Raw genomic sequence first — 57,176 nt, 5'->3', positions numbered from 1 at the left:
TGTTGATCTCGCCGCCGGGGTACCAGTCGGTGAACTGCGGGCCCTCGCTGTCGTCGCGCACCTCGTCGTACGCCTCGTAGAACTCCACGTCGAGGTAGTCGGGCATCTCATCCCAGAACCAGTCGACGCCCGATGCCGGTTCGCCCGCGACCTCGCCGGTGGTGCGTTCGATCAGTTCCTCGTAGTCGTCGATGCCGTACTCCTGCATGAACTGCCAGACGTTGGTCGACTCCACGAATTCCTGATCCGGTTCGTGGACGACCTCGTCGAACCCCTCGGTCGCGTCCATACCCCGGATTTCGGCGGCGGGGGGAAGTAACTTTCTCGACGACCTTTTGCTGCGCTCGGCGCTAAGCGCGCCTCGCTGGCAAAAGCTCGACCATCACCGGAACGCTTCGCGTTCCGGTTGGTAGACGAGAGCTTGCTCTCGTCGACATCACCAGAAGCCTTTGGCTTCTGGTTAGCAGCCAGAAATCTGTGATTTCTGGCGACAAAAGCCTCGTCGTCGTTCGAGAGAGCAAAGCTCTCTCGTGCTCCCGCTCACTTTGTTCGCGGGAACTCCGTTCGCTCGCGGTCAGTAATCTGGTTACTCCAGCCACGCTTCCCGCAACAGCCCGTACTTTACCGTATCGACGTACTCGCCGTCGATGAACCGATCACGGCGGATCCGCCCCTCCTGCTCGAACCCCGGCGAGTCCACTCACTTCGTTCGTTTCCTCGCTTGGTCCCGTTCGCTCCGCTCACGGGACCCCAGCGACTCCAGCAGGCCCCGCGAGGCGTCGTTGAAGTCGTACGCCCCCGCACCCACCGCGGGATGGTCGTAGGTGGCGAACACGTAGTCGACGACCAGTTCGAGCATCTCGCGGCCGTACCCCTCGCCGTGGTGTTCGGGGACGAGCCAGTAGGCCAGTTCCGGTCGGCGATAGCTCACGTCCTCGACGCCGACCCAGCCGATGGGCGTCGTCGCGCCGTCGTCGGGCGTCCCCGGCCCGGCGTCGGCGTCGTCGACGCAGACGAGGAACTGGTCGCCCTCCTCACTCTCGGTGATGTCGTCCATCTCGCCCCGACTCCGCAGCGGCGTCCCGAGCGGTACGCGGATCCCGGGGTTGGCCGACGCTCGCTGGCAGAACGGGGCGTCCTCTTCCTCGACAGTTCGCAGGACGACCCGCTCGCCCGCGCTGACTCTGGCTCCTGGCACGACTCATCCGGCCGCCGGGGCCGGGGTAGGCTTTGTGTGCGCGTGGGAGGGAGAGACAGGGAGGCAGTCCAGAAATTTTGAAAACTGTGGATTGTCCGAACGGCGCACCCGCTCTCCCGTGTGAAAAACGTGGAGAACGCGCGGACGGCTTACTCCTCGTCGTCGATTTCGACGCGGTCGGCGTCGACGACGTCGACGGCGGCGACGGTGTCGCTGCCCTCGAGATCCATCACCTTCACGCCCATCGTGTTCCGGCCGACGATGGAGAGGTCCTCGACCTCACAGCGCATGATCTGGCCGGCCTCGCTCATCGTCACGAAGTGGTCACCCGGCCCGACCGCGTGGAGCGCGGTCACGCCGCCGTTGCGCTCGTTGGTCTTGATGTCGATCAGTCCCTTCCCGTTGCGGGACTGGGTTCGGTAGGCGTCGAGATCAGACCGCTTCCCGTAGCCGTTCTGGGTCACCGTCAGCAGCCACGAGGCCGTCTCCTCGTCGATGCCGGCGACGGCCGCAACCTCATCGTCGCCTTCGAGGTCGATCCCCCAGACACCCCGGGCGGTTCGACCCATCGCGCGGGCCTCGGTCTCGTGGAAGCGGATCGACATCCCCTCGCGGCTGGCGATCACGACGTCCTGCGTGCCGTCGGTGACCTCCACGTCCGCGAGGCGGTCGCCGTCCTCGAGACTGATCGCGCGGATCCCCGTCGAGAGGATGTTCTGGAACTCCGAGACGCCGCTGCGCTTGATGTACCCCCCGCGGGTGACCATCGTGAGGAACTGCTCCTCTTGCTCGTCACCCTCGGTGTCGATGTCGGCGGTGTTGACGACGGCCTCGATCTGCTCGCCGTCGCCGAGGTCGATGAGGTTCACGGCGGACTTCCCGCGGGCGGTGCGGGACATCTCCGGCACCTCGTACGTTTTGAGCTTGTAGACCTGCCCGTGGTTGGTGAAACAGAGCAGGTAGTCGTGGCTGTTGGCCACGAACACGGAGGCGACGGCGTCGCCCTCCTTCAGCCCGGTGCCGATGATCCCCTTCCCGCCCCGGTTCTGTGCGCGGAACTCCTCGAGTTCCATCCGCTTGATGTAGTCGTCCTCGGTCATGACGACGACCTGCTCGGACTCCGGGATCAGGTCCTCGTGGGTGACCGTCCCGGTGTCCGCGATGAACCCGGTGCGGCGCTCGTTGCCGTACTCCTCGGCGATGTCCTCGAGCCCCTCGACGATGACCGAATCGAGCTCCTCGGCGCTCCCGAGGATTGTCTCGAGGCGGTCGATGGTGGCCTGCACCTCCTCGTACTCCTCCTCGATGGAGGCTCGCTCCATGGAGGTGAGGGACCCAAGCTGCATGCGGACGACGTGGGCGGCCTGCTCCTCGCTGAAGCCCCACTCTTCCTGCAGCATCGCGCGGGCGGCGTCCCGGTCGTCGCTGTTGCGGATCGCCTCGACCACGTCCTCGGCGTTCTCCAGGGCTTTGAGTCGGCCTTCGAGGATGTGGGCGCGGTCCTCGGCCTCCGTGAGGTCGTACTGGCTGCGCCGGCGCACGACTTCCCGCCGGTGCTCGATGTACTCCTGGAGCGTCTCCTTCAGCGTGAGCACCTTCGGCTGGCCGTCGACCAGTGCGAGGTTGATCACGCCGAAGGTGGTCTCGAGGTGGGACTCGAGCAGTTGGTTCTTGACGACCTCCGCCATCGCGTCGCGCTTGAGTTCGACCACGATGCGGATGCCGTCGCGGTCGGACTCGTCGCGCAGGTCCCGGATCCCCTCGATCTCGCCCTCGTTCACGTCCTCGGCGATGCGCTCGATCAGCCGGGCCTTGTTGGCCTGATAGGGGAGTTCGGTGACGACGATGCGGCCCTCCTCCTCGTCGATGTCGAAGCGCGCACGCAGGCGGAGCCGCCCGCGACCGGTCTTGTACGCCTGGTGGACGCCGTTCCGGCCGACGATGTTCGCGCCCGTCGGGAAGTCCGGCCCCTCGACGTGCTCCATCAGGTCCTCGATGGTCGCCTCGGGGTTCTCGATCAGTTCGATGGTGGCGTCGACGACCTCCCGGAGGTTGTGCGGCGGGACGTTCGTCGACATGCCGACCGCGATGCCCGAACTGCCGTTGACCAGCAGGTTCGGGAACGCGGAGGGTAGTACTTCCGGCTCGGTCAGCCGGTCGTCGTAGTTGCTCGCGAAGTCGACGGTGTCCTTCTCGAGGTCGGCGAGTAGCTCCTCGGCGATGGGCGACATGCGTGCCTCCGTGTAGCGCATCGCCGCCGGCGGGTCGCCGTCGATGGAGCCGAAGTTCCCCTGCCCGTCGACCAGCGGCTCCCGCATCGAGAAGTCCTGGGCCATCCGGGCCAGCGCGTCGTAGATCGCGCTGTCACCGTGGGGGTGGTAGTCCCCCATGGTGGTCCCGACGATGGAGGAGGACTTCCGGTGACCGGAGCCGGAGGTGATGCCGTCCTCGTGCATCGCATAGAGGATGCGCCGGTGGACGGGCTTCAGGCCGTCACGAACGTCCGGCAGCGCGCGGCCGGCGATGACCGACATCGCGTAGTCGATGTAGCTCTGCTCCATCTCGTCTTCGACGCGGACGTGCTCGATGCGCTCGGCCGGCGCGTCCCCGTCCTCGGGCGTGTCCGTACTCATATGTCCACCCACTCGGCGTCGTCAGCGTGCTCCTTGATGAACTGCTTGCGCGGCTCGACGGCGTCGCCCATCAGCACCGAGAACATCTTGTCCGCGGCGGCGGCGTCGTCGAGCGTGATCTGTTTCAGCACCCGGTTCTCCGGGTTCATGGTCGTCTCCCAGAGCTGTTCGGGGTTCATCTCGCCCAGGCCCTTGAACCGCTGGACCTGGGTGGGGTTGCCGTTACAGACCTCCTCGACCACCTGATCCCGCTCGGCTTCGGTCATCACGTCGTGCGTCTCGCCCCGGTAGCGCACGCGGTAGAGCGGCGGCTTCGTGGCGTAGACGTAGCCCGCCTCGATCAGCGGCTTCATGTGCCGGTAGAGGAACGTCAACAGCAGCGTCCGGATGTGGGCGCCGTCGACGTCGGCGTCGGTCGCCATGATGATCTTCTGATAGCGGGTCTCCTCGATGTCGAACTCGTCGCCGATCCCCGTCCCGATGGCGGTGATCAGCGCCCGGATCTCGTCGTTCTCGAGCACCCGGTCGAGTCGGTGTTTCTCGACGTTGAGGATCTTCCCCTTCAGGGGGAGGACGGCCTGGAACGCGGAGTCACGGGCCTGCTTTGCGCTCCCCCCGGCTGAGTCGCCCTCCACGACGAACAGTTCGGCTTCCTCGGGGTCCCGACTCTGGCAATCAGCCAGCTTCCCGGGCAGCGCCGTCGACTCCAGGGCGGACTTGCGCCGGGTGAGCTCCTCGGCCTTCTTGGCGGCCTGCCGGGCTTTTGCGGCCTCGGCGGCCTTGGCGACGATCTTCCGGGCCGTATCCGGGTGTTCCTCGAGATACGTCCCCAGCCCTTCGTGGACCGTGCTCTCGGCGATGCCCCGGACCTCGGAGTTCGCGAGTTTGGTTTTGGTCTGGCCTTCGAACTGCGGGTCGGGGTGTTTCACCGACACGACGGCGGTCAGCCCCTCGCGGACGTCCTCGCCCTTGAGGTTGCCGTCGATGTCGCCGATGAGCCCCTCCTCGTTGGCGTAGTCGTTGACGATGCGAGTGAGCGCCGTCTTGAACCCGGTGAGGTGGGTCCCGCCCTCGCGGGTGTTGATGTTGTTGGCGAAACTGTGGACCGAGCCCTGGAGTTCGTCGGTGGCCTGCATCGCCACCTCGACCTGGATCCCCTCCTCCTCGTCCTCGAAGTAGACGACGTCCTCGTGGATCGGGGTCTTGGTCTCGTTGAGGTAGCGGACGAACGCTCGGATACCGCCCTCGTAGAGGAACGTCTCCGAACGGGGTTCGCCGTCCTCGGCCTCCTCGGGTCGCTGGTCGGTGAGTTCGATGTGGACGCCGCTGTTGAGGAAGGCGAGTTCGCGGAGGCGGCTCTCCAGCGTCGTGAACTCGAACGCCGTGGTCTCGAAGATCTCCTCGTCGGGCCAGAACCGGATCGTGGTCCCGTCACCTTCGTCCTCCTCGAGGTCACGGACGCGATCGATGTCGCCCTGGGGCTCGCCGCGCTGGAACTCGTGGTGCCAGACGGCGCCGTCGCGTTTGACCTCGGCGGTCAGGCGCGAGGCGAGCGCGTTGACCACGCTCACCCCGACGCCGTGGAGGCCGCCGGAGACCTGATAGGACTTGTTGTCGAACTTCCCGCCGGCGTGGAGAACGGTCATGATGACCTCCAGTGCGGGTCGGTCGTACTCCTCGTGGATGTCGACCGGGATCCCGCGCCCGTCGTCGGTGACGGACACCGAGCCGTCGTCGTGGATGGTCACGTCGATCCGGTCGCAGTGACCAGCCAACGCCTCGTCGATGGCGTTGTCGACGACCTCGTAGACGAGATGGTGGAGCCCACGGTCGTCGGTGGACCCGATGTACATGGCGGGGCGCTTCCGTACGGCCTGGAGACCCTCCAGGACCTGGATTTGGCCCGCGCCGTAGTCGGAATTCTGCTCTGACATAGCGCGTACGTTCGGGTAGGCGGTCCCGTGGGATAAAGGGCCCGCACGCGCGGACGTGCGCGCGAAGGAAAAGTCGCCGGAGACACACGGAACTTCGACATCCGCCAAAGCGATTCGCCGGTACCGAAAACTGAGTTTCACCCGCCCGTCGCGGCCGCTCAAGCCCCCGCGCGCGAGCCTCGCGTGTCGTCGGCGTCGACGGTCTCGACGCCCGGGTTCGACCGGCCGGAGACCCGTCGCCCACCCGGAGTTTCAGTTTCACCGAGCTACGAAAGGGACTTTACGTGGCCGCCGGGTAGCGGACGTACAGAATGACCTCGCAGCAGACGACACTCGGCGAGGACGCCACCACGGCCGAGGAGTTAGCCGAGGGGCAACGCGAGATCTCTATCGCCGAGTTCTTCGAGAAGAACAAACACATGCTCGGGTTCGACTCGGGCGCCCGGGGGCTGGTGACGGCGGTCAAGGAGGCCGTCGACAACGCCCTCGACGCGACCGAGGAGGCCGGGTTCCGGCCGGACATCTACGTCGAGATCCGCGAGGTCGGCGACTACTACCGCCTCGTGGTCGAGGATAACGGGCCCGGGATCACCAAAGAACAGCTCCCGAAAGTGTTCGGGAAACTGCTGTACGGCTCCCGGTTCCACGCCCGTGAACAGACCCGCGGCCAGCAGGGGATCGGTATCTCCGCGGCCGTGCTTTACTCACAACTCACCTCGGGCAAGCCCGCGAAGGTCACCTCCCGCACGCAGGGCAGTGCCGACGCGGAGTACTTCGAACTCATCATCGATACGGACACCAACGAGCCGGAGATCCAGGCCGAGCGAACCACCTCCTGGGACCGCAGTCACGGCACCCGTATCGAACTGGAGATGGAGGCCAACATGCGGGCCCGGGCACAGCTTCACGACTACATCAAACACACCGCGGTCGTCAACCCCCACGCCCGGATCGAACTCCGCGAGCCGGGGCTCGACGAGCCATTGAAGTTCGAGCGCGCGACCGATCAGCTACCCGCCGAGACGAAGGAAATCCGGCCCCACCCTCACGGCGTCGAACTCGGGACGCTGATCAAGATGCTCGGCGCGACCGACTCCTACTCCGTCTCCGGGTTCATGCAGGGGGAGTTCACCCGGGTCGGGAAGAAAACCGCCGACAGCGTCATCGCGAACTTTCGCGACCGGCACTTCGGGCGCGAACTCGGCTGGCCGGCCCGCAACGGCGCCCCGAGCGCCGACGTCGAGGCCGACATCGAGGAGGCGCTCCGGGACGCGATTTCGAACAAGGGCGCCGACGCCACCGACACGTTCGCCGAGCGAGTGGCCAACAGCCTGACCGAGCGCGAGCGCACCTCCTACACCCAACTGGTCGATATCGTCGGCACCGTCGCCGACGAGGTTGGCACCGAGACGGGCAAGACGTTCGGCACCACCGTCCGAGAGAACGCCGTCGCGGCCGCGTGGGCCGAACTCACCCAGTTCGGCACCGACGAGGAGGGCGACGAGTTCGACCGCCTCACCCCGACGCTCCACGAACTTGTCGACGACGCCACCTCGACTCGGAAGGACGACGCCGCCGTCCACGGGTTGGCCGAACGACTCGCTCAGCGGTTCGCCGGCGACGACGAGCCAAACCGGATGCGGTTCACCCTCTCGGAACTGAAGACGCTCGTCGACGAGGCGGGCGACGCCACCGAGGAGTACGACGACGAGACGTTCGGCGACACCGCTCGCGAGAACATCGTCGAGTCGCTCTGGGAACGGATGGTGACCGTCCCCGACGAGCCACCGAACGTCGACGAGATCGCGGGCGACCGCGACACCGCCTCGGAACTGCTGGAGGCGATGCGCGAGACCGACATCCTCGCGCCGCCGACGGACTGTCTCGCCCCCATTACCGAGGACCTGGTCGAGGCCGGCCTGCGGAAGGAGTTCGACGCGGACTTCTACGCGGCCGCGACCCGCGACGCCGAGGTCCACGGCGGCGACCCGTTCGTCGTCGAGGCCGGCATCGCCTACGGCGGCGAGATCGAGGCCGGCGGCACCATCCAACTGATGCGCTTTGCCAACCGCGTGCCGCTGGTCTACCAGCGCGGCGCGTGTGCGACGACCAACGTCGTCAAGCGCATCGGCTGGCGCAACTACGGGCTGGATCAGCCCGGTGGCTCGGGGATGCCCAGCGGGCCGGCGGTGCTCTCGATCCACGTCGCGTCGACGAACGTCCCCTTCACCAGCGAGTCCAAGGACGCGCTGGCGAGCGTGCCCGAGATCGAGGACGAGATCGAACTCGCGATCCGCGAGGCCGCCCGCGAACTCAAGTCCTACCTCAACAAGCGCCGCTCGATGGCCAAACGGCGGGAGAAACAGGACGTGCTCGGGCGGATCCTGCCCCAGATGGCCGACAAGGTCGCGGAAGTGACCGGCCGCGAGCACCCCAACATCGAGGGGGCGATGGCCCGGATCATGAACAACGTCGGCGTCGACCGCGAGCGCGACGGCGAGACGGTTCGGCTGTCAGTCGAGAACCATTCCGACCGCGGCGAGAGCTTAGAGATCACCGAGATCGTCTCGGCGGAGCCCGGGGATCTGCCCGACGGCGTCGACGCCATCGAGATGGACGACGAGTGGTTCCTCAACTGGAACCCCGACGTGGACTCGGGTGAGACCATCGAACTGGAGTACAGCCTGCCGACCGACGCCGACGCCGACGCCACCGTCGACGGCGTCGACGACGAGAAACTCACGGTGAACGCATGAGCACAGAGGACACCACCGACGCGGAGGCACGTGAAACGCTGATCGACCTGGCCGCGGAGTTCTACGACCAGTTCGCGGCCGGCGAGATCCCCCGTATGGACCTGCCCACCCGGACCAAGAGCAACATCGAGTACGACCCGGAGAAGAAAGTCTGGGTGTACGGCGACCGCACGTCGACGCGCTCGGCCAACTCCGTCAGCGGCGCCCGAAAGCTGCTGAAAGCCAGCTTCACCATCGACTTCCTCGCGAACCAGCTCGACGAGGACCGCTCGTCGACGCTGCGTGAACTCTACTACCTGAGCGAATCCTGGAACAACGAGGAGGCGCAGTTCAACAGTCAGGACGAGTCGAACAATCTGGTCGAGGACTTAGAGATCGTCACGGGCGCCACCCGTGAGGACTTCCACATGCGCCCCGAGGAGTCGGGCGCGAAGGTCATGGGGCCGCTCCTCATCCGGGAGCAGACCAACCGCGGCGACCGGGACATCCACTGCCAGAAAGACGTTGGGCAGGGCGGCTACCAGATCCCCAACGACACGGACACCATCGAGTTCCTCGACAACGACGCCGACTTCGTCATGTGCGTCGAGACCGGTGGGATGCGTGACCGCCTCGTCGAGAACGGGTTCGACGACGAGTACAACTGTCTGGTCGTCCACCTCGGCGGACAGCCAGCGCGCGCGACCCGCCGACTCACCAAGCGACTGCACGACGAACTGGATCTCCCGGTCGTCGTGTTCTGTGACGGTGACCCCTGGTCCTACCGGATCTACGGCTCCGTCGCGTACGGGTCGATCAAGTCCGCGCACCTCTCGGAGCATCTGGCGACGCCGGAGGCCGACTACGTCGGCATCCGCCCGCAGGACATCGTCGACTACGACCTGCCGACGGATCCGCTGGCGGACTCCGACATCAACGCACTGGAGTCCGAACTCGAAGACCCGCGCTTCCAGACGGAGTTCTGGGAGGAGCAGATCGAGTTGCAGTTGGATATCGGGAAGAAGGCCGAACAGCAGGCGCTCGCGTCGCGAGGGCTGGACTTCGTGACCGATACGTACCTGCCCGAACGGTTGAACGAGATGGGCATTCTGTAGTTCGGTTTTCTGGTTTTTAGTCGTCTTCTGGAGGAAAGTCGGGGGTTCGGGTCACCTCGGTTAGCAGGTCACCAACACTGAAAGCCCCTGCCCGCTCGACTCGCGCGGCTCGCTGTGCTCCTCGGTCGCTACGCTCCCTACGGTGCTTACTTCGCCGTGCTTCGACGAGCGGGCAGCCCCTTTCAGTCCCGCCCGACAGCACAGTCCACATCCTCCCCAGCCGACGCCGCCTCCCGCGACGGCTCGCCACAGAGGGCTCGCCGGCGTCAGCGGCGTCCCTCGCGCGGACTGGGGCAGCCGACAGAAGCGGCTGCCCGCACGCGCCGTCGCGGTTGCAGTGGCGCGCGACGCGAGCGAGCGTGCGAGGGACGAGTGAGGGCGAAGCCCGAACGAGTCGGCTGGGGAGGACGAGGTGCTGTCGGGTGGGACTGAAAGGGGCTGGGCTCTCCGGAACGGCGCGGGAAGCAAGCACTGGAGGGAGCGAAGCGACCGAAGCGCGCAGCGACCGCACCGAGCGGAGAGCGCGGGGGCTTTCGCGGTGATGGTACCCGAACAGTTGCGGTCGATGGTGAACCCAGCAGACGAACTACTACCTGTACTCCAAACACCGACCTCTCAGAGAATCCCCGCAACGCCAGGCCTTAACCTCGCCACACCCCCACCGAAATCCATGCATTTCCCCGACCCACACGACGAGGACGGCTTCGACCAAATCTCCCCCGAACAGGCCGGTATCGACGCCGACGCCGTCGACGACGCCGTCGAGTTCCACCTCACCCACGGCACGCCCGACGAGACTGTCGAGTACCACATGCCCGACCTCGAACCGTTCGACGAGACCGAGGGCGAACTCGGCGGCTTCCTCGGTCCCGTCCCGGACCGCCGGGGCGGCCCGGCCGGGATGATCCTCGAGAGCGGCCGCGTCGTCGCCGAGTGGGGCGACACCGAGCGCGTCGACCACTGCTTCTCGTGTGCCAAATCGTTCCTCAGCATCGTCGGCGGCGTCGCGTGGGATCAGGGTCGATTCGACCTCGACGCCCGCGTAGCAAACGATATAGCGGACAACGAGGAGCGGAGCTCCTCGAGCAGCCGGACGCAGTCCGGCGATAGCGGTTTCAACAGCGACCACAACGCCAAGATCACGTGGGAACACCTGTTCCAGCAGACCTCCGAGTGGGGGGGTGAGCTGTTCGACCGCCCGGACAGCATCGACCGCAACCGCGCGGTCGGCAAGACCGGCGGGCCCGGGAAGGACGAACCGCGCGAACTGGAGGTGCCGGGGACGTTCTGGGAGTACAACGACGTCCGCATCAACCGCCTCGCGCTCTCGCTGCTGCGTCTGCACGCCAAGCCCCTGCCGCGCGTGCTCGCCCACGAGGTGATGGACCCCATCGGCGCCTCCCGAACCTGGGAGTGGCACGGCTACCACAACTCCAAAGTCGACATCGAGGGGCGGACGATGGAGTCCGTCTCCGGCGGCGGCCACTGGGGCGGCGGCTTCTGGTCGTCGACGACCGACCTCGCGCGGGCGGGCCACCTCCTGCTGAACGAGGGCGAGTGGGACGGCAAACGCCTGCTGAGCGAGGAATGGGTCGAGAAGGCCACCGACCCCTGCGATGTCTACGAGAACTACGGCTACCTGCTGTGGCTGAACACGGACCAGACGCTCTGGCCGTCGGCGCCCGAGTCCGCCTACGCGTTCCTCGGCCACGGCCAGAACGTCGTCTGGGTCGACCCCGAACACGAACTGGTGGTCGTGCTCCGGTGGCTGGATCTAGCCGACGACCGCGACGAGCGCGAAGACCAGGTCAATCAGGACCGGTTCTTCGAGAAACTGCTGGCCGGCGTGTAGTCCCGGCAAGCGAACGACAGCCTTACGCTCTGGAGCACGAACCCCGGGAACATGTCCGACGCCGAAGACGAGATGCAGTACCACGTCGAACTCGAACCCGGTGACGTTGCCGACAGCGTGCTCCTCCCGGGCGATCCCGAGCGCGTCGACAAGATTACGCCGCTCTGGGACGACTACGACGAGGTCTCGCACCACCGCGAGTACCGCACCGCGACCGGGAACTTCGACGGCGCGCCAATCTCGGTCACGTCAACGGGAATCGGCTCCCCCTCCGCCGCAATCGCCGTCGAGGAACTGGCTCGCGTCGGCGCGGACACGTTCATCCGCGTTGGCTCCTGCGGGGCGATCCAGCCCGATATGGAGGTCGGCGACCTCGTGATCACCCGCGGCGCCGTCCGACAGGAGGGCACGAGCAAGGAGTACGTCCGCGAGGACTACCCTGCAGTCGCCGACGAAGAGGTCGTCTCCGCCCTGATCGCGGCCGCTGAGCGCCTCGGCCACGACTATCACGTCGGCCTCACGATGTCCGCCGACTCCTTCTACGCCGGGCAGGGCCGCGAAGGGTTCGACGGCTTCGAGGCCGCCGGCAGCGAAGACCTCGTCGAGGATCTGAAGGAGGCGAACGTGCTCAACATCGAGATGGAGACCGCAGCCATCTGCACGCTAGCGAACATCTACGGCCTGCGCGCCGGCGCTATCTGTTCGGTGTTCGCGAACCGATCCACCGGCGAGTTCATGACCGAGGGCGAGTCCGTCGCCGCCGAAACCGCGAGCCTCGCGGTGAAACTGCTGGCGAAGATGGACGAAGTGAAAGAGGAAGCCGGCGCGGACCGCTGGCACGCCGGCCTGAGTCTGGAGTAGCGGAGTAGCTACGCCGCGACGGCCCAGAACCGCACGCTCTGGGGGACGCGCCAGAGCAGTTCCGGCAGGTCCGTCTCCTCGGGTTCGCTCTCCGTGACGGCGTGTTGTTGGCGTTCCAGATGGCCTGAAAGTCGTCGCTCCACTCGTTCCAGAGCCGACGGTTCGCCTGTCGGTGATCGGTCACTTTTCGGGCTGGGTTTGGGCAGGGTATCAGCTTTTCCCCGGCGTGACAGAAAGACTCAAACCGACTCAGGAGAGATCCGACCACGCGCCCCAGAACCGCTGAATCGCGGTCAGGTGGCCGACCGCAGCGAACAGCACGAGTAGCAGTTCGACGGCGCCGAGGCCGGCGACGATGTCACCCGGCAGGACAAAGGCGACGACGCCGACGATGCCCACCAGTGCGAGGCGGTCCGCGCGACCGAGCAGGCCGCCGTACTCCCGGCCCAGTCCGACCGCCTGAATCTGCGTGCCGAGGTAGGAGGTGAGCAGGACGCCCGTCACCGCCAGCAGCCCCAGCGCGTATGCGTCGGCGCCGGCGGCGAGGCCGGCGATGATCAGCACGTCGGCGTAGCGGTCCAGCACGTGATCCAACAGGTCGCCGCCCTTCGAGTCGGTGCCGAGGCTTCGGGCGAGCGCCCCATCCACGAGGTCGAGCCAACCGTTCGCGAACACGAAGAAACTGGCCACGAGATAGAGCCAGAGCGGCCCCTGCCCGCCCGCCAGCGCGAACGTGCCGCCCGCGGCGCCGGCGAAGACGAAGGCGATGACGCTCACGCCGTCGGGAGTGAGTCCCAGCGCCTCGGCGGCGTCGACGAACGGGACGAGCAGGCGGTCCGCGACCTCGCGGTACTGATCGAGCGTCACAACGCCCCCGTGAAGTCGACCGTGCCGGCCGACGGCTCGCGCTCACCCCGCAGGACGGCGAGTACGTCGTCGACGACGGCCTCCACCGACCGGTCGGTGGTGTCGATTTCGTAGACGTTCTCCTCGCCGTAGGCCCGGACTGCCTCGCTGAGCACGATATCCAGCGCCTCGCTCTCGGCGTTCTCGGCGATCTTCGCTTCGGGTTCGTCTCGCTCCTCCAGACGCGCCTCGAGTTCGTCGGGGTGACAGCGCAGCACGATTGCGGCGTCCGCCCCGAAGTGATGCGCGAGATGCGAGTCGAGCAGGCCCGACCAGTCCCCGAGATGCTTGCGGATCGCGTCGAGATCGGCGACGAGCGAGCCGCGCTGCTCGTCCTCGCCCTCGTGGAGCCCCTCCTCCCGGATCAGGTCGTTGAGGTGGTGTACGTCGATATCGAGTCGGTCGCCCACTCTCTCGGCGACGGTGGTCTTGCCCGTCCCGGGCGTGCCCGTGAGCACGACACGCTCGAACGCGAGGTCGGCGGCGTTGTCGGTGTTCTCGCTCATGGTTCGGGTGCCTCCAGATCCGCGAGCACGTCGTTCAGCGTCTCGACGGCCCGGCGCGTCTCTGTCTCGGTGCCACAGGAGATCCGGACACAGCCCGGGAGCCCGAAGGAGCTACAGTCCCGGATGATCACGCCCGCCTGCTGGGCAGCCTCGGCGACGGCGCTCCCGTCGCCCACGTCACAGAGCACGAAGTTCGCCGCGCTGTCGAACGTGGGCGCGTCGAGGTGCTCGTGGATGTGCTCGCGGGCCCATTCGGCGCTCTCGACGGACTTCTCGACGTGGTCGTCGTCCGCTAGCGCGGCTATCGCGGCCCGCAGCGCCGCCTCGCTGGCGGCGAAGGGCGTCGAGACCTTCGCGTAGGCGTCGCCCCACGCCTCGGGGACGAGCGCGTAGCCGATCCGGAGCCCCGCCAGCCCGTAGGCTTTCGAGAACGTCCGGAGGATTGCGAGGTTGTCGTACTCGGAGAGCAGTCCGGCCGCGGAGGGAACGTCTGCGAACTCGCCGTAGGCCTCGTCGACGACCACGAGCGAGTCGTCGTCGACGCCGGAGAGCAGCGCCTCGATCTCCTCGCGGGCCATCGTCGCACCGGTGGGGTTGTGCGGCGAGGTGACGAAGACGATGCGCTCGCCGTCGTAGGCCTCGAGTACCGTCTCGGCGGTCATCTCGAAGTCGTCGGCTTTCGAGAGGTCGTAGGAACGCACGTCGCCGTGGTGGTAGCGCGCGCTCATCCCGTAGTAGGAGAAGCCAGGATCGGGGACGAGCACGGGGTCCGCGGGGTCGAGCATCGCCCGCGAGAGGTAGTCGATGGCGCCGTCGGCGCCGGGGCTGACCCAGACCTGTTCGGTCGTGAGGTCCCACTTCTCGGCCAGGTCGACCGTGAGGTCCGTGTGGGCCGCCTTGGGGTAGATCGAGATGTCCTCGGCGGCGCCCCGAACCGCGTCGATGGCCGCGGGGCTGGCGCCGTGGGGGTTCTCGTTCGAGGAGAGTTTCACGAGTTCGTCGGGGTCGAGACCGAGGTCGCGTGCGACCTCCTCGACCCCCCGTCCGGGGACGTACTCGACGTGGGAAGAGAGGTCCCGTGGTTGCATAGCGCCTGATTCTCGGTGATGGGGGATAAGGCTCCCGCCCTTGGATCGGGATAGGTGGGAGTGAATGGTGTCAGGGTGGGCTCCGTCGGCGACAGCAACGGCAACAGCATCTCTGTCGTTGGCAACTTGTGACCGCAGGGTGCCGGACACAAGGTCCGGTCACCAGAAATCAGAGATTTCTGGTTGGCAGACGAGAGCCTGCGGCTCTCGTCGACGTCGCAGGAAGGCGCCGCCTTCCTGCTGGCAAACGGGAGCTTCGCTCCCGTTAACGGCGCAGCTCCGAGTCCCCACCTCGCGGGTCGCTGACGCTCCCCGCTCGGTCTTCCGTGGCCTCCCTCCGGTCGGCCACGCACCCTCCCCCCGCGTTGACGAGAGCCTCCGGCTCTCGTTCGCCAACCAGAACGCTTCGCGTTCTGGTGACGCTCGCGAACGTTGCGAGCGCGAGGCGTCCACCGCGACCACAGCCGGTTGTGGCGCGCGACGCGAGCGCCGACGGACGCGAGCAAGCGCGAGGGATGAGCGAGGGTTAAGCCCGAGCGAATCAGTTGGGGAGGCTGTGGCTGCGGTTCGGGGCTGTGCGGTCACAAGTGTCCAAGGGAACTCCGCGGTCGTGTGCGTCGCAGAAGTAACGAACCAAGCAGTCACGAAAACGAATCCCGCAAAGGAAGCTACTCCCGAAAAGACCTCAAACGAAGGCCGAACCGCGAAGACACCTAATCAGCGCGCTCCTCGATCAGCCGCGTCTCGACGGCCGCCTGCACGACCTCGGAGACGTCGCTCAGGCTGTTGGAGTTGTTCGCCACCACACCGTTCAGCAGCGCCTCGTGGTCGCGCAGGCCGGCGACGACCAGCGAGTCCGCCTCGGGCACGTCGTAGGCTTCGGCGACCGCCGCGACCACCACGTCGCCCTGATCCTGCTCCTCGTCGGCGACGGCCCCGAGCAGGCCGCCGAAGATGTCGTCGGCCTCGACCTCGACCGTGCGCTCGAGCGTGCCGGGGGACTCCACGTCGCCGCCGAGCAGCCCCGCGAGATAGCCCTTCACCGAGCCGACGATGTAGTCGTCGAGGCTGTCCTCGCCGATCTTGTCGGCGCGGCGCGCGGCGAAGGCGCGGACGAACCGGTCCATCTCGATCTCCAGCGACGAGCGCTCGTCGACGTCCTCCGCGCGGGTCTCCGCGGGGCCGTCATCGGCCGATTCGTCCTCGCTGTCGTCCTCGGACGCGTCAGCCTCCTCGGCCTCGTCATCCGCTTCGTCGGCGTCGGCCTCACTCTCGTCGTCGGCGTCTGGCGCGTCGTCGGCGAGCGCATCGGCGTCGGTTTTGACGGACCCGGTCTCCTCGCCGTCGCTGCCGAGGCCGGAGTCGACATCGCCCTCGTCGGCCTCGGTGTCGGCTGCGGCGTCCCGGGAGCGCCGCCCTCGGTTGGTTCCGCGCCCAGTGGCGCTGTTGGGGCCCGTGCCCAGCGTGTTGATTCGCCCCTCGATATCTCGTCGCCGGTCGTTGCCGCCGTTGTCGCTCATGAGTACCACCTTGGTTGGCACCGAGAAAAAGTCAGCGGAGGAACGCGGTCTCAGTGGCCCGAGAGCGTCTGACGTGCGTCAGACGCCGTCGTCAGTTTCGACTGTCGCCGCCTCGGATCGCGCCCGCTCGACCACTGCGGGACGCGCCGAGAACGTCACGTGGACCCGGTTCCCGGTGTAGTCGGCATCGACCCGGCCGTGTTCGTGCGCCCACGCAAGGAACGACTGGGTCTCGCCGGTGTTCGGGAGGTCGAACACGGCGGTTGCGTCGGGCAGCACGTCGCCGACAACGTCGCGGAGGCGATCAGTTCCCGTCCCCGCCAGCGCGCTCACGGGGAGGACCTCCGTCACACGGTCGCCAGCCACCTCTTCGACGACCTCCCGACGCGCCGCGAGGGCGCCGTCATCCACGAGATCTGCCTTGTTGAGCACGATCAGTAGTTCGCCCCGCGGGTGGCCGAGTTCGTCGAGCGAGACGCGAAGTTTCTCCCGAAAACCCTCGCGGTCATCGCTCGCGTCGACCACCAGCAGCGCCGCATCGCTGTCGGCGACCGCACTCAGTGTGGTGCTGAACGCCGCCACCAGATCGTGCGGGATGCCGTCGACCAGGCCGACGGTGTCGGTCAGCAGCACGCGCCGACCGTCGACGGTCGCACGCCGAGTGGTGGTGTCGAGCGTCTTGAACAAGCGATCCTCCACCTCGGCGACGCCGTCCAGATCCGCGTGGTCGGGTTCCATCCCCTCGACCGAGAGGTCGTCCGCGAGACGGTGGAGGAGGGTAGACTTGCCGGCGTTGGTGTAGCCCGCGATGGCCACGAGATCGAACCCCTGCTCGCGGCGCTCCGCGCGGCGCTCGTTCGCGCGGTCCGCGAGGCGGTCGAGTTTGGTCTCGACGGTCCGGATCCGGCTCTCGATGTCGACCACCCGGGAGCCGGTTTCGGCGGCCCGTTGCATGTGGGTTCGCTCCTCGGTTTCGCGCACTCTCGGCAGTTCGTAGCGGAGTTTCGCCAACTCCACCTGCAGGCGGGCGGCCTTCCCGCCGGCACCCGTCTCGAAGATGTCGAGGACGAGCCGGTGGCGGTCGATGATCCGGACGCCGTCGGGGAGCAGTCCGGTGAGCGCGCTGTACTGACCGGGCGTGAGTTCCACGTCGAACAGCGCGGCGTCGGCGCCCGTCTCGGCCACCCGACGGGCCAGTTCCTCGGCCTTCCCGCGGCCGACGTTGTACTGTCCGTCCTCGCGCCGCCGCTGCGTGATGGCGTCGACGACGGCGTAGCCCGCCGCGCTGGCGAGGCGCTCGATTTCCGTGGTATCTGGCTGCTGGTCGGCGTCGCGGGCGACGACGATGGCGGTCCGGTCGGCGTCAGCAGCCGGGTCGTCGTCGGTGGTCGCTGTCGATACGTCGGTCTGAGTCGCTGGTGAGTCTTGCAACGGTGGTGAGGGTGGGTCCCCCACCGTGGGCGGACGGCGACGGCGAACCGCCCGCGGCGGGCGGGAGACCCGAGACTGTCGGAGATCGGTGCCTCAGGGGGTCTCCCGCCGTCGCTCGTGTCGTGGTCCGGCGACCACGGTTTTAACGAGGCTATCGCCTCGCTGCCGTCGAGTGAGCGTCGCGGGCTCAGAACTGAACGAGGAGCATCGGCTATCGGAGACTGTTGCCGGCTGTCGCAAAAAGCTTCGGTCGGTGTGCGAACGAGTCGCGTGCTCGCGGCGAGGGCGTTACTCGTCGTCGAGCTCTTCGACGATCTCCTCGGCGTCGACGTCGGCGTCCTCGAGGTCGCCCTCGATGTCCTCGAGCTCCTCCTCGATCTGCTCGGCGCCGCCCATGCCGCCCATCATGCCGCCCATACCGCCCATCATGCCGCCGCTGCTGCCGTCGAAGACCTCCTCGACGACCACGCGGTCGAGATCCAGCCGGTCCATCAGCTCCTGCGCGACCTGCTGCTTCTGGAACATCCACTGCTGGTTCATCTGCATCTGCTGGCTGGCCTCGATGTAGAGGGTGCGCTGTTCGACCTCCTCGGTCTCGGTGGTCTCCTCGCCCTCCTCGTCCTCGACGGTAACCTCCTCCTCGACCGTCTCGGTTTCGATGCGGAGCTCCGGCTCCATCTGGAGGTACATCCCCAGCAGACCGGCGGCCTTCTCCTCGTCGTCCTCGACGACATCGACGACCTCGTACTCGTACTCGAGGTCCTCACCCGCAAGCGGGTGGTTGAAGTCGACGCGTGCGCGGCCGCCGATCACGGTCTCGACGTAGCCCTGCTCGCCGTCGATCTGGACCTGCGCGCCGGGGCGTCGGTTCTCCTCGTCGAGCTTCGCGGAGCTGATGGTGCGGACCTCCTCCTGGTCGTACTCGCCGAACCCGTCCTCGGCGGAGATGTCGACGGTGCCCTCGTTGCCGACCTCGTTCCCGGTGAGCGCCTCGTCGACGCCGGGGAACACGTGACCCTCGCCCACGACGATGATGCGCGGGGAGAAGTCGTACTCGTCGTCGTCGATGCCGGCCTCCTCGGCGACGTCCTGCCGGGTCGTGTCGACGACGCGGTCGTCGCTGACGGTGCGGACGTTGTAGTCGATGCGGACGAAGTCGCCCTCCTGAATGCCGGACTGGGTCTCGGCATCGGTCTCTGCTTCGGCCTCGACGTCGGCGTCGGCCTCGTTCTCACTCATACCTCTATCGTCTCGTGTTCCACTCTTAAGCACAACGTTTCGGGCCCGGATGGGGCTCGATGCCGGGGATCGTCGGCCGCTCAGACGCTGCCTGACCCGGCTCAGTTCCGACCGTCGCACGCCGCGAGCCCCACCGCATCGACGTGTGTCCCGCCGACACTGCCGAGAGGGCAGCCTTTTCGCCGCCGCCGTCGATCCCCGATCCATGTACGAGGTCGAACTCAAAGTCGAGGCCGACCACGAGCGCGTCCGCGCGGCGCTCGAGGACGCCGGCGCCGGTCCCGTGGACCACGTCCGGCAGGTCGACACCTACTACGACGCCCCCCACCGGGAGTTCGCCGAAACCGACGAGGCGCTGCGCCTGCGCGAGGAGACCGACCTCGATGCCGGCGAAACGACGACGAAACTGACCTACAAGGGACCGCTCGTCGAGGCGGCGTCGAAGACCCGCGAGGAGCACGAGACGGCCGTCGCCGACGGCGACGCCGCCGCGGGGATCTTCGACGGCCTCGGGTTCGCGCCAGCCGCGACCGTCGAGAAGGAGCGCGAGCGATTCGCGCTCGAAGGGTACACGATCACGCTCGATTCAGTGGAAGGCGTCGGCGATTTCGTCGAAGTCGACCGCGAGGCGCCCGAATCCGAAATCGAGGAAGTCCGTGAGGGCGCCCAGTCGCTCCTCCGAGATCTCGGTTTCGACCCCGACGAGCAGATCCGCACCTCCTACCTCGGCCTGCTGCTCGGTGATGTGCAGTAGTAATTTCCCGGCGTCGGATCGTTTCCGAAGGTTATAGATTCGGTGCCCGGGAAGAACGGGCAATGACGCGGAACATTCAGGTCTCGGAACTCGACCGGCAGGCGGTCGAGGACCAGCAGGTCGAAATCGTCGAGCGAAAGGGGATCGGTCACCCCGACTCCATCTGTGACGGCATCGCCGAAAGCGTCTCGCGCGCACTCTCACAGCTCTATCTCGACCGGGTCGGGAAGGTGCTGCACTACAACACTGACGAAACCCAGCTTGCAGCAGGGCGCGCGGCGCCGGCCTACGGCGGCGGCGAAGTCGTCGAGCCTATCTATATCCTCATCGTCGGCCGCGCCACCAAGAGCTACGAGCAGGACGGCCGGCAGTACGAACTCCCCGTCGACTCCACCGCGCTGGCGGCGGCCCGCGAGTACCTGAACGAGAACATCCCGGAACTGGAGTACGGCACCGACGTGGTCGTCGACGTGCGCCTCGGCGAGGGCTCGGGCGACCTGCAGGACGTGTTCGGCGAGGACGAGGTGCAGGTGCCGATGGCCAACGACACCTCCTTTGGCGTCGGCCACGCGCCCCTGACCGAGACCGAGACTATCGTTCGCGAGATCGAGCACGGCCTCAACGGCGAGTACGCCGACGAGAACCCCGTGGTCGGCCCGGACGTGAAGGTGATGGGCAAGCGCGAGGGCGATCAGATCGACGTGACCGTCGCCGTCGCGATGGTCGACGCCTACGTCGAGAATCTGGAGGCGTACAAGGACGCCGTCGCTGCCGTGCGCGAGTACGCGCTCGGGGTCGCCCGCGAGCGCACCGACCGGGAGGTCAGCGTCGAGGTCAACACCGCCGACGACTACGAGGAGGGCTCGGTCTACCTCACCGTCACCGGCACCTCCGCCGAGCAGGGCGACGACGGCTCCGTGGGCCGTGGGAACCGCGCCAACGGCCTCATCACCCCGAACCGCCCGATGAGCATGGAGGCCACCTCCGGGAAGAACCCCGTCAACCACATCGGGAAGATCTACAACCTCCTCTCGACGGCGACCGCCGAGGCCGTCGTCGAGGAGGTCGAGGGCATCCGCGACCTCCAACTCCGCCTGCTCTCCCAGATCGGCCGCCCCATCGACCAGCCCCACGTCGCCGACGCGCAGGTCGTCACCGCCGACGACATCGAGGTCGAGGACCTGGAGGCCGACGTGACCGAGATCGTCGACGAGAAGCTGGCGAACGTCACCGAGATCACGCGCGCGGCCATCGAAGGCGAGCTGTCGACGTTCTGAGGGGCCACGGGACATTTACGGCGCCCGACCGAGCGCCGCCCCATGGAGACGCTCGAACTCACGCTCCGACTTCTCGCGGGGTTGGGGCTCATCCTCACCAACGGCTTCTTCGTCGCTATCGAGTTCGCGCTCACCCGCGCCCGACAGTTCTCAGAGGAGGAGTTCCTCGGGGACGGCGGGAGCAAAGCACTCCAGCGTGCGTGGGAGATGACCCACGATCTGGAGCTGTATCTCACCACCTGTCAGGTCGGGATCACCGCCTCCAGCATCGCGGTCGGTATCGTCGCCGAGCCGGCGCTTGCAGCCATCTTCGAGCCGCTGTTCCGGAACACCGCGCTCGCGAGCGCCGGCGCCGGCGCCATCCTCGCCTTCCTGCTCATCAACCTCGTCCACCTGACCCACGGCGAGCAGACGCCGACGTATCTGGGCGTCGAGCGTTCGCGGGTCGTCTGCAAGTACGGCGCGACGCCGCTGTACTGGTGCAATCGCCTGATCCTGCCGATCATCAAGCTGGGCGACTGGGTCGCGAAGGCGACGCTCGGCCTGTTCGGCGTCGAGATGACCGGCGCGTGGCTGGAGACCGAAGAGGAGGTCATCGAGACCCGGGCGGACCTCCACAAACGGCTGGGTTCGGTGCTCTCTGAGGGCCAGATTCCCGAAGAGCGCCACGAGGAGATCCTGAACACGCTCACCATCGGCGACCGGGCAGTGCGGGAGGTGATGGTGCCCGAAGAGGAGATCGTCACGCTCTCGACGGCGGTCGACGCCGCGGAGAACTTCCGCCGGATGGAGGAACACCCCCACACGCGCTACCCCCTGATCGGCGAGGGCCTACAGGATTTCCGCGGCATCGTCTACTTCCCGATGCTGGCACGCTACCGCGACGGCGTCGCCGAGGGCGAGGTGGACTTCACCAACCTCTCGGCGCCGCCGATGACGCTCTCCCACGACACCAGCGTCAGCGACGCCATCGACCAGTTCCAGATCGAGGGCCAGGAACTGGCGCTGGTCGTCGAGGACGGCGGCGTGATCGGGATGGTGACGGTGACGGATCTACTGGAGTCGATCACCGGCGAGATGGAGGACCCCATCGACGCCGACGTGCTCGCGCGGTAGGCGAATCCGCGGGCAACGGGGCTCACGCTGGCTGGGTTGGGGCTACTGGCCCGCGCCAGTCGCCTCCCCGTAGAGCGACCGCACGTAGCCGCCCGCGACCAGCAGGAGTCCGACGCCGGTGAACGCCGTCGACCACTCGTTGAACCCGGCGTCGTAGACGATCAGTGCGATACCGACCAGTATCGTGTCAGTCGAGAGGGCCATTCCCGGTGACTCCGCCGAGCGCACGGTAAGCGTTCCGCCTCACGCCGCCGGAGGGAAACACCCATGCCCGCCCGCCGGCTAGCCCGCCCGTGCAGCCGTCACCGGATCTCGCGGTCGTCCGTTTCGGGGAGTTGGGCATCAAGAGCGGCAAGGTCCGCGGGCAGATGCTCGACCGCCTCGCCGAGAACGTCCGCGCGATCCTCGAGGATCGAGAGATCGCCGGCCGGGTCGAGCGCCGCTGGTCGCGGATCCTGATCTGGCCCGCCGAGGGCGGCGACGCAGAGGCCGATAACTCAGCGTTCTCGCCTGACGAAGCCGCCCAGGCCGCCGCCGACACGTTCGGCGTCGTCTCCACACGGCCGGCGATTTCGGTCGCGCCGGAGCGCGAGCCACTCGAACGTGCGGCGGTCGCGCTCGCCGAGGATCACCCAGAGGGTGCGACGTTCGCAGTCCGGGCCAACCGCGCCGGCTCGGCCGAAACCCACCCATTCACCAGCCAGGAGATCGAGCGCGAGGTCGGGGCCGCGGTCGGTGAGGCGACCGGCGCCGACGTGGACCTCGACGACCCGGACCGGACCTACCGCCTCGACGTGCGCGAGGACGAGGCGTTCGTCTCCGCCGTCGAGTACGACGGCCCCGGCGGCCTCCCGGTCGGGACGCAGGGGAAGACCGTCCTGCTGTTCTCCGGCGGGCTGGACTCGCCCGTCGCCGGCTGGGAGCTGTTCAAGCGCGGACTGGAGGTCGTCCCCGTTTACCTCGATCTGGGCGCCTACGGCGGCGCCGACCACCTCGCCCGCGCGACCGAGACCGCCCGCGTGGTCGCGCGCTCGGCGCCCCACGTCGACGCCCGCCTGCGGGTGGTTCCGGCAGGGGATCTCGTGGAGGATCTCGTCGCCGAAACCGATTCGACGCGGATGCTCTCGCTCCGGCGCGCGATGCTCCGGGTTGCGGAGGGCGTCGCCGACGACGTGGGTGCCCACTCGCTCGCCACGGGCGAGTCGGTCGGCCAGAAGTCCTCCCAGACCGGGCCGAACCTCCGGACCACCGACGCCGCCGCGACGCGGCCGGTCTACCGCCCGCTGCTGACCCGCGACAAGCCCGAGATCGTCGAACAGGCCCGAGACATCGGAACGTTCGTCGACGCCACGATGAACGTCGGCTGTGAGCGCGTCGCCCCGGACTACCCCGAGACGAACGCGACCATCGAACAGGTCGAGGCCGCGGAGCCTGACGACCTGCTCGCGCGGGCCGAGGCGCTGGCCGACGAGCGCTACGTCGCCGACGAGGGGTGAGCGTCGCCGGACCGCAACCCACTTTATGGGCGCCGGCGACGGCCCGATAATGGCGCAGGTCTGTCTACTGGGCGACCCCGAGAGCGGCCTCCGCTACGAACTGCTCTCCCGGGAGACCGCCCGCGAAGCGCTCGCGACGTACGACCTGCGGGAGCCCTACGAGAACAGCCTCGCGCTCGACACCGTCTCCATCGGCGCCGCCGTCTCCCTGCTGAACGACCTGAACTGGTACCTCGTCCGCTTCGTCCGCACGGCGCTGGTCCAGTCGGACTCGGTCTCGGAGACCGAGTGGCTCTCCCGGGATCTGGCGACGGCGATCCGGGACGGCGAAGTCGACCCCGAGGAGACCGGGACGTTCCTGAAGGTGTACGGTGTAGAAGACGACCACATCGAGGATCTGGCGTTCGTCGAGCGAGAAGGGGAGTGGACCCCCGAACGCGAGGGGTACGACGAGGTGCTGGTCGTCCGGGTGACGGAAGCCGAGTTCGGCGGCTAGTCCTCACACTGCCACTGGCAGTCCTCGGCCTCTTCGGCTTCGAACAGCCCGGTGGACATGTAGCGCTCGCCGCCATCGGGGAAGACCGTGATCACGAGCGGATCGTCGACGCCCTCCTCGGCGAGTCGCACGGCAGTGCGACGGGCGGCGACGTTGGCGGCGCCGCTTGACTGCCCGACCAGAATCCCCTCCTCGCGGGCCAGACAGCGGCACTCGCGTTCGGCGTTCTCCAGACTCACCACCTCCACCGCGTCGACCAGTTCGACGTCGAGGTTCGGCGAGACGAACCCCGGGCCCATTCCCTGAAAGTCGTCGTGGCCCGACTCGCCCGTCGAGAGGATCGCGTTCTCCTCGGGTTCGACGGCGACGACCTCCATCTCCGGGAACTCCTGATCGAGTCGTCTAGCGGTGCCCGTGAGCGTGCCGCCCGTCCCGACACCGGCGACGAACGCGTCGATTTCGCGGTCCTCGACCTGCTCCAGAATTTCCGGCCCGGTGGTCTCGAAGTGCGCGCGGGGGTTCGCGCCGTTCTCGAACTGCCGGACCTGCACGTAGTCGCCGGTCGCCTCCAGTTCGTCCGCGCGGTCGCGGGCGTCGCTGATGTCGCCGTCGACGACCTCGATGTCGGCGCCGTAGGCCCGCATCACCCGCCGGCGCTCGGGTGATTTGGAGCCGGGGATCACGATCCGCACGTCGTACCCCTTGACGGCGCCGACCATCGCCAGCCCGATGCCGGTGTTGCCGCTGGTGGGCTCGACGATGGCGTCGCCCTCGGTGAGTTCCCCGGCCTCCTCGGCGGCCTCAATCATGTAGAGGGCGGGGCGGTCCTTCGCGGAGCCGCCGGGGTTTTTCGACTCCAACTTCGCGGCGACGGTGCCGGTCGGCGACGCCACCTCGACCAGCGGCGTGCCGATGGCACCGAGCACGTTCGCGTCCATTTGCTCGGAGGTAGCCGGGTCGTGCCTAAAGGAATAGCGACAGCGGCCGCCCGTGGACAGCGTTCACTGTGGCTGCTGTGCGACGACACACGGCAGCGTCTCGGCCACCTCGTCGGCTGCGTGGTCGTCGACGGCGTGCCAAGCTCCGCGTTGGCACCCCCAGTGCCGACTCTATTTCGGCTTCAGTCAGGACGCTCTCGCCGTCCAGCACCTTCCGGAAGCGATCTGTCAGAAACGATGTCTCCGGGTCGTCGGCCTGCTTGCGGTAGAGCGCCCGCGTCGACGGGGAGGGGTAGGTAGCGATCAGGTAGCCATCCGGTTCGACCGCGACCGGGCTCGCGTCGTAGCCGACGACAGTCGCCTCCGGGTGCCGCTCGCCGTAGGTCAGCGCCAGTTCGCCGGTGCCACAGCCCACGCTCGCCAGCGACGCCGGCGGCTCGTCGTAGAACCGTTCCAGCCGGTCGACATTCCGCTTTCCGGCGTCGCGCATCGCCTCGGCGTCGTCGCCGCCGTCAGCTCGGTAGGCGTCCCAGCCCATCGCTCGTGTTCTCTCACCGCTGCCGCATCTTTCTACTGGTCGACACGATTGCGGCGATGGGGTCGGCAGAAAAGCACAGCCACCAGAGATTTGCCCGCTCGGGTCGCTGCTCACGGACGTATGGCTACCGACAGTCTCACCGAACGGCTCCCGCTGGCACAGGGCGCGGCCGCAGGCGTCGGCGCGTATCTGCTGGGCTATCTGATCACCTACTTAGCGACCAGCGGCTCCGTGGAGGAACGGCTGGCCAGCTTCAACTTCATCGCGGACCTGTTCGGCGGCGACACCGCCACCGTCTGGCAGGGCGTCGGCTGGCTGTTCTACAACGCCCACTTCGTCCGCACGCGGGCCACGGGCGGCTTCGGCGGCCCGCGCTCGCAGAACTTCATCGCCGCCAGCGACGGCGGCGCGGTGGTGCTACTCTACCTCGTTCCGGTGATACTCCTGCTCGCCGCGGGGCTGGCCGTCGCCCGCCTCGGCAGCGCCGACGACCTCGCTGACGGCGCCGTCGGGGGCGCGACGGTGGTGCTGGGCTACCTCCCGCTGGCGCTGCTGGGTCGCTTCCTGTTCGACTACGACGGCTCGGTTGCGCCAGATCTCGTTACTGCAGTGCTGCTCGCCGGTCTCGTCTACCCGCTCGTCTTCGGCGCGCTGGGCGGCGCGGCGTGGAGCAGTATCGGCGACTGAGCCGGGTCGCCGCCGGCGCAGAATGGGTCGGCGGTACTCACTAACCGCCGGCGCAGGATGGGTCGGCGGTACTCACTAACCGCCGGCGCAGGATGGGTCGGCGGTACTCACTAACCGCCGGCGCATCGCTTATGCCCGCGCGGCGCCGAGTTCGGGTATGTCCAACGCAGCACCCGACGCGCCCGAATCGACGCTCTCGACGCTCGAACCGGATCCGATGTGGGACGCCGAATCCCACGAGGATGCCGTCGACGCGCTCGGCGCCGACGACCTCGTGTTCCGTATCTGGGGCGGCGACTGGTGTGGCGACTGCCGCAAGCAGCTACCCGCCTTCGCGGCCGCGCTCGACGCCGCGGGCGTGCCCGACGAGCGTATCCTCGCCTACGCGGTCGAGCGCGAGGACGGCGAGAAAGTCGGCGAAGGGATCGAGGAGTACGACATCGAACTGATCCCGACCGTGATCGTCGAGAAGGAAGGTGAGGAGGTCGCCCGCTTCGTCGAGAACGAGGCCCGCCCTATCGCGCAGTACCTCGCAGACCAGCTTTCCGAGTAAGTTCGCGGGGCTGCTGCTGCCCCGGATGCTGTGTGTTACCACGCCCTGCTCAGTTTTTTACTGTCGGCTTCACTACCTTTGACTGAGGTGACGACGACGTGCAATCACTCACTCCCATGAGCGTGCTTCTCCCCGGCACGGGGGTCAAGTCACTCGACCGGAATCCGGTCAGTGACCGTGGGCCCCGTGCCCGGTTCGCGCGCGTCGTCGTTCCCGCCGTCGAGTGGGCGACCTGACGCAGTTCGCCCCCGGCGGCCCCGACCCGATCCAGACTCCTTCGAGCCAGTGGGCTCGGGTACCCGGATACGGGGACGGGCTCGTATCGCCCTGCTGACGCACGACGTAACCCCCTCCAGAGGATGTACGCACCAGTGCAGTATTCGGACAATCGGACGTATCGCACCCCGCCTACCTTCGGCATGGCGCTGCTGTTCGCCGCTTTGCCGCTGGCCGCGCTGTTCGCGGCGATGTTCCCGGCGGCCACCGCCGGCTTGGTCGTCGGCTGGGCCGGGAGGACGGCCCTGCAGCGATGATTCGCTTCCCCTCGCGGGAGTTCGCGCTGACCTTTTTTCTTCGTTCACGCGGCAGTTCTACAGGTTCGCTTCAACCCACTCGAGCGCCGCTGTCAGATCGGTCTCCGGCGGCGAGCAGGTAAAGGAGCGACAGGCGTACACCGTCGGCTCACCCTCCCGCGCCTCGCGGCCGGCCCAGACCGGCGGCGCCTCGTCGAGGCCGAGTTCGTCGAGCCAGTTCTGCAGCCCTGCCTCCGTCGGCGGGCGGCGGGCGACGATGGCTCCGGGCAGATGGCGCTCTGCGAGCGTCTCGCGCCAATCTGTGGGCAGTTCGTCGGCAGCAATCGTGAGTTCGAGCGACCCGCGCGCCGCCGCGTCGGCGGCGACCGCCAGCGTCCCGTGCTCGACGGGGCTGGCCTCGATACGCCCGCGGTGGGTCGCGAGCGTCTCCCGGGCCACACTGGCCAGATCCCGGTCCGTGAAGCCGTCCAGATCCAGTAGCAGCGAGACGGCGCCGCCGACGCTGGAGGGAGTCGACTGGTCGGTTAGCTCCTGGGGCCGGGCGACCAGTTCCTCGCCCTCGTCGCTGGAGAGGTAGAGCGTGCCGTCGTCTTCGTCGTAGAACGCCTCCGAGATGACCGATGCGAGGTCGAGCGCGAACGCCAACGGCGCCACCTCGCCGGTGGCCTGGTAGAGTTCGAACGCGCCGCGGCCGAGGAACGCGTAGTCTTCGAGCGCGCCGTCGATGCCCACCTGTCCGTCCTTGAAGCGACGGGAGAGCCGTTCTTCGTCGGCGTCCCAGAGCTGTTCGCGGACGAACGCGAGTGCCGATTCGGCGCGGTCGATCAGGTCGTCGTCGCCGAGTACGAAGCCGGCGCGTGCGAACGTCCCGATCTGGAGGCCGTTCCAGCCAGCGAGCACCTTCTCGTCGCGTGGCGGGCGCGGACGCTCCTCGCGGGCCGCAAAGAGCGTCTCCCGGGCGTCGGCAAGCAGGTCGCGGACTTCGTTCTCGCTTTTGGGCGCTTCGACGGTCTCCCCTGCAACATCCATCTCGGCGCCGACCAGTTCCGCGACGGGAACTGTCTCGGTCAGGACGCTCGTGCCGCCTTCGAAGTTGCCGCCGGCGACGACGCCATAGCGCCGGCAGAAGAGGGTCGCTGCTGGCTCGTCGAGCACCTCGTGGACCTCCTCGGGCGTCCAGACGTAGAACGCCCCCTCCTCGCGTTCGGGCTCCTCGCCCTCGTCAAGTCGGCTCTCTGGCGTCTCGCTCCGGGCGTCGAGCGTGCTGAAGAAGCCGCCCTCGGGGTGGGAGAGTTCGCGCTCGGTGAACGCGAGCGTCTCCCGGACGATGTCGGCGTAGCGCTCGTTGCCCGAGGCGCGGTAGCCCGTGAGGAACGCCGCCGGGATAGTGGCGTTGTCGTAGCTCATCTTCTCGAAATGCGGGACCGTCCAGTCGGCGTCGACGCAGTAGCGGTGGAAGCCGCCGCCGAGGTGGTCGTAGAGGCCGCCGCCGGCCATCGCGTTCAGGGCGTTCTCGGCGACCGTCAGCGGCTCGGGATCGCCCGAAAGCGTCGCTACTCGAAGGAGGAGTTCGACCCGGCCCGGCTGGGGGAACTTCGGGCTCCGACCGAAGCCGCCGTTGTCGCGGTCGGCGCCGCGGATGGCCGCCGCCGCGGCGTCGTCGAGCACGTCAGTTCCGGGCGCCTCGGTCTCACCGTCGCCGCCGCTGCCGGAATCAGTCGGCGCCATGCGGTCCCGCGCGGCCGCGGTCCACTGGTCGGCACGGTTCTCCATCTCCGCGCGCTGCTCCGAGTCGCTCCACGAGCCGGCGATCTGTCGACAGAGATCCGGGAACGCGGGGACGTTCTGCCCGCGCTGGGGCTCGGCCGGGAAGTAGGTGCCAATGTAGAACGGCTCGCCCTCGGGCGTTAGGAACGCCGAGAGCGGCCAGCCGCCCCCGCCGGTCACGAGCTGGCAGACCGTCTGGTAGACGCGGTCCAGGTCCGGGCGCTCCTCGCGGTCGACCTTGATCGGGACGAAGTTCTCGTTGAGTATCTCGGCAGTCTCGGGGTCCTCGAAGGACTCCTCGGCCATCACGTGACACCAGTGGCAGGCCGAGTAGCCCACCGAGAGGAAGATGGGCACGTCGCGCTCCTTGGCCTCCGCGAGCGCCGCGTCGTCCCACGGCTGCCAGTTCACGGGGTTGTCGGCGTGCTGCTGGAGGTACGGGCTGGCCTCGTCGGCCAGTCGGTTCCGGCCGCTTGACGAGTCGGTCATTAGCCGAAAGCTGGGTAGCGAGGGGGAAGTAGTCGGTGGTCGTGGTATGCTACCGGGTAGAACCTCACCATGTCATCGTTCATTCAAGACCGGATCAACTATTTGTTATAGGGTGGGAACACCGAATACGACGATGGCCGAGGCCCTACCTTACCATACGGAACACGATGACCTCGTGCTATCCCTCAGGTTCCTAAACCGAAACAGGCGCCGTATCGCGGGAGTCCGTACCGACTTTGAAGATCGAACTGACGGAGAGGCACGATTCGCCTCCGAAACCAAGCAGTTCGATCCTGGGAATCGAATCTATGCCCTCTATGCTGCGTACGATCATCCAAAACGGATTCCCGAGGGGTGGGAGAACGAAGTCCCCAAGGAAGACCTTCCTTTGATTGACGCAGTCATAAGCACGTTCTTGGGCGTTAGTCGGGACTGGGAAGCGAAGGAGGAACCGTTGAACTGGTACAAGAAGTTCGACCCACCGAAGATTTCAGACGCGCTCAGCAACGTCGAATGGCGCCAACGGGTTCCCGTCGTCGAGGGTGAGATAGTCTCGGAACTGATCCGAAAGCACAGCCTCCCAAACGCGAACCACCGTACAGCGATCGCGTTTCTCCGAACGTATCTGAACTCTATCGCACAGGGGTCAGACCCTGATCTACCAGCGGCGGGTACCTACGAAGGGGAGTGGTACACCTGGGCGGAGAGATACGTTCACGAGTCCAAGAGACTGCTGTTGCTCCGTCGAAAGACCGGACTGTTAGCGCATGCTAAAGCAGTAGGGTTTTCTGAGGTAACGCGGAAGTCCGGAATTCGTATTGACCTTTACGCGCACGAATTCGATAAGGGCGACGTAGGGAACGGCGCCGAGAGAGACCACCAGGAACTCTGGGTGCAGTTTGTGGAGGAAGTGTTGGACCGATCCGAAATGCCTGAACTCATAAAGGAGACGGATCCAGGGAAAGGAACGTTCGTCCAGAGACTCAGTTAATCGGGAAGCTCGGATACTACGACACCGTTCTCGAACGTTCGGCGGCTCAGTTCAGACCGGCGCTTAACGCGCTTCCATACGTTTTCGGCTCCCTTGATGTCTTCCATGCCTACCGATATCCGCTCCGAAGTCAAAAATGTATGGTCTATGCCCGTTTCACGGCCGTCCTCGGATCGTCCGAGGCAAGATCTTGTGGCGCTCCGGGCGACAGATACCTGGTCAGTCGGTCGCCCGGAACACGACCACGCCCTCGTTCTCGTACGCCCGCTCCCAGTCCCCATCTTGGGCGAACGAGCGCTCCAGCGTGCCGAACGTCACCTCGCGGTGGCCCCGGACCGTGTAGGCACCCTTCGGGAGGTAGACGTAGTCGGGCGCGGTGCCGACGGCGGCCAGTTCCGCCTCGACGCAGTCGGCGCTGTCACACCGCGATAGCGTCTCGAACGCCGTCAACTGCGCCTCGTAGGCCTCGGGGCCGTCCCACTCCACCCCCCACGGGCCGACGAGGATGGTCCGATCCGCGAGCGCCGGGAGCCACTCGGCGGCGTCGCCGATCACGACGAACGACGCGTCCGGCGGCGTCTCCGTCTCGGCCCACGCCATCGCCTCGATGTCCTCGCCGTCGATGAACTCCGGGGACGAGGGATCGCTTGTCAGCGTCATCTCGTGGGCGAGGTAGGCGCCGCCGCCGACGCTGGCGACGACGAGACAGAGCGCCGCTGCGGCCGCGCATCGGTCGACCGTTCCCAGCGACGGGAGCGAGACACTGCCGTCGAGCGCCCGGATCCGCGCCGAAACGTCGACGGCTGCGACGGCGCCGACGACGCTCCCGACGGTGAACGCGAACCGCGGCTGGGCGAACAGCAGTTCGGCGGCCGCGGCCCACGCGGCGAGGAAGTACTCCCGACGGGCCGCGAGCAGGTACGCCGCGCCCGCCAGCGGCAGCAGCGTGGCCGAGAAGCCAATCGTCGCCGCGCCGCCGCCGATGCCGCCGTGCGTGCCCGCCGCGTCCGTAAGCACGTCCACGCCGTGGGTGGTCGTGACCCAGAGCAGCCACGGCGAGGCGACGACGGCGCCGCCGACGCCGACCGCCGTGCCCCGGCCGAATCCTGCTAGAGAGCGGTCTCGGACACCCCACAGCAGGAGGTAGGTGACGACGACGAACAGCGAGTACGTCGGATGGGTGAGCAGCGTCAGCCCGAACGCCAGCGCGCCGGCGAGGGTCGCACGCCGGGAGCCACCGCGGAAGACGTGGTAGCCGGCGTAGATGGCCGTCAGCGCGTAGCAGAACGCGAACGCGCGGACTACCCCGCCCGCCGAGATGTGCCACTGCAGCAGTTGGGGGTTGAGCGCGACGGCGACGCCCGCTGCCGCGCCCGCGAGCCGGGAGTCCGCGTGGTCCCGCGCAAACAGGTAGACGGGCACGAGCGCGCCGAGCACGCCGACCGAGGGGAGGAACCGCGCCAGCGCGACGGGATCGGCGCCCAGATCCAGTAGCACTGCCAGTACGTAGAACTGGAGCGGCGGGTAGGCGAGAGGGACGCCGTCGGCGGTGTAGCCGCCGATCCGGGCCGGCGGCGCGTAGCCGTTCGCCGCGATGGCGTCGGCGATCCGGAGATAGAGGCCGGCGCCGTAGGCTGGAGAGGGGTTTGTTGCGAGGTAGACGGTGACCGTGAGCAGGCCGGCCGCGAGAACGGCACCGAGCCACGGCGCGTCGTCGCGCGAGAGTGCGAGTTCGTCGAGCCTCATTTCCGGCGGATCCGGATCGGCGAGCGGAAGGCCAATCTGCGGTCGGTCCAGCGGTACTCCAGCGTCGCCCAGCCCAGCAGGGCGCCGACGAGCGCCAGCAGCGCGATGCCTTCGAGCAGCCCAACCCAGCGGGGGAACACGTATGCGATGCCGTTCTGGATCGAGGGGGGGAGGGCGTTGCTGGCTCGCTCGAACAGCGACGCTTCCGCGGGGTCGGGTTCGCGGCTCGTCAGCCCCAGCGACGCCGCGCTCTCGCCGGTCTGGCTCTCGTCGCCGGTGCCCAGTCGCTCGGACTCGTAGGGGAAGCCGACGGAGGCCGACCAGACGATGTCGCCCGCGCTGTTCACTTCCACCACGCGGTCACCGTTGGAGTCGGTGATCAGCGTGTGGCCGTTCGGCAGGCGGTCGGCGTCGCGGGGCCACTGAACCCGCTGGTCGGCCCACGACCACGACGTGACCCACTCGCCGCCCTCGCGCTGATACTCGACGACCCGGCCGTTCTCGGAGTCGGCGACCAGCAGCGTGGGGCCGCCGCGTTCGGCCGGGATGAAGTCGGGGTTGTGCTGCTCGTACAGCGTCGCGTGGTCGCCGTCGGCGCCGAGCGTCCAGTTCACCATGAGTTCGCCGTCCATGTCGACGAACGCCACCTGGTCCTGATTCCGGAGACTGACCATCACCGCCTCCTCGCCGCCGATTTCCACGTGTTCGACGTCGTTGATGTGCGTCCAGTCGTCGGGGAACGGCCCGCCGCTTTCGACGGTGAAGGCGGACTGGGCCTCCCACGACCACTCGATCAGCCCGGTTGTGGTGTTGACGATGAACGCCCGGTCTTCGGCGATGTCGGCGACGAGCAGGCGGTGCTCGTCGATCCGGTCGGCGTCGTGCCAGCGCGTGGAGTGCTTGCCGGCGGTGATCCGGCTGAACACGTCGGTGCGCTCGCCCGTGGTGAGGTTCACGCGTTCCACGCCGTTCCGGGTGCAGACCGAGCCATCGCACTCCTCGGCGTCGAGGTGGTCGGCGTAGACGAACTCGACGGTGGCCTCGGTGCCCGCGACGGGGTCGACGTCCCAGTAGCGCGTGTGGTCGTTCTGGTAGTAGCGGACGCTGCCGTCCGGGCCGAACGCCGCGAGTTCGGCCATCGCCCGCGGCGCGTCGCTCTCGTCGCTGACGAACGCGTTCGAGTCCGTCGCGACGATGGTTGTGGCGTTACGTGGGCCGACGACGGCGTCGCGATCTCCGGACCGGAACGCCTGTTCGACGGCCGGGTCGCCGGTTACCTGATCGTTGGTTCGCTCGCTCTGGACGTAGCCGACCGTGACGGTCAGCGACGAGAGGACCATCACTGTCGCGAGGAGGAGCCTGAGGGACCGCTTCGAGAGCCGCATCGTCCGACGACACCGGGGCTCGACTCTAAAGCTTGTCCGTTGACACGCGTTCGCCCTCGGCCACTCTGTCAGTCATAACCCATTTGTTCGCGCACTGCACAGTAGATGGACGTATGAATCGAGCGGCGTCGAAGCCAAGCCGCCGGTCGGTGCTCGCTGCGCTCGGTAGCGCCGCTGTCGTCGCCGGGAGCGGCTGTCTCCGCCGCGCCCGCAACCTCACGGGCTGGGAGTCCTCTCAGCCGATCTCGCTCCGGATCAAGACCCTCCCGACCGACGCCGACCCGTACGCGCTGGCGCTCGCGCGGCGCGTCGCCGCGTGGTTCCGCAAGGCCGGCATCGACGTCGACGTGCTCCCGATGGCCGAACAGGAGCTCCTGCGGGAGTGTCTGCTCCGCACGGAGTTCGACATGTTCGTGATGCGACTCCCGGAGCGGTTCCGCGACCCTGACGCACTGCGGACGCTGCTGCACTCCCGGTTCGCCGACGCGCCGGGCTGGCAGAACCCATTCGGCTACGCCAACCTCGAGGTCGACGAGGCGCTGGATCGCCAGCGCACGACCGACGGGCAGGACCGCTGGGAGGCGCTCGCGTCGATTCAGCGAACCATCGCCCGGACCCAGCCGTTCACACTGCTTACGGTGCCCGACGACGTGCGCGCGGCCCGGACCGATGCCCACCCGAACTGGCAGGAAGTGGAACTCCGCTCGCCGCTCGGCTACCTCCGGCTGGAACGACCGCAGGACGCCGAGGAGCCGTCGACGCTGCGGGTCGTCGGCACCGACCGGCGCGGCACGACGAACCTGAACCCGCTTTCCGTCGAGTTCCGGCGCAGCGGCGTGCTGACGGGGTTGCTGTACGACCCGCTCACCCGGGAGATCGACGGCGAAACGACACCGTGGCTCGCCTCCTCGGTCTCGCTCTCCGCGGAGTCGCCCCCGACCGCGCAGGTCGAACTACGCGAGGACGTCGACTGGCACGACGGCGAACCAGTGACTGCCGCGGACGTGGCGTTCACCTACGACCTGCTGGCCGACACCAGCCTGAGCGACGACGACTCGAGCGTCGGGGTCCCGTCGCCGCAGTTCCGCAGTCGGAGCACGCTCGTCGCCGACGCCGAGGCCGTCGAGGAGCGCCGGGTCGAGTTCACGTTCGAGGATGCCGACCCGTCGGTCGCGGCGCGCGCGCTGACGGTTCCGATCCTGCCGGAGCACGTCTGGCGCGAGCGCACCGACGACGCCGCCATCGGCGGCATCTCGCTGGGCGGCGTGACGGAGGCGCTGGTGACGAACAACATCCCGCCGGTCGGGAGCGGCCCGTTCGAGTTCGTCCGGAACAGCCCCCGTGAACGCCTCGTCCTCCGTCGGACTGAGGACCACTTCTCGACCCGCGAAGGGACGGGACTCCCTGACTGGGTGGGCCGGGCGGCCATCGACGAACTGTCGATATCGGTCGTCGGCTCCGGCGTGACCGCCGTCGAGACGGTCGTCGATGGCGACGCCGACGTGACCGGCACTGCCGTCGGCGCGGAGACGGTCCCCCGAATCGGGCGGGCGACGGGGACGGAACTGCTCGTCGAGCGGTCCGACCGGCCGTACGTGCTCGGCTACAACACCCGTGAGCCCCATCTCGACAACCCCCGAGTCCGGAACACGCTCGCGCGCCTCGTCGACGAACCGTTCCTCGGCGACGACGTGCTCGACGGCTACGCACACGCCGCGGTCGGCCCGCTGCACGAGACGGACTGGTACCCCAACGACCTGATGTGGCGCGACGAGAACCCCGTCGTCCCCTTCTTCGGCGAGGAAGGGACCCTCGATGTTTCGGCCGCACGCGAGGCGTTCCGCGAGGCCGGCTACCAGTACGAGGACGGCACGCTCGTCGGGGGTGGCCCGTGAGTCTCCTCGACGTACTCACCCACGTCGTGGCCGTCGTGGCTGTGCTCCATATCGTGGGGCTGTTCGCGGTCCGGCGATACTCGGGGGCGCCGCTATGGCGCGGGTCGCTCCGGCGGAACGTCCGCTCGGTCGGCCCGACCGCGGCGACGCTCGGGGCGCTGCTCGTGGCCAACGGCGCCGTCCGGGACGTGGGCGTCGAACTCTCCTGGATCATCGGCGTGAACGTCACGGGCGCGATTCACGCCATCGAGGGCGGCTTCGTCGCCGACCTGCAGTCGTTCGCGACCCCGGAGCTGACGGCGTACTTCAGCTTCGTCTACGTGTTCGGCTACGTGTTCCTGCTGACGTTCCCGGTCGTCGTCTATGCGGTCCACGAGGAGCCCCGGCCGCTGCTGGCGACGCTGGTCGCCTACGCGCTTAACTACGGCGTCGGCTTCCTCTGTTACGTCGCGTTCGTCGCGTACGGCCCGCGGAACTTCATGCCCGGCGCGGTGGAGTCGCTGCTGTTTACCAACTGGCCCGAGGTGCAGTTCCTCACGAGTCGGGTCAACGAGAACACGAACGTCTTCCCGTCGCTGCACACCTCGCTGTCGGTGACGGTGGCGCTGCTCGCCGCGCGCTACCGGGCGGTCGCCCCCGGCTGGCTCCCCATCGCCGGCATCGGCGCCGCCTCCATCGCGGTGGCGACGATGTATCTGGGGATCCACTGGCTGACGGACGTGTTGTTCGGGGCGCTGCTCGCGGCCGGGAGCGTCGCCGTCGGCGTCCGCGTGGCCGAGGAGAAGTATGGCGGGCCCGAGCGCCAAGGGCGGTCCGTGGGCGTCGCAGGCGGCGTGTTCGAGCAGTTCCGTCGATGACTCCTGTCGATTGTGATACAGTACTAATCGGAAAACTGTGTAGCTATCCGTGGCCCTTTTACCAAACAAACGATCATTTAGTTTTCGATGGTAGAAGGATACGGCGAGCGGACGACTGTGAGCGACGAGGACCGTCGCGAGTTCCTCAAAGTGTTGGGTGTCAGCGGCTCGATCGCCGCCGGCGGGCTCGGGCTCGAAGAGCTCGGGTCGACGGCGAGCCTCGGCGCGGCTGAAGAGCTCGCGCCGGTCGGCCAGGCGATCCGATCCGACCTGAGCGGCGCTATCGACGCCGATCTCGTCGCCGAGCAGCAGGCGGCGCTGACGACGTCGTCCGAGGAGATGGTGGCGACCGTCGAGCGTGGCCTCCCCTCGGAAGCGCCCCGTGAGGCGTTCGCGGCCGTCGCCGACGCCGGATGGCCGGTGTACGAGCATCTGCGCGATGTGGGGTTCTACGCGAGCGCCGACGAACAGCTTCCCGCGTTCGACGCCGACACGCTCGGCGCGGCAATGGAGACGTTCGTCGCCTCCGACCAGCTTGTGAGCATGGTTGAGGAGTTCGGTCTGGGCAACTACCAGGGTGTGGACCTGCTCGCGACCGTGATTGGCAACGCCGAGCAGCTTCAGAACTACCACTGGGTCGCCACCGAGGAGGTCCCCGGCGGTGTCTCGGCACCCAGCGACGCGTTCCCGACGGCGCCGCAGGCCGCCGCAGGTGGCGCGCTGCTCTGGCTGGAGGACATCGACGAGTACCTCTACCAGAACGAACTCATCCTGACCGAGGAGATCCACGCCGACGCCGCCTGGCACGGCGAGACGATGGCGGCGGGCCTCCACCTGATGAGCGAGGCCGCGCGGGTCATCGGCGAGGGCGCGGGCGCGCTCTCGGACGCCGAACTCGCTTCGCTGCTGACGGTCAGCTTCGCGGTGCAGGCGACCGCACAGGGGCTGATCACGCAGGACGTGTACTGGGTGACCGAAGAGATGCGCGCGCCGCGCGCGGCAGGTGACAACTGATGTCCGAACAGAACGAACCCGAGACGAACTCGCTGAGCGCACGAGACGCCGCCGCCCTCGAGGGCGCGGGTGAACTGGACCCCGAGGAGCGATCCGAGAGCGTCGACACCGGCGCCGTCTCCGCCGTGGAGAACGTCACGCTCGAACAGGAGGCGCCCGGCTCGGCCGTCACCGACGACGACCTCGTCGCCGATGTCGACAGCGCCGAGTCGTGGCTGGCCTACAACAAGGGGCTCGAACAGACCGGCTACTCGCCGGCCGACCGCATCACGACCGAGAACGTCACCGACCTCGAGCGGGAGTACGTCGTCGACACCGACACCTCCGGGATGCAGACGACGCCCATCGTCGTCCCCGGCGGCGAGGGCGAGTCCGCGGTGATGTACTTCACCCAGCAGAACAACAAAATGAAGGCCGTCGACGCCCGCACGGGCGACCTCTACTGGGAGTACGCAGCCGATGGCGAGCAGTCCCCGACGGTGTTCCCGTGGAACAACCGTGGGTTCGCCGTCTACGGCGATCTGGTCGTCACCAGCGCATGGGGTGAGGGCGACTCCGACCGCCTGATCGCGCTCGACCGATACACCGGCGAGTTCCAGTGGGAGACCGACCTCATCTGGCCCGAGGAGGAGCTTCCCGAGGAGCTATCCGACTATCCGCCGCAGGTCGCCGGCCTGACGCAGGCGCCGATGGCCTACGACGGCAAGATCTTCACCGGCGTCGTCACCAACCAGGTCCGCTGGGGCTGGGTGCAGGCGTTCGACGCCGAGACCGGCGAGGTGCTCTGGCGCGAGACGCTCGTCCCGCCGGAGGAGTGGATCGAGGACACGTGGGCGTACGGCAACTCGGTCAACTGGATGAACGCGACGATCGATCCGGTGTCCGAGACCGTGCTGTTCAACACCGGCGACCCCGCCGGCTGGTACAACTCCTCGCACCGGCCGGGCCCGAACAAGCACTCGGTGTCGGTGCTCGCGTTCGACTTCGACGGCGAGATGAAGTGGTCCAAGCAGCTACTGGCCCACGAACTCTGGGACTACGACGCCGGCTCGATCTCGCAGGTCGCCGACGTGACCATCGCCGGCGAGGAGCGCCGCGCCGTGATGGCCAACACCAAGGAGGGCTGGGCGTACGTCCTCGACATCGAGGACGGGAAGCTGCTCCAGCGCAGTGAGCCGGTCGGCAAGCAGGAGCACCGCTACGGCTCCTGGCCCGACTCGGAGTTCCTGAACATGGTTCCCATCGGCAAGGAGAACGCCGGCGACAGCTTCCCCGGCACCACCGGCGGGACCGAATGGCTCCCGGACGCCTACAGTCCCCGGACGAACTACCGTTACGTCTCCGGACAGGACATGGGGATGACCGTCTACGGCGCCGAGGGCGACTACATCGGTGACGTGACCTGGGAGGAGGGTGTCGGCGAGGCGGCCCACGGTGGCGCCGTCGGCGTCCCGGACGACAAGCAGTCCTCGCAAGTCGTCGCCATCGACATCAACACCGGCGAGATCGCGTGGAAGTTCGACTTCGCCGAACTCGAGGAGTTCGTGAGCTTCACGCCCTCGCCGACGGCGACGGCGGGCGGCCTCGTGTTCGCGCCGTCGCGTGGCGGCCACCTCGCGGCGCTCGACGACGAGTCGGGCGACCTGCTCTGGAGCGACCAGATCGAGGGGCAGTCGATCACGTCGACGCCCATCTCGTGGGACGATCCCGAGACCGGCAAGCAGTACGTCGGCATCGCCGCTGACTCGAAGGTCGTCGTCTACAGCCTCGAAGCGGACGTACAGCAGGCGACTGAGACGGTGACCGAGACGGAAACGGAGACGGCTACCGAGGCCGCGGCCGACACCGAGACCGCTACCGAGACCACTAGCACCGACGGGCCGGGGCTCGGCGTCGGTGCGGGTGCTGCCGGCGTCGGCGGCTACGCGGCCAAGAAGCTTCGCGACAGCGACGACGGCGAGGACGACGACGAGTAACGAACGGGATTTCCCGTTCGAATACGGCTGTTTTTCGGCCACTCCGCGTCGAGGCTCTCCACGACGCCGACCAGCGACTCGCTCTCGGCGTGGCCGTGGTTGACCGTCCGCGAGCGTGCCTTCCAGCGAGTAGCCCCACGGGTGCTCGTGCCGGACGGCCGTGGTGTTCCGGGCGCGGCCGACGCCGCTCTGGTTCTCGTGGGGCGCGACGACGGTCACGTCACCGACGGCCGTGAGTTCCTCGCGGAGTGAGGCGAGACCCGGCGCGTCGATCCCGTTCACGAGAGCGAAGCTCTCGTTAGCCAACCAGAACACGGAGCGTTCTGGTGACGTCGTCGTTCGTGAGGAGAATGTTCGGATCGGTCATGTCGGGAGATGGACGACTGCGGGTAGAAACGGTTGCGGTCCGCACCCGATGGATGCCCGGTGGAACTAAGCACTCCCTGCTGCAAATCCCGGCGATGCCCTCCACAGAGAACCGGACGGTCGGCCTCGGTGCCGTCGGCGCGATCAGCGGCCTGTTGACAGCAGGGATACTGCTGCTCGTCGTCGCCGTCACCGATCTGCTTCGCTATCTCGACGACGGCGACCTCTCGATGGTCGGGACGACGGACAGCCTGTTGCAGGTCGTCCTGCTCACCTACGTCGGCGCGCTACTGCTCGTCCTCGCGGTGCTGTGGCTGACTGGGTGGATCGAGTTCGAAAAATTCGGGTTAGAGTAGTCGGTGCAGTGCGGTGCAGTCGGATCGGCGCCGTCAGCGTCCTTGCGTTGACGCCGACTACGTCACATATCGGACCAAGCAGACATCCCTCGGCCGAACGAGGAGATGGACGCGATCCAGCGCACCGCAGCCGCCTTCTTCAGGAACTTCGCGCCGGTGCCGCCGAACGTCCCGAACGGCAGCGCCTCGATGTCGTGGGCGACGGCCTCGTCGCCGACGGAGATGAGCGTCCCCTTGTTCTCGAAGGTCCACTCCGAGAGGTCCTTCCCCTGCACGGCCTTCACGAGGTTCTCGCCGGCCACTTCGGCGGCGGTCCACGCGGCAACGGCCGTCGGCGGCGCGACGTTGTCCTCGCCCTGATCGATTAGCGCCGTGTCGCCAATGGCGAACACGCGGTCGTCGCTGGTCCGGAAGTCCTGGGCCGCGAACACGCGCCGCGAGCGCTCGTCTTTGTCCAGGTCCGTGTTCTCCAGTTCCTCCTGCCCGGTGATGCCGCCGGTCCAGACCAGCACGTCGTAGGGCATCTCGTCGGGCTCCTCGTCCTCGCCGCCGCCGAGGTACACCGTCTCCTCGTCGACTTTCGAGATGAACTCCCCGCACTCGATGTTGATCTCGGCGTCCTCCAGTCGCGTCCGGATCGCCTGCTGGACCTCGTCGTCGTTGCCGGGGAACACTTCGTCGAGGCCCTCGACGAGGTGGACGTCGATGTCGGCGTCGTGTTCGTCACGGTAGGCCGCAATCTCGCCGGCCGCCTGAATGCCGGAGAGGCCGGCGCCGCCGACGATCACCTGCGCGGGGTCGGCGATGGAGGCGTCCGCGGCGGCCTCCTTCACCGACTGGTGAATCTCGCGGGCGTCTGCCAGCCCCTTCAGTGTGAGCGAGTGCTCGCGCAGGCCGTCGATGCCGTAGAAGGCGGTAGCGCTCCCGATCCCCAGCAGGAGGTGGTCGTAGTCGACCGTCTCCCCGCCGTCGAGTTCGACCGACTGCTCGTCGGTGTCGACGCCGACGGCGCGGCCCTGCCGGAACTCCCCCCACTCGGGGAGCAGCGACTCGCAGGGGATAGTGATCTTCGAGGCCACGCTGGGGTCCCGGATGACGCGATGGGACTCGTGGAGCACGAGGTGGTAGTCCTCTTCGTTGATCCAGACGAGTTCAACGTCCTCCGCGAGGTCCGCCCGCGGGACCTCCTCTTTGAGCGCGTCTACGGTTCCCGTGCCCGCGTAGCCCGCGCCGACGACGACGATGCGGTGGGTCATGGCCGGAGGTGCAAGGGGCACGGGTAAAGTCGCTACGGAACCGCCGCGGCGCCGGGCGACACCCTCGAGATTCGCCCGACTTCGTCGTCGCTTTCTCCGGTCTGCGGCATCACCGGAGTCGCCGGCCGCGAACGCAGGAACCAACAGCCCCGACCGCGACAGTCCGGTAATGACCGCACCGAACCGGAACACGCTCTGGGCCCGGGCGCTGGTCGACGAACTCGCCCGCAACGGCGTCACCGCGGCCTGTGTCTCGCCGGGGTCGCGCTCCACGCCGCTGACGGTGGCGTTTGCCGAACACGAGGAGATCCGCGTGTTCTCCCACCTCGACGAGCGCGCCGCCGCCTACTTCGCACTGGGTCGCGCCCGCCGGACCGGCGAGGTCACGCCGCTGGTCTGTACCTCCGGCACCGCCGCCGCGAACTACCACCCAGCGATCCTCGAAGCCGACCAGTCCCGTGTCCCCCTGCTCGCACTCACCGCCGACCGCCCCCCGGAGCTCCGGGACTCCGGCGCGAACCAAACCGCCGACCAGGAGAAACTGTACGGCGATGCCGTCCGGTGGTATAAGGACCTCCCCGAACCGGAGGCCGAAGCCCGGAAACTCCGCTCGCTCCGCACGACCGTCACCCGCGCGCTGGCCGAGGCCGAGGGGACCGACCCTGGCCCGGTTCACCTCAACTGCCCGTTCCGCAAGCCGCTCGAACCGGTCGAGGTGCCCGAAGACGTGCCCGAGGACCTCGAAACGCTGGCTGCTGAGGGCCGGGAGAGCGACGGGAGCGCGGCTCCAGCCGGCGGGGCCGGAGGCGTCGGGCAGGGATCCTCGGTGCCCGCGTTCGTCGAGCGCCGACAAGGGACGCCCGAACTCCCCGACCACGAGATCCGCGCGGTCGCCGAGGACCTCGGCGTCGAGCGCGGCCTGATCGTCGCCGGCCCCGCCGACCCCCACGAGGTCGACCCGGAGGCGGTCGTCGCGCTCGCCCACGCGACCGGGTTCCCGATCCTCGCGGACCCACTCTCCGGCCTGCGCTTCGGTGGCCACACCCGCGTTGCACCTGTCCTCGGGGGCTACGACGCCTATCTCGACGAGGCGGTCACGAGCGACTGGCCCGATCCCGAGGCAGTCCTGCGGGTCGGCGCCTCGCCCACCTCGAAACCGCTCCGGAAGTACCTCGCCCGGATCGGCGCCCAGCAGATGGTCGTCGACCCCGCCGGGAAGTGGCGCGAGGCGGAGTTCACAGCCAGCGACCTCGTCGTCGCCGACCCCTCGCGGCTGTCGGAAGCACTCTCGCGAGTGGTCACTGGCCCAGATTCCGCGGACTGGCGGGCGTTGTGGGCTGATGCCGAGCAGACCCACTGGGACGCCGTCGACGCCCACGAGGACCTGTTCGAGGGTGGCATCGTCGCCGACGCCGTCGCCGAGGCGCCCGAACCCACCACGCTGTTCGTCTCGAACTCGATGCCGGTGCGGGATCTGGACCGCTTCACCCAGCCGAGTCCGGATGCAGTGACGGCGCTGGGGAACCGGGGGGTTTCGGGCATCGACGGCATCACGTCGACGGCGCTGGGCGCCGGATCGGCGACTACGGACCACCTGACGCTCGTGATCGGCGATCTGGCGTACTACCACGACATGAACGGCCTGCTCGCGGTCGCGCGGTGCGAAGTCGACGCGACCATCGTGCTGATCAACAACGACGGCGGCGGCATCTTCCACATGCTGCCCATCGAGTCGTTCAACCCGCCGTTCACCGGGCAGTTCAAGACGCCCCACGGGATCGACTTCGAGCCCTCGACGGATCTCTACGGCCTCGACTACGAGCAAGTGGAGTCCCGCAATGGATTCGTCGACGCCTACTCGGCCGCCGTCGCGAGCGAGGGAACCACGGTCGTCGAAGTCGTCACCGACGCCGCCGACTCCCACGAGATACGCGACCGACTCCGCGAACAGGTCGTCGACGAACTCGCCGGCGAATCGACGGATTGAGCACACTTCACGGTCCACAACCCCTGCGACGACCGCGGGCTTTTTGCGCGCCGGCGTCGGGGTTCCGGCATGGTCTCTGAGCTGTTCGACCCGGAGCGCTGGGAACAGGTCGACGGCGCTGGCGAGTTCGACGACATCACCTACCACCGGGGCGTCGACGTCCCGGCGGTCCGCATCGCGTTCGACCGGCCCGAACTCCGCAACGCGTTCCGGCCGGGCACCGTCGACGAACTCCACGCCGCGCTCGACCACGCGCGCAAGCAGGCCGACATCGGCGCCGTCCTGCTGACCGGCAACGGCCCGTCGCCGAAAGACGGCGGCTGGGCGTTCTGCTCGGGCGGCGATCAGTCGGTCCGCGGCGGTTCGGGCTACGAGTACCGCGGCGAGGACGAGGCTGCTGAGGACGAGTCCGAGGCGGTCAAGACGGCGAAGGCCGGCCGGCTCCACATTCTGGAGGTCCAGCGACTCATTCGGTTCATGCCCAAGCCCGTCGTGGCCGTCGTCCCCGGCTGGGCCGTCGGCGGCGGCCACTCGCTGCACGTCGTCTGTGACCTCACACTCGCCAGCGAGGAGCACGCGAAGTTCCTCCAGACGGACCCCGACGTCGCCTCCTTCGACGGCGGCTTCGGCTCGGCGTATCTGGCCCGACAGATCGGCCAAAAGAAGGCCCGTGAGGTGTTCTTCCTCGGGAAGACCTACTCCGCACAGGAGGCGGTCGACATGGGGATGGCCAACGAGGCGGTGCCCCACGCGGAACTGGAGGACATCGCCATCGGCTGGGCCGAGACGATGACGAGCAAGAGCCCAACGGCGATGCGGATGCTGAAGTACGCGTTCAACATGGTCGACGACGGGATGGTGGGCCAGCAGGTGTTCGCCGGCGAGGCGACCCGGCTTGGCTACATGACCGACGAGGCCAAGGAAGGCCGCGACGCCTTCCTCGAGGGCCGGGAGCCGGACTTCTCGCAGTTCCCCTGGCACTACTAACCGACCACTTTTCACGGGGGCCTCGCGCGCCGGAGGCGCGCTCGACCCCCGCCAAAACCCGTCGATGATCAAAAGGCCGCTCGCTCGGCCTTCGGCCTCGCTCGCGGTACAATCACGGATTTCCGCACCGCAGCCACGGCTGCTCAGCTACCGGGGGTCCCAGCCAGCGAACTCTTCGCCCTCCTCTAGCCCCACGTCGAGGGCGTCGAGCACCCCCGCCAGCGAGGTGTAGCCGCTGGCCAGCGACGCGACGCCAACGGCTGTCGACTCGTCGTAGGCCTCGACGAACTCGTCGTGGAGGTCGTCGTCGACGTCGTGGTCCAACACGGCGGTAGCGTACCAGAGTAGCAGCGCATCGTCGCCGTCGCCAGAACGCTCCGCGTTCTGGCTGCCTGACGAATCGCTGTCCGATTCGTCAACGTCGAAGCTGTCGAAGTCGCCGTCTGCGATGGCGGCCATCTCCGCCTTCGTCACGCCGGCGTCGCCGCCGATGCCGACGTGCTGGTGCCACTCGTAGCGACAGTCGTTCTCGGCGGCGGCCAGCAGGATCACCAGTTCGCGGTCACGGTCCTCGAGGCCGCTCGACTCCCACAGCGAGGAGAGGAACGCGCGGGTCCCCGCCAGCACCTCGGGGTTGTTGCCGATGGCAGCGTAGACGTTCACCGGTTTGCCCTGTAGCTTCGAGATAACGAGATCGCGGTACTCCTCGGGGAGGTCCTCCGGGTCGAGGTACGGAATGCGTGCCATACGACACCGTCACATGGGGAGCGTAAAGCTCTCCCGTCCGTGGCGGTCTCGACCACGGGACTCCCCCCGGCCGAGAACCTACCCTTCATGGCCCGCCCGCCCCACCTTCCGGCAATGAGTACGGAGACGAATCAGGCCGACATCTCCCGGCGGCGTGCATGGGTGATGGCCGCCCGGCCCCAGACGATGCCGGCGGCGATATCGCCGGTACTGATCGGCGTCGGCGTCGCCGTCCACGAGGGGCTGTTCGCGCCGCTGCCGGCCGCCGCAGCCCTGCTGGGGGCGATCCTGATCCAGATCGGCACCAACTTCGCGAACGACTACTACGACGCCGTGCAGGGCGCCGACACCGAGGAACGCGAAGGGTTCACCCGCGTCACTGCCGGCGGGATCATCGAACCAGCAGCAGTCAAGCGCGCGATGTGGCTCACCTTCGCCGCGGCCATCCTGACCGGGACGTATCTGGTCTACGTTGGCGGCGTCCCGATCCTCGTGATCGGCCTGCTCTCAGTCGCTTCGGGCATCGCCTACACCGGCGGCCCCTACCCGCTGGGCTACCACGGCCTCGGCGATCTGTTCGTGTTCGTCTTCTTCGGCCTCGTCGCCGTCACTGGGACCGTTTACGTGCAGGCTGCCGCTGCCGTCGCCGGTGTCCCGATGGGACTTCCCGAGGGAACCGTCCCGACACTCGCGCTGCTGGCCAGCCTCCCGATGGCGGGACTCACCACCAACGTCCTGGTCGTGAACAACGTCCGGGACAAGGAGGAGGACACCAAGACGGGCAAGCGCACGCTCGCCGTGCGCTTCGGCTACGGCGTCTGCCGGGCCGAGTACGTGGCGATGCTGGGACTCGCCTACGCAGTCCCGCTCTGGCTGTTCCTCGGCGAGTTCGGCCCGGCGATTCTGCTGCCGCTGCTTTCGCTCCCGTTTGCCGCCGTTGTCGCCCGGACGGTGCTGACCGAGACGAGCGGCGAGGCACTCAACCCCGCGCTGGAACGCACTGGCCAACTGCTCGCGCTCTACGCGGTGCTGTTCACCGCCGGCCTGATCCTCGGATGAGCCCGCTGCTGGACCCCTTCGCCCTCGACCTCGAACGGCCGCTCTCGACCGCCGACGGTACCATCGAGGAGCGCCGCGGCTTCCTCGTCGGAGTGGAGCAGTCACTCGTGGGCGAGTGCGTCCGCGGCGTCGGCGAAGCGACGCCGCTGCTGGGCTGGACCGAGAGCCTCGACGCCTGCGAGGCCGCGCTACGCGATCCACCCGAGGCGTGGCAGCGTGTCGACGCTGACCCCGAAGAGCGCTCGTCGACGCCAGCCGCGAGGCACGGCTACCGGCTCGCAGTGCTGGACGCCGAATCTCGGGATCAGAACTGTCCACTTGCGGCGCTGCTCGCCGAGCGTGGCGACTTCCCCAAACCGGCCGAGTCGGTGCCGGTCAACGCCACCGTCGGCGACGGGGACGTCGAGGAGACCGCCGCGGCTGCCCGCGAGGCCGTCGATTCCGGCTTCGAGACGGTGAAGCTCAAAGTCGGCGTGCGGTCGGTCGAGGCGGATATCGACCGCGTCCGGGCGGTTCGAGAGGCCGTCGACGCCGCGATCCGCGTCGACGCCAACGGCACGTGGGACTGGCAGACTGCCGAGGAGGCAGTCGACGCGTTCGCGTCGCTGGACGTCGAGCACGTCGAGCAGCCACTCCCCGCGGACTCGCTGGCGGGACTGGCCGACCTGTGCGGCCGGGGCGTCGACATCGCGGTCGACGAGTCGGTCGGGGAGCGCGGCATCGACGCCGTACTCGACGCCGGCGCGGCCGACGTGGCCGTGCTGAAGCCGATGGCGCTCGGCGGGCCGGATGTCGCCATCGACGCTGCCCGACGGCTGACTGACGCGGGCGTCGACCCCGTCGTGACCACGACAATCGACGGCGCCGTCGCTCGGGCGGGTGCGGTCCACGTCGCCGCCGCCATCCCGGACGTGCGGGCCTGTGGGGTCGCGACCGGCGACCTGCTCGCCTCGGATCTCGGGCCGGATCTGGTACCGGTCGTCGACGGGCGAATCACCGTCCCCGACGGGCTAGGGAACGTCGGGGCGGCGTTCGACGACCGACTCTGGGACTGAGCGGTCGCTGATCGCGCTGGCGAACAGGCGACACGGTCGCTACGCAGGGTGCTGTGTCGCGCTGGGTCAGTTCACCCTGCGGCGGTTCTCAGCGCACGCGGGGTGTGGTCGCCCGATTACTGAAGAAAGGTCGGGTGGGTTAGTTGGCGGTCGCGTTTTCGTCGCCCCCGCGGGGTGGCTCCGAGTTCAGGCCGATACCGGCGAGGGTCAGCACCACCAGCACGGCCGGCGAGAGGAACGCGAAGAAGTAGTACTGGGCGTATTCGGTGAGGATGAACAGCGAGGTCTGTCCTTGCAGGCCGAACACGCCGGCCATGAACACGCCGCCGGCGTGCCACGGCAGCAACGCGCCCGTCGGCGTCCCGACCGCTTCGATGGACCGGGAGAGCACCGAGCTGTCGAGGTCGTGCTCGTCGAACAGTTCCCGCAGCGTCATTCCGGGGACGACGATGCTCATGTACTGCTGGGCGGAGAACGCGTTGACGAAAAAGGCCGAAATCCCCGTCCCGACCACGAGGCTTCGCTGGCCCGTGATTGCGCCGGTAAGGCTGGAGGCGAGCGTCGAGAGCACCCCGAGACGGTCGAGCAGCCCACCCAGCGAGAGCGCGAGCACGACGACCGAGATCGTCCACGCCGAGCCCGCCAGCCCGCCGCTGGCGAGCAGGTCCGTGACCAGCGTGACGCCGGTCTCCGGCGCGGTACCGTTGAGGAACACCGCCCACGAGTCGGAGAACGGTCGACCCTGCACCAGCACCGTGGTGCCGACGCCGGCGAACACGCCCGCGACGAGCGAGGCGAGCGCGGGGATGCCGCGGATCGCCAGCACGAACGTGACCAGCAGCGGGACGAACACCAGCGGGCCGAGTTCGTACGTGCCCGCGAGCGCGCCGCGGATCTCGGCGACGCGACCGACCGGGATGGCGCCGGCGGCGCCGAGACCCAGCACCGCGTAGAGCACGACCGAGAGTCCGAACGCGATGGCGGTCCCCAGTCGCATCGAGAGGATGTGGTCGTAGAGGTCGGTTTCGGTCACCGCCGCCGCGAGGTTGGTGGTGTCCGACAGCGGCGACTGCTTGTCGCCGGCGTAGGCACCGGAAAGCACCGCGCCCGCGGTCATCGGCACGGGAATCCCGAGCCCGGAACCGATCCCGGCGAAGGCGACGCCCAGCGTCCCCGCGGTAGTCCACGAGGAGCCGATGGAGAACGCGACGACCGCCGCGAGCAGCGCTGTCGCGGGCAGGAACGTCTTGGGCGAGAGGATCCCAAGCCCGTAGTACATCAGCCCCGGGATCGTCCCCGCGGAGATCCACGTGGAAATGAGCGCGTAGATGGTGAACAGGATGAGGATGGCCTGCAGCCCCATCTTGACGCCGTGTTCGACGCCGCCGGAGATCTCGCTGTAGTCAAGGCCCATCCAGAACCGGCCCACGAGGCCGGCCAGTACGACGCTCCAGAGCAGCGGCGCGTGGGGCGACATCCCCAGTACCCCGGAGCCGATAGCCAGGAAGGCGACGACGCCGAGCGTCGGCACGAGCGCCTGCTCCAGCGTCGGATCAGCCTGTGACGAGCTATCCATCTCGTTCCGAGTATTCCCTGAACTCATTCGTCTGTCTATTCGAATTACCTTGGGGAATAAATGCCCTTCGAGTCGGTCGACCCGCGTCACGCGGTTCCACGAGGAGTGACAGCTACCCGCACGAAGCGGTGCTCCGTTCGCCTGTGTCTCCCCAGCCGTACCCGGACGCCGTCGAGTAGCCGACTCAGTCCTCGTGGACCACGTCGCCGCCGACCATCGTGAGTTCCACGTCCGTCTCCCGGAGCTCCGCGGGCGAGCAGTCCATGTAGTCGGTGTCGAGCACCGCCAGATCCGCGCGCTTGCCGGGTTCGAGCGAGCCGAGTTCCTCCTCCCACCCCATCGTGTAGGCGCTGCCCATCGTCCAGAGCCGGAGCGCCGCCTCGCGGCTGAGCGCCTCCTCCGGCCCGAGTTCGCCGGCGGTCACGGTCTGTCGGCTGATCATCCACCAGAGCGAATCGAACGGGTACCACGGCACCACGGGGGCGTCGGTGCCGCCGCCCGCCAGCACGGGCGAGTCGACGACGGTCTTGAGCGGAATCGCTCGCTCGGCGCGCTCCTCACCCCAGAGCTTCTCCATGTTCCGCCCGAGATACGTCGGATGGTTCTGGAGCGTCGCGAGCACGCCCAGATCGGCCATTCGTTCGAGATGCTCGTCGGTCGGGAGGAACAGATGCATGGCGGTCCAGCGCAGGTCCGAGATGTCGACCTCCTCGTCGACGGCCTCGTAGGCATCGAGCAGGGTCTCGATGGCGGCGTCGCCGACCACGTGGGTCTGGACCTGATGGCCGAGTTCGGCGGCGCGGCGGAACATCTCCACCAGTTCCTCCTCACCGCCCGGCGGCCAGAGATAGTGGCCATGGTAGTCCGCCTGCTCCTGGACACCCTCGACGATTTCGTAGGGCTCCGAGAGCCTCCCACCCTCGACGGCGCCGTCGAGCATGTACTTCACGCCGCCGACCTTGAGGAACTCGTCGCCGAAGTCCCGCGCGAAGTGGCGGGCCTTCTCGGTCACGTCGTCGGCCTCGTACACCCGCACGAGCGCGTCCACGCGCAGCGTCGCCTCGTCCGCGGCGGCGACCGACTGGTACGCCCGCATCACGTCGGGTTCGACGCCCGGCTCAAGCACTGCGGTCACGCCGCGACCGTTGAGTTCGGCCATCCCGCGGGTCACGTCCTCGCGGAACTCCGCGTAGCCCCGGTCGGGGAGTTCCGGTTCGGCCAGTTCGGTCCGGGCGTGTTCGAGCAGCACGCCCGTCGCCCGGCCCGTCTCGGGGTCGCGGACGATGGTGCCGCCGTCGGGGTCGGGCGTGTCCTCATCGATGCCGACACGGTCGAACGCCGCGGAGTTGAGCACCGCGACGTGGCCCCCGCGGGGGATGAACACGGGGTTGTCGGGCGCCACCCCGTCCAGTTCTGTGCGAGTCGGGAGGCGGTCCTCCGCCAGTTGGCTCTCGTGCCAGCCCCACGAGGCCTGCACCCACTCGCCGTCGGGCGTCTCGTCGGCGGCATCGCCGACGGCAGCGAGCACGTCGTCGATCTCGCGGGCGTCGTGGAACGTCACGCGTTCGAGGTCCATCCCCACCTGCCGGAGGTGACAGTGGGAGTCGATCAGCCCCGGGATCACCGTCCGGCCGTCGAGGTCGATCTCCTCGGTTTCGGGGCCCGCGAGGTCACGGATCTGCGCGGTCGTCCCCATGTCGAGCACCCGGCCGTCGCGAACTGCGACGGCTTCGGCGATGCTGAACTGTTCGTCCACGGTCAGCACCTCGCCGTCGACGAGCACCGTGTCGGCGTACGCGAGCACGCTTGCGGGGTGGTCGTCGGCCTGTACCGCTCGGTCTGTGTCTGTGTCGTCGGTCATCTGTCGAAATCGGTCAGCGTGCGCCGGTCAGTTCCACGTCCTCGTCGTCGCGGTGGGCGAACGCCCGCCGCTCGAGGGGTTTGAACGCGCCGTACTCCACGAGCACCACCACGGCCATGAACGCCACCACCCACGCCCCGGCGTCGAGATACTGGTAGCTCCCGCGGGCCTGATTCACCCGGTAGCCGACGCCGGAGGCTGCTGCGAACACCTCCGTGACGGTGACGACTTTCCACGAGAGCGCGACGCCGAACCGCGACGCCGCGAACAGCGCGGGCGCCACGTCGGGGGTCAGCACCCGCCGGAGCAGCCGTCGGTTCGAGACGCCGAAGGAGCGAGCCATCTCGAGTCGGTCCCGGTCGAGGTTCTCGACGCCCTTCCAGACGTTGATGGCGACGAACGGCGAGACGGCGATGGCCGCCGCCGTCGTCGGCGCCGCGAAGCTAAACCCCCAGACGAGCCGCGCCATCGCCGCCAGCGCGACGGAGGGCAGCGCCAGCCCCAGCACCACGAACGGCGAGAGGAACTTCTCGCCGTAGGCAGTCGTCCCCATCAGCACGCCCGCGACAGTGCCCAGCACCATTGCGCCGGCGAAGCCGACGACGATGCGCGAAAGCGTCGGGAGCAGGTGGGCGAACACCGCGCCCGTGAGGTAGAGGTCCGCCGCGGCCGTCAGCGTCTCCACGGGGTACGGGATGGGGCTCACCGGCGAGGTGCGTTCGAACCACGTCGCTAGCCCCAACCAGAGCACGAACGTGAGCCCCAATCCGACCGCACGCGGGAGCCAGCGGTCGGTCAGGTCGCCGCCGCGCAGGCGGGCGCCCTCAACGGCCATCCTCGCCCCCGTCGATGCTGTGGAACCGTTCGACGGCGCGCCCGCGGAACCGGACGAACTCCGCCGAATCCACGTCGCGGGGCCGTGGGAGATCCACCTCCAGATCGGCGTATATCTCGCCGTCGCCCAGCATCAGGATGCGGTCGGCTAACTGGACCGCTTCGGTGATGTCGTGGGTGACGAACAGCACCGTCTTGCCCAGTTCACGCCAGACGGAAAGGAGCTCCCGGCGCAGCGAGTCGGCGGTGATCTCGTCGAGGTTCGAGAACGGCTCGTCGAGCAGCAGTACCTCGGGGTCGATGCTGAGCGCGCGAGCGATCCCCACGCGCTGGCGCTGGCCGCCCGAAAGCTGGCCGGGGAACTTCTCGTAGTGCGCGGAGAGCCCTACGAGGTCGAGATATTCGCGGGCCAGATCGTCGGTGTAGTCGGGGTCGTTCTCGTGGACGAACTCGATGTTCTCGACGGCGGTGTCCCACGGGAGTAGGCGCGGCGACTGGAACACGTGGCCGATCTCGACCGAATTTCGGCCGTTTCCGGCGGCGTCGCGGTCGCCGGGGACGAACTCGACCGAACCCTCACTCGGCTCCAGCACGCCGCTGATCACGTCAAGCAGCGTCGATTTGCCGGAGCCGGATTTCCCGATCAGCACCACGAAGCTCCCGGGGGCGATCTCGAGGTCGATCCCCGAGAACACCGTCTCGACGCCCTCGCCGGTCTCGAAGCGCCTGGTCAGCCCCGCGACCCGGATGGCCGCGGCGTCGTCGCTCGCGAGTCGATCCGCCTCGCCGTCGTCCGTTGTGTGCTCGCTCATGTCGGTCACCACGCCACGGCGGACTGTTCCCGCCAGTCGAAGACGCGCTCCTCGATCCGCCGGAGCACGAGATACTCGAAGACGGCGATCACGGCGCCGAACAGCACCGTCCACGCCAGCACCCCCGTCATCGAGAGTCGAGTCAACTCAGTCTGGATCATGAAGCCGACGCCCTGCTCGGCCGCGATGGCCTCCGCGAGGGTGACCAGCTTCCACGCGCCCGCGAACCCGTAGCGCACGCCCGCGAACCACTCGGGCAGCACCGAGCGGAACACCACCCGGCCGAGGGTTCGGGTTCGGGACACCTCGAAGGAGCGGGCCATCTCCAGCAGGTCGGTGTCGACGTTGTTCACGCCCTGGTAGACGTTCTGGGCGACGAACGGGAACGGCGCGATGCCGGCCGTCACCGTTGGCGCCGTGTCGCCGACGCCGAAGGCCATCGCGGCGAACAGCGCGATGAACACCGAGGGGAACGCCAGCCCCACGGTGATGTAGTCCTGAAACACCTTCTCCCAGAACCCGTAGAGCCCCATCAGCAGGCCGAACGCCGTTCCGAGAACCGTCGAGATGGCGAAGCCGTAGGCGATGCGCCGGCCCGTCGCCGCGAACTGGGGCACCCACTCCCCGGAGGCCAGTAGCTCCGCGACGGCGGCGGCGACCAGCGGCGGCGAGGAGAGCGTATCCGTCAGCCCGAACCCCGCCGACGCCAGCCACCAGACCGCGGCGGCCGTCGCCAGCGCCTCGAGGAACACGACCTGGCGGTTCTCGACGAGCAGGCGCCCCGGCCCGGTCGTCGAACTCATTCCTTACGCATACGACGATGCCATCTCGTAGTACTCGTCGATATCCACGGGCTGGTAGTCGAAGCCGTCGGCCCAGTCCTCGGGCACCGCGCCCATCTCCGCGGCCTGCGAGAGCGCCTGTCGGTCCTGCTCGACGTACTCGTCGCGCAGGCCGTTGTCGACGGGGCTGGCAGGCACCTCGTTGGGCGAGTGCTCGCCGCGGAGGCGGAACTCGAGCACCCAGCGGGCCTGTTCGGCGGAGTCGACGCCCAGCGTGTCCTGCGTCGAGGACTCCTCGGCGAGGCTGTCGATGTTGTCCCGGAGATACTCGTTGGCCCGCCGGAGCAGGGCGAAGTACGCCGCGATGGCGTCGGCGTTCGCCTCCGCATAGCTCGCGCGGCTGACGCCGTTGCCGATAGCGATGCTGCGCCGGGGGAACCCCATCTCGGCGACCTGGTTCTGGTTCCAGAACACCGGCGTCAGGTCGTCGCGGGCCGACCAGAGGTTGTACGGCGGCCCCGAGCCGCCGGCGTCGATGTCGCCGTCGGCGACCAACTGCGCGAGCGTGTTGAACTCCGCGGTCACCACGTCGAAGTCGCCCTCCTCGCCGAACTCGTAGCCGAACCGCTCGCGGAACACCAGGCGATAGGCCGGCACCGTGCCGAGCCCCCAGCCGCCGATGCCGATGGTGCCGCTCTCGGCCAGCGCGTCGACGGCCGCCTGCATCCCGCCAGCCTCCGCGGGGTCGTACTCGCTGCCCTTCCGGACGTAGAGCGCGGTGTGTTGGGGCGCCGTTACCGCGTGGGCCCGGAGCTGCTGGTCCTGCTCGCTGGCGAGCTGTGCGGCCTCGACCGATCCCACGGAGGGCGCGAGGTCGGCCTGCCCGCCGATGAACTGGGAAAGCTCGTCCCAGGTGAGCGTGAGGTCGGCCTCGTAGCCGAGTTCGTCGTAGAGCCCCTCGAACAGGTCCGTCCGCTCGCGGAGATACTCCGCCTGCAGCTTCGTCGTCGGCGTCGGCGCCGAGGCGATGGCGATGGAGTCACCGCCGCCCGAGCCACCGCCGGCACAGCCGGCGAGCCCCGCCAGCCCGGCGGTGCCCGCGGCGCCGACGCCCCGGAGGAACGCGCGACGCCCGCGTCTGCCCTGTCTGTGAGTCATAGCTCAACGTACGGGCTGCCGCTGTTAACGGTTGTGAACTATAGCGTTCTCTTCCGGTACTCGATGTACAGATCTGTACACAGTATCCGCTCTGCAGCGCACCGTTGTGTACGCGGCGAGTACTACCGTGCATTTTTACTCGTTCGGAGTATGCACTACACACATGACCCGCGGGTTCCGGAGTCGGAGTCTCCACGGTGGCCACGAGCCGGAGGGTAACGGCCCGTACGCGCCGCCGATCCACCAGACCACCTCGTACCGCTTCGAGAGTGCCGACGCCGCGGCCGACCGCTACGCGCTGGCCGAGGACGGCGACATCTACAGCCGGCTCTCGAACCCAACCGTCCGCGTGCTCGAGGAGCGCCTGGCGTCGCTCTCGGGCGGCGTCGGCGCCGTCGCCACCAACGCCGGGATGGCCGCCATCGACGTGCTCACCACCGTGCTCGCGCGGGCCGGGAAGAACATCGTCACCGCGGGCGACCTCTACGGCGGGACGACCGCCTATTTCGCCCACACCGCGAGCCAGCGCGGGATCGAGATCCGAACCGTCGACACGCTGGACTACGAGGCCTACGCCGACGCTATCGACGAGGACACCGCCTACGTCCACGTCGAGACGGTCGCGAACCCCTCGCTGGTGACCCCCGACTTCGAGCGCCTCGCGGACATCGCCCACGAGCACGCGACGCCGCTGGTCGTCGACAACACGTTCGCCTCGCCCGCGCTCTGCCGACCGCTCGAACACGGCGCCGACGTGGTCTGGGAGTCGACGACCAAGTGGATCCACGGCTCGGGCACCACCGTCGGCGGCGTCGTCGTCGACGGCGGGACGTTCCCGTGGGACCACCCCGACGCCGACTACCCCGAGCTCTCGGGGGAGAACCCTGCGTTCGGCATCGACTTCTCCGAGCAGTTCGGCGAGGAGGCGCTCACCTACGCGCTCCGCCAGCGCGGCGTCCGGCCGCTCGGGGGCCAGCAGACACCCTTCGACGCGTGGGCCACGCTGCAAGGGCTGGAAACCCTCGACCTGCGGATGGACCGTCACAGCGAGAACGCCGGAATCGTCGCCGACCACCTCGCGGACCACCCCGATGTTGCGTGGGTCACCTACCCCGGCCACGAGGACCACCCGACCCACGAGAACGCCCAGCGCTACCTCGACGGGTTCGCGGGCATGATCGCGTTCGGCCTCGAGGAGGGGTTCTCCGCGGGCAAGCAGTTCTGCGAGGCGGTGGAGTTGGCGGGCTTCGTCGCCAACGTCGGCGACGCGCGCACGCTGGTGATCCACCCCGCGAGTACGACCCACGCCCAACTCAGCGAGGAAGAGCAGCGCGCAGCGGGCGTCTCGCCCGACCTGCTCCGGTTCTCGGTCGGTCTCGAGGAACCCGAGGACATCATCGACGACATCGACGCCGCCATCGAGCGAGCCACAGCATGACCGGGAACACAGATCCTTCGCCCCAGCACACCGCCGAAACGCGCTCAGTCGGCCCCTTCGAGTTCGAGCGCGGCGGCTCGGTTCCCGACCTCGAACTGGCCTACGAGACCTACGGCGAGTACGACCCCGACGGCGGCCCGAACGGCACTGGAAACGCGGTGCTGGTCTGCCACGCCCTCACCGGGAGCCAGCGCGTCGCCAGCGCCCCGGACGGCGACGGCGACAACGGCACCAACCCCACCGATGCTGACGGTGCGGCCGGCCAAGCCCGCGCGTGGTGGGACGACATCGTCGGCGCCGGGAACGCCATCGACACGACGGAGTATTTCGTCGTCTGCGTGAACGTTCCTGGCTCCTGCTACGGATCCACGGGCCCCGCGAGCCCCCACCCCGACGGTGGCGTCTGGGGCAGTTCGTTCCCGGCGGTTACCGTCGGCGACTGGACCCGCGCCCAGCGTCGTCTGCTCGACCACATCGGCGTCGTCGAATCGCGGCGCGATTCGACTGCCAGTCAGACGCAGTCTGACGATGTCGAGCGACTCCACGCCGTCGTCGGCGGCAGCGTCGGCGGCATGAACGTCCTCGACTGGGTGCGTCGCTACCCTGAGGATCTGGATCGTGCGATCCCGGTCGCTACCTCGCCGCGCCTCGACGCCCAGATGCTCGGTATCAACGCCGTCGCGCGTCGGGCGATCCGGGCCGACCCGGAGTGGCACGAAGGCGAGTACGCCGCCGAAGGGACGCATCCGGACCAGGGACTCGCGATGGCGCGCCAACTCGGCCACCTGAGCTACCTCTCGAAGGCGTCGATGGCCCGGAAGTTCGGCCGTGATGAGCGCGATCAGGGCGCCGACTCGCCGTTTCCCGAGGACCCAGCGGCCGCGGCGTTCCCCGACCGCGAGGTGGAGTCGTATCTCGACTACCAAGCCGACCGGTTCGTCGACCGGTTCGACGCCAACAGCTACCTCTACCTGACACGGGCGATGGACGACTTCGACCTCGCGGCCGGCCACGCGGACGACGCGGCCGCACTCGCGGGGTTCGACGGCGAGGCGCTGCTCCTCTCCTTTACCGGTGACTGGCACTTTACCGTTGAGGACGCGGCGGGGCTGGCAACGGCGTTCGACGCGAACGAGACACCCGTGGCCCACCACATCGTCGACTCCGACCACGGCCATGACGCATTTTTGGTCGAACCCGAGAACGTCGGCCCGCCGATTCGGTCGTTCCTCGCTGCCGGCGTCGACGGCGACGACGTCGAGGACGCCGACTGCGCCGACGTGGACTGTGACGGCGACGAGGACGCCGAATCCTCGCCCTCGTACCCGCGGACGCCCGGCACGGCGTGTTCGGGGTTCATGGGCTGAACGGGCAAA

Annotated in this window: 48 protein-coding genes and 2 pseudogenes (1 of these 50 running past the window's edge); 24 read left to right on the top strand and 26 right to left on the bottom strand. The window is 68.2% G+C overall.

Annotated elements, in window-relative coordinates:
* The 4 genes and pseudogenes from J2753_RS05875 to gyrB all read right to left on the bottom strand — a co-directional run.
* Window positions 1–289 carry the 5' end (the start) of an AMP-binding protein gene (locus tag J2753_RS05875; RefSeq protein WP_209490994.1) on the bottom strand. Its footprint begins 1,718 nt before the window's first position, so 289 of the gene's 2,007 nt are visible here — the first part of the coding sequence; its start codon is at window positions 287–289; its stop codon lies off the left edge, out of view.
* Window positions 290–586: 297 nt separating this feature from the next.
* Window positions 587–1,198 (bottom strand): annotated as a pseudogene (locus J2753_RS05870) (GNAT family N-acetyltransferase).
* Between the two features lie 149 nt (window positions 1,199–1,347).
* Window positions 1,348–3,831: a DNA gyrase subunit A gene (gene gyrA, locus J2753_RS05865; RefSeq protein ID WP_209490993.1), complete on the bottom strand. Its 2,484-nt coding sequence runs from the start codon at window positions 3,829–3,831 to the stop codon at window positions 1,348–1,350.
* Window positions 3,828–5,765: a DNA topoisomerase (ATP-hydrolyzing) subunit B gene (gyrB, locus tag J2753_RS05860; protein ID WP_209490992.1), complete on the bottom strand. Its 1,938-nt coding sequence runs from the start codon at window positions 5,763–5,765 to the stop codon at window positions 3,828–3,830. The genes gyrA and gyrB overlap by 4 nt, the downstream gene beginning before the upstream one ends.
* Before the next feature lie 311 nt (window positions 5,766–6,076).
* On the opposite strand from gyrB, the gene J2753_RS05855 reads away from it, so the two are divergent.
* The 4 genes from J2753_RS05855 to J2753_RS05840 all read left to right on the top strand — a co-directional run bounded on the left by J2753_RS05855 (window position 6,077) and on the right by J2753_RS05840 (window position 12,328).
* On the top strand, window positions 6,077–8,521 hold the full coding sequence (locus J2753_RS05855) for a DNA topoisomerase VI subunit B (RefSeq protein WP_209490991.1): 2,445 nt from the start codon (window positions 6,077–6,079) through the stop codon (window positions 8,519–8,521).
* Window positions 8,518–9,615, top strand: coding sequence for a DNA topoisomerase IV subunit A (locus J2753_RS05850; RefSeq protein ID WP_209490990.1), 1,098 nt, complete (start codon window positions 8,518–8,520; stop codon window positions 9,613–9,615). Before J2753_RS05855 ends, J2753_RS05850 begins: the two co-directional genes overlap by 4 nt.
* Window positions 9,616–10,285: 670 nt before the next feature.
* Entirely contained in the window at window positions 10,286–11,467 is a 1,182-nt protein-coding gene (locus J2753_RS05845; protein WP_209490989.1) for a serine hydrolase domain-containing protein, read from the top strand.
* A gap of 51 nt (window positions 11,468–11,518) precedes the next feature.
* Entirely contained in the window at window positions 11,519–12,328 is an 810-nt protein-coding gene (locus tag J2753_RS05840) for a nucleoside phosphorylase (protein ID WP_209490988.1), read from the top strand.
* An 8-nt stretch (window positions 12,329–12,336) separates the two neighbouring features.
* Here J2753_RS05840 and J2753_RS14535 read toward each other — a convergent pair whose 3' ends face one another.
* From J2753_RS14535 to J2753_RS05810, 7 genes are all read right to left on the bottom strand, one after another.
* Entirely contained in the window at window positions 12,337–12,471 is a 135-nt protein-coding gene (locus tag J2753_RS14535; RefSeq protein WP_281064180.1) for a hypothetical protein, read from the bottom strand.
* A gap of 106 nt (window positions 12,472–12,577) precedes the next feature.
* Complete coding sequence (locus J2753_RS05835; protein WP_209490987.1) at window positions 12,578–13,195, bottom strand: CDP-alcohol phosphatidyltransferase family protein; 618 nt, start codon at window positions 13,193–13,195, stop codon at window positions 12,578–12,580.
* A complete protein-coding gene (locus J2753_RS05830) occupies window positions 13,192–13,740 on the bottom strand; it encodes an adenylate kinase family protein (RefSeq protein ID WP_209490986.1) in 549 nt (182 codons plus the stop codon). The genes J2753_RS05835 and J2753_RS05830 overlap by 4 nt, the downstream gene beginning before the upstream one ends.
* The gene (gene hisC / locus J2753_RS05825; RefSeq protein WP_209490985.1) at window positions 13,737–14,828 is read right to left on the bottom strand and encodes a histidinol-phosphate transaminase; all 1,092 of its coding nucleotides are present in this window, start codon (window positions 14,826–14,828) and stop codon (window positions 13,737–13,739) included. The genes J2753_RS05830 and hisC overlap by 4 nt, the downstream gene beginning before the upstream one ends.
* Before the next feature lie 713 nt (window positions 14,829–15,541).
* Entirely contained in the window at window positions 15,542–16,348 is an 807-nt protein-coding gene (locus J2753_RS05820; protein WP_209490984.1) for a hypothetical protein, read from the bottom strand.
* A 78-nt stretch (window positions 16,349–16,426) separates the two neighbouring features.
* Window positions 16,427–17,779: a GTPase HflX gene (gene hflX, locus J2753_RS05815; RefSeq protein ID WP_209490983.1), complete on the bottom strand. Its 1,353-nt coding sequence runs from the start codon at window positions 17,777–17,779 to the stop codon at window positions 16,427–16,429.
* Between the two features lie 288 nt (window positions 17,780–18,067).
* On the bottom strand, window positions 18,068–19,018 hold the full coding sequence (locus J2753_RS05810) for an FKBP-type peptidyl-prolyl cis-trans isomerase (protein WP_209490982.1): 951 nt from the start codon (window positions 19,016–19,018) through the stop codon (window positions 18,068–18,070).
* A 205-nt stretch (window positions 19,019–19,223) separates the two neighbouring features.
* Between J2753_RS05810 and cyaB the strand changes: the two genes are divergently transcribed.
* The 3 genes from cyaB (at window position 19,224) to J2753_RS05795 (ending at window position 22,165) form a co-directional block, all read left to right on the top strand.
* The gene (cyaB, locus tag J2753_RS05805) at window positions 19,224–19,772 is read left to right on the top strand and encodes a class IV adenylate cyclase (protein ID WP_209490981.1); all 549 of its coding nucleotides are present in this window, start codon (window positions 19,224–19,226) and stop codon (window positions 19,770–19,772) included.
* A 62-nt stretch (window positions 19,773–19,834) separates the two neighbouring features.
* Window positions 19,835–21,049 (top strand): methionine adenosyltransferase, encoded by a 1,215-nt coding sequence (locus J2753_RS05800; RefSeq protein WP_209490980.1) that lies wholly within the window; start codon window positions 19,835–19,837, stop codon window positions 21,047–21,049.
* A 42-nt stretch (window positions 21,050–21,091) separates the two neighbouring features.
* Window positions 21,092–22,165 (top strand): CNNM domain-containing protein, encoded by a 1,074-nt coding sequence (locus J2753_RS05795; RefSeq protein ID WP_209490979.1) that lies wholly within the window; start codon window positions 21,092–21,094, stop codon window positions 22,163–22,165.
* Between the two features lie 42 nt (window positions 22,166–22,207).
* Here J2753_RS05795 and J2753_RS05790 read toward each other — a convergent pair whose 3' ends face one another.
* Window positions 22,208–22,369 carry a hypothetical protein gene (locus J2753_RS05790; RefSeq protein WP_209490978.1) on the bottom strand — a complete coding sequence of 54 codons (162 nt, stop codon included), beginning with the start codon at window positions 22,367–22,369 and terminating at the stop codon, window positions 22,208–22,210.
* Window positions 22,370–22,458: 89 nt separating this feature from the next.
* On the opposite strand from J2753_RS05790, the gene J2753_RS05785 reads away from it, so the two are divergent.
* Both J2753_RS05785 and J2753_RS05780 read left to right on the top strand, forming a co-directional pair.
* Window positions 22,459–23,661 (top strand): tRNA sulfurtransferase, encoded by a 1,203-nt coding sequence (locus J2753_RS05785; protein ID WP_321168783.1) that lies wholly within the window; start codon window positions 22,459–22,461, stop codon window positions 23,659–23,661.
* A 49-nt stretch (window positions 23,662–23,710) separates the two neighbouring features.
* The gene (locus tag J2753_RS05780; protein ID WP_209490977.1) at window positions 23,711–24,157 is read left to right on the top strand and encodes a DUF5804 family protein; all 447 of its coding nucleotides are present in this window, start codon (window positions 23,711–23,713) and stop codon (window positions 24,155–24,157) included.
* Here the strand turns inward: J2753_RS05780 and J2753_RS05775 are convergent.
* Window positions 24,154–25,095, bottom strand: coding sequence for a PLP-dependent cysteine synthase family protein (locus J2753_RS05775; protein ID WP_209490976.1), 942 nt, complete (start codon window positions 25,093–25,095; stop codon window positions 24,154–24,156). The genes J2753_RS05780 and J2753_RS05775 overlap by 4 nt on opposite strands.
* A gap of 25 nt (window positions 25,096–25,120) precedes the next feature.
* The gene (locus J2753_RS05770; protein WP_209490975.1) at window positions 25,121–25,633 is read right to left on the bottom strand and encodes a class I SAM-dependent methyltransferase; all 513 of its coding nucleotides are present in this window, start codon (window positions 25,631–25,633) and stop codon (window positions 25,121–25,123) included.
* Between the two features lie 120 nt (window positions 25,634–25,753).
* On the opposite strand from J2753_RS05770, the gene J2753_RS05765 reads away from it, so the two are divergent.
* The 3 genes from J2753_RS05765 (at window position 25,754) to J2753_RS05755 (ending at window position 27,406) form a co-directional block, all read left to right on the top strand.
* On the top strand, window positions 25,754–26,320 hold the full coding sequence (locus tag J2753_RS05765; RefSeq protein WP_209490974.1) for a transporter: 567 nt from the start codon (window positions 25,754–25,756) through the stop codon (window positions 26,318–26,320).
* A 157-nt stretch (window positions 26,321–26,477) separates the two neighbouring features.
* A complete protein-coding gene (locus tag J2753_RS05760) occupies window positions 26,478–26,873 on the top strand; it encodes a thioredoxin family protein (protein WP_209490973.1) in 396 nt (131 codons plus the stop codon).
* A 371-nt stretch (window positions 26,874–27,244) separates the two neighbouring features.
* Window positions 27,245–27,406, top strand: a complete 162-nt coding sequence (locus tag J2753_RS05755; protein ID WP_209490972.1) for a hypothetical protein — start codon at window positions 27,245–27,247, stop codon at window positions 27,404–27,406.
* 57 nt (window positions 27,407–27,463) lie between these two features.
* Here J2753_RS05755 and J2753_RS05750 read toward each other — a convergent pair whose 3' ends face one another.
* Window positions 27,464–29,662: a thioredoxin domain-containing protein gene (locus J2753_RS05750; protein ID WP_209490971.1), complete on the bottom strand. Its 2,199-nt coding sequence runs from the start codon at window positions 29,660–29,662 to the stop codon at window positions 27,464–27,466.
* 133 nt (window positions 29,663–29,795) lie between these two features.
* On the opposite strand from J2753_RS05750, the gene J2753_RS05745 reads away from it, so the two are divergent.
* Window positions 29,796–30,653 (top strand): hypothetical protein, encoded by an 858-nt coding sequence (locus J2753_RS05745; protein ID WP_209490970.1) that lies wholly within the window; start codon window positions 29,796–29,798, stop codon window positions 30,651–30,653.
* Between the two features lie 219 nt (window positions 30,654–30,872).
* Here J2753_RS05745 and J2753_RS05740 read toward each other — a convergent pair whose 3' ends face one another.
* Entirely contained in the window at window positions 30,873–32,399 is a 1,527-nt protein-coding gene (locus tag J2753_RS05740; protein ID WP_209490969.1) for a glycosyltransferase family 39 protein, read from the bottom strand.
* Window positions 32,396–33,784, bottom strand: a complete 1,389-nt coding sequence (locus J2753_RS05735; protein ID WP_209490968.1) for an arylsulfotransferase family protein — start codon at window positions 33,782–33,784, stop codon at window positions 32,396–32,398. The genes J2753_RS05740 and J2753_RS05735 overlap by 4 nt, the downstream gene beginning before the upstream one ends.
* Before the next feature lie 113 nt (window positions 33,785–33,897).
* On the opposite strand from J2753_RS05735, the gene J2753_RS05730 reads away from it, so the two are divergent.
* The 4 genes from J2753_RS05730 to J2753_RS05715 all read left to right on the top strand — a co-directional run bounded on the left by J2753_RS05730 (window position 33,898) and on the right by J2753_RS05715 (window position 39,526).
* Complete coding sequence (locus tag J2753_RS05730) at window positions 33,898–35,679, top strand: ABC transporter substrate-binding protein (protein ID WP_209490967.1); 1,782 nt, start codon at window positions 33,898–33,900, stop codon at window positions 35,677–35,679.
* Window positions 35,676–36,536 (top strand): phosphatase PAP2 family protein, encoded by an 861-nt coding sequence (locus tag J2753_RS14370; RefSeq protein WP_209490966.1) that lies wholly within the window; start codon window positions 35,676–35,678, stop codon window positions 36,534–36,536. Before J2753_RS05730 ends, J2753_RS14370 begins: the two co-directional genes overlap by 4 nt.
* An 87-nt stretch (window positions 36,537–36,623) precedes the next feature.
* Entirely contained in the window at window positions 36,624–37,550 is a 927-nt protein-coding gene (locus tag J2753_RS05720; protein WP_209490965.1) for a hypothetical protein, read from the top strand.
* Window positions 37,550–39,526: an outer membrane protein assembly factor BamB family protein gene (locus tag J2753_RS05715; protein ID WP_209490964.1), complete on the top strand. Its 1,977-nt coding sequence runs from the start codon at window positions 37,550–37,552 to the stop codon at window positions 39,524–39,526. The genes J2753_RS05720 and J2753_RS05715 overlap by 1 nt, the downstream gene beginning before the upstream one ends.
* Before the next feature lie 105 nt (window positions 39,527–39,631).
* On the opposite strand, the pseudogene J2753_RS05710 reads toward J2753_RS05715, so the two are convergent.
* Window positions 39,632–39,841 (bottom strand): annotated as a pseudogene (locus tag J2753_RS05710) (5'/3'-nucleotidase SurE); the annotation flags it as partial.
* Between the two features lie 146 nt (window positions 39,842–39,987).
* Here J2753_RS05710 and J2753_RS05705 point away from each other — a divergent pair.
* Window positions 39,988–40,248, top strand: a complete 261-nt coding sequence (locus J2753_RS05705; RefSeq protein ID WP_209490963.1) for a hypothetical protein — start codon at window positions 39,988–39,990, stop codon at window positions 40,246–40,248.
* Window positions 40,249–40,310: 62 nt separating this feature from the next.
* Here the strand turns inward: J2753_RS05705 and J2753_RS05700 are convergent, their stop codons facing one another.
* Entirely contained in the window at window positions 40,311–41,504 is a 1,194-nt protein-coding gene (locus J2753_RS05700) for an NAD(P)/FAD-dependent oxidoreductase (protein WP_209490962.1), read from the bottom strand.
* 169 nt (window positions 41,505–41,673) lie between these two features.
* Here J2753_RS05700 and menD point away from each other — a divergent pair, with 169 nt between their 5' ends.
* Both menD and J2753_RS05690 read left to right on the top strand, forming a co-directional pair.
* Window positions 41,674–43,491: a 2-succinyl-5-enolpyruvyl-6-hydroxy-3-cyclohexene-1-carboxylic-acid synthase gene (gene menD, locus J2753_RS05695; protein WP_209490961.1), complete on the top strand. Its 1,818-nt coding sequence runs from the start codon at window positions 41,674–41,676 to the stop codon at window positions 43,489–43,491.
* A 69-nt stretch (window positions 43,492–43,560) separates the two neighbouring features.
* Window positions 43,561–44,478, top strand: a complete 918-nt coding sequence (locus J2753_RS05690; protein ID WP_209490960.1) for a 1,4-dihydroxy-2-naphthoyl-CoA synthase — start codon at window positions 43,561–43,563, stop codon at window positions 44,476–44,478.
* Window positions 44,479–44,625: 147 nt separating this feature from the next.
* Here the strand turns inward: J2753_RS05690 and J2753_RS05685 are convergent, their stop codons facing one another.
* Window positions 44,626–45,225, bottom strand: a complete 600-nt coding sequence (locus J2753_RS05685; protein ID WP_209490959.1) for a carboxymuconolactone decarboxylase family protein — start codon at window positions 45,223–45,225, stop codon at window positions 44,626–44,628.
* Window positions 45,226–45,339: 114 nt separating this feature from the next.
* Here J2753_RS05685 and J2753_RS05680 point away from each other — a divergent pair, with 114 nt between their 5' ends.
* Both J2753_RS05680 and J2753_RS05675 read left to right on the top strand, forming a co-directional pair.
* Complete coding sequence (locus tag J2753_RS05680; protein WP_209490958.1) at window positions 45,340–46,284, top strand: 1,4-dihydroxy-2-naphthoate polyprenyltransferase; 945 nt, start codon at window positions 45,340–45,342, stop codon at window positions 46,282–46,284.
* Entirely contained in the window at window positions 46,281–47,339 is a 1,059-nt protein-coding gene (locus J2753_RS05675) for a mandelate racemase/muconate lactonizing enzyme family protein (protein WP_209490957.1), read from the top strand. The genes J2753_RS05680 and J2753_RS05675 overlap by 4 nt, the downstream gene beginning before the upstream one ends.
* Before the next feature lie 139 nt (window positions 47,340–47,478).
* On the opposite strand, the gene arcD is transcribed toward J2753_RS05675, so the two are convergent.
* The 6 genes from arcD to J2753_RS05645 form a co-directional block, all read right to left on the bottom strand.
* Window positions 47,479–48,915 carry an arginine/ornithine antiporter ArcD gene (gene arcD, locus J2753_RS05670; RefSeq protein ID WP_245334490.1) on the bottom strand — a complete coding sequence of 479 codons (1,437 nt, stop codon included), beginning with the start codon at window positions 48,913–48,915 and terminating at the stop codon, window positions 47,479–47,481.
* 184 nt (window positions 48,916–49,099) lie between these two features.
* Entirely contained in the window at window positions 49,100–50,776 is a 1,677-nt protein-coding gene (locus J2753_RS05665; protein ID WP_209490955.1) for an amidohydrolase, read from the bottom strand.
* A 13-nt stretch (window positions 50,777–50,789) separates the two neighbouring features.
* Window positions 50,790–51,611 (bottom strand): ABC transporter permease, encoded by an 822-nt coding sequence (locus tag J2753_RS05660; protein ID WP_209490954.1) that lies wholly within the window; start codon window positions 51,609–51,611, stop codon window positions 50,790–50,792.
* Entirely contained in the window at window positions 51,601–52,422 is an 822-nt protein-coding gene (locus J2753_RS05655) for an ABC transporter ATP-binding protein (protein ID WP_209490953.1), read from the bottom strand. Before J2753_RS05655 ends, J2753_RS05660 begins: the two co-directional genes overlap by 11 nt.
* Before the next feature lie 5 nt (window positions 52,423–52,427).
* A complete protein-coding gene (locus tag J2753_RS05650; RefSeq protein WP_209490952.1) occupies window positions 52,428–53,225 on the bottom strand; it encodes an ABC transporter permease in 798 nt (265 codons plus the stop codon).
* Between the two features lie 3 nt (window positions 53,226–53,228).
* Window positions 53,229–54,362 (bottom strand): hypothetical protein, encoded by a 1,134-nt coding sequence (locus tag J2753_RS05645; protein ID WP_209491209.1) that lies wholly within the window; start codon window positions 54,360–54,362, stop codon window positions 53,229–53,231.
* A 163-nt stretch (window positions 54,363–54,525) separates the two neighbouring features.
* On the opposite strand from J2753_RS05645, the gene J2753_RS05640 reads away from it, so the two are divergent.
* Both J2753_RS05640 and metX read left to right on the top strand, forming a co-directional pair.
* Window positions 54,526–55,800 carry an O-acetylhomoserine aminocarboxypropyltransferase/cysteine synthase family protein gene (locus J2753_RS05640; protein ID WP_209490951.1) on the top strand — a complete coding sequence of 425 codons (1,275 nt, stop codon included), beginning with the start codon at window positions 54,526–54,528 and terminating at the stop codon, window positions 55,798–55,800.
* Window positions 55,797–57,167, top strand: a complete 1,371-nt coding sequence (gene metX, locus J2753_RS05635) for a homoserine O-acetyltransferase MetX (protein ID WP_209490950.1) — start codon at window positions 55,797–55,799, stop codon at window positions 57,165–57,167. The genes J2753_RS05640 and metX overlap by 4 nt, the downstream gene beginning before the upstream one ends.
* Window positions 57,168–57,176: the final 9 nt, after the last annotated feature.

The sequence above is a fragment of the Halolamina salifodinae genome, from assembly GCF_017874235.1.
GTDB classification, from domain to species: domain Archaea; phylum Halobacteriota; class Halobacteria; order Halobacteriales; family Haloferacaceae; genus Halolamina; species Halolamina salifodinae.
This window is presented reverse-complemented; position numbering and strand designations above follow the sequence as displayed.

Excerpts from the sequence above, each read along its gene's own strand:
- gyrA (WP_209490993.1), bottom strand. The coding sequence starts at position 3,831 with ATGAGTACGGACACGCCCGAGGACGGGGACGCGCCGGCCGAGCGCATC.
- gyrB (WP_209490992.1), bottom strand. The coding sequence starts at position 5,765 with ATGTCAGAGCAGAATTCCGACTACGGCGCGGGCCAAATCCAGGTCCTG.
- J2753_RS05855 (WP_209490991.1), top strand. The coding sequence starts at position 6,077 with ATGACCTCGCAGCAGACGACACTCGGCGAGGACGCCACCACGGCCGAG.
- J2753_RS05850 (WP_209490990.1), top strand. The coding sequence starts at position 8,518 with ATGAGCACAGAGGACACCACCGACGCGGAGGCACGTGAAACGCTGATC.
- J2753_RS05845 (WP_209490989.1), top strand. The coding sequence starts at position 10,286 with ATGCATTTCCCCGACCCACACGACGAGGACGGCTTCGACCAAATCTCC.
- J2753_RS05840 (WP_209490988.1), top strand. The coding sequence starts at position 11,519 with ATGTCCGACGCCGAAGACGAGATGCAGTACCACGTCGAACTCGAACCC.
- J2753_RS05830 (WP_209490986.1), bottom strand. The coding sequence starts at position 13,740 with ATGAGCGAGAACACCGACAACGCCGCCGACCTCGCGTTCGAGCGTGTC.
- hisC (WP_209490985.1), bottom strand. The coding sequence starts at position 14,828 with ATGCAACCACGGGACCTCTCTTCCCACGTCGAGTACGTCCCCGGACGG.
- J2753_RS05820 (WP_209490984.1), bottom strand. The coding sequence starts at position 16,348 with ATGAGCGACAACGGCGGCAACGACCGGCGACGAGATATCGAGGGGCGA.
- J2753_RS05810 (WP_209490982.1), bottom strand. The coding sequence starts at position 19,018 with ATGAGTGAGAACGAGGCCGACGCCGACGTCGAGGCCGAAGCAGAGACC.
- cyaB (WP_209490981.1), top strand. The coding sequence starts at position 19,224 with ATGTACGAGGTCGAACTCAAAGTCGAGGCCGACCACGAGCGCGTCCGC.
- J2753_RS05800 (WP_209490980.1), top strand. The coding sequence starts at position 19,835 with ATGACGCGGAACATTCAGGTCTCGGAACTCGACCGGCAGGCGGTCGAG.
- J2753_RS05795 (WP_209490979.1), top strand. The coding sequence starts at position 21,092 with ATGGAGACGCTCGAACTCACGCTCCGACTTCTCGCGGGGTTGGGGCTC.
- J2753_RS05790 (WP_209490978.1), bottom strand. The coding sequence starts at position 22,369 with ATGGCCCTCTCGACTGACACGATACTGGTCGGTATCGCACTGATCGTC.
- J2753_RS05780 (WP_209490977.1), top strand. The coding sequence starts at position 23,711 with ATGGCGCAGGTCTGTCTACTGGGCGACCCCGAGAGCGGCCTCCGCTAC.
- J2753_RS05775 (WP_209490976.1), bottom strand. The coding sequence starts at position 25,095 with ATGGACGCGAACGTGCTCGGTGCCATCGGCACGCCGCTGGTCGAGGTG.
- J2753_RS05770 (WP_209490975.1), bottom strand. The coding sequence starts at position 25,633 with ATGGGCTGGGACGCCTACCGAGCTGACGGCGGCGACGACGCCGAGGCG.
- J2753_RS05765 (WP_209490974.1), top strand. The coding sequence starts at position 25,754 with ATGGCTACCGACAGTCTCACCGAACGGCTCCCGCTGGCACAGGGCGCG.
- J2753_RS05760 (WP_209490973.1), top strand. The coding sequence starts at position 26,478 with ATGTCCAACGCAGCACCCGACGCGCCCGAATCGACGCTCTCGACGCTC.
- J2753_RS05750 (WP_209490971.1), bottom strand. The coding sequence starts at position 29,662 with ATGACCGACTCGTCAAGCGGCCGGAACCGACTGGCCGACGAGGCCAGC.
- J2753_RS05745 (WP_209490970.1), top strand. The coding sequence starts at position 29,796 with ATGGCCGAGGCCCTACCTTACCATACGGAACACGATGACCTCGTGCTA.
- J2753_RS05740 (WP_209490969.1), bottom strand. The coding sequence starts at position 32,399 with ATGAGGCTCGACGAACTCGCACTCTCGCGCGACGACGCGCCGTGGCTC.
- J2753_RS05735 (WP_209490968.1), bottom strand. The coding sequence starts at position 33,784 with ATGCGGCTCTCGAAGCGGTCCCTCAGGCTCCTCCTCGCGACAGTGATG.
- J2753_RS05730 (WP_209490967.1), top strand. The coding sequence starts at position 33,898 with ATGAATCGAGCGGCGTCGAAGCCAAGCCGCCGGTCGGTGCTCGCTGCG.
- J2753_RS05720 (WP_209490965.1), top strand. The coding sequence starts at position 36,624 with ATGGTAGAAGGATACGGCGAGCGGACGACTGTGAGCGACGAGGACCGT.
- J2753_RS05715 (WP_209490964.1), top strand. The coding sequence starts at position 37,550 with ATGTCCGAACAGAACGAACCCGAGACGAACTCGCTGAGCGCACGAGAC.
- J2753_RS05705 (WP_209490963.1), top strand. The coding sequence starts at position 39,988 with ATGCCCTCCACAGAGAACCGGACGGTCGGCCTCGGTGCCGTCGGCGCG.
- J2753_RS05700 (WP_209490962.1), bottom strand. The coding sequence starts at position 41,504 with ATGACCCACCGCATCGTCGTCGTCGGCGCGGGCTACGCGGGCACGGGA.
- menD (WP_209490961.1), top strand. The coding sequence starts at position 41,674 with ATGACCGCACCGAACCGGAACACGCTCTGGGCCCGGGCGCTGGTCGAC.
- J2753_RS05690 (WP_209490960.1), top strand. The coding sequence starts at position 43,561 with ATGGTCTCTGAGCTGTTCGACCCGGAGCGCTGGGAACAGGTCGACGGC.
- J2753_RS05685 (WP_209490959.1), bottom strand. The coding sequence starts at position 45,225 with ATGGCACGCATTCCGTACCTCGACCCGGAGGACCTCCCCGAGGAGTAC.
- J2753_RS05680 (WP_209490958.1), top strand. The coding sequence starts at position 45,340 with ATGAGTACGGAGACGAATCAGGCCGACATCTCCCGGCGGCGTGCATGG.
- J2753_RS05675 (WP_209490957.1), top strand. The coding sequence starts at position 46,281 with ATGAGCCCGCTGCTGGACCCCTTCGCCCTCGACCTCGAACGGCCGCTC.
- arcD (WP_245334490.1), bottom strand. The coding sequence starts at position 48,915 with ATGGATAGCTCGTCACAGGCTGATCCGACGCTGGAGCAGGCGCTCGTG.
- J2753_RS05665 (WP_209490955.1), bottom strand. The coding sequence starts at position 50,776 with ATGACCGACGACACAGACACAGACCGAGCGGTACAGGCCGACGACCAC.
- J2753_RS05660 (WP_209490954.1), bottom strand. The coding sequence starts at position 51,611 with ATGGCCGTTGAGGGCGCCCGCCTGCGCGGCGGCGACCTGACCGACCGC.
- J2753_RS05655 (WP_209490953.1), bottom strand. The coding sequence starts at position 52,422 with ATGAGCGAGCACACAACGGACGACGGCGAGGCGGATCGACTCGCGAGC.
- J2753_RS05650 (WP_209490952.1), bottom strand. The coding sequence starts at position 53,225 with ATGAGTTCGACGACCGGGCCGGGGCGCCTGCTCGTCGAGAACCGCCAG.
- J2753_RS05645 (WP_209491209.1), bottom strand. The coding sequence starts at position 54,362 with ATGACTCACAGACAGGGCAGACGCGGGCGTCGCGCGTTCCTCCGGGGC.
- J2753_RS05640 (WP_209490951.1), top strand. The coding sequence starts at position 54,526 with ATGACCCGCGGGTTCCGGAGTCGGAGTCTCCACGGTGGCCACGAGCCG.
- metX (WP_209490950.1), top strand. The coding sequence starts at position 55,797 with ATGACCGGGAACACAGATCCTTCGCCCCAGCACACCGCCGAAACGCGC.